This is a genomic window from Streptomyces sp. NPDC002076 (assembly GCF_053593835.1).
Genome location: NZ_JBSFDI010000022.1, coordinates 1 through 57,671 on the forward strand (window position 1 = coordinate 1; position 57,671 = coordinate 57,671).

Consider the following 57,671-nt stretch of genomic DNA (forward strand, 5'->3'; position numbering starts at 1 on the left):
CAGCTGGCAACTCGCCCCGGCCACCGCATAGCGAACAGGGGCTGCCCGGCCTATGCCCGGACAGCCCCTCACCAAGATCTTCATGAGTCTTCTAGTCGACGCGCAACGCCGGCGGACCCCGGTGTCCGGCTGGTGAGCGTCCCGCCGCGCCATGACTGACCTGCGGAAAACCGGGATGACAGGATCGGCGGCGGTATTGTGCGGCCGGGTGGCTGCCCAGCCTGAGGGGATGACCATGGCCCGCCCCGATGTCCCCGACCCGCTTCAGGACGAACTGCGTGACGCGCTGGTCGACCTGCACCTGGTGCCCGAGGGCTCCGTGCGGGTGGGATGAGCCCCTGGGGCGTCCCGACCGGAACCGGGGCGCCCCAGGCCCCCGCCAGGAAGGACAGCACTGCCGTGATCCAACTGCCCGCCGACGAACGCGAGTCGAGTCCGTACACCGGTTACACCCGGGCCCACTGGGAGGCCGCCGCCGACGCCCTGCTGGCCGCCGTCCAGCCCTACGCCACCCCCGACCGCGCCCTCTACCACCTGCCCGGCGACCATGTGAGCCACTCCGGGCACCTCTCCGACGGCCTGGAGGGGTACGCCCGTACGCTGCTGCTGGCCGCCTTCCGCCGCGACGGGACCGCGCTCGGCCGCTATGCCGAGGGCCTCGCGGCCGGGCCCGGCGGGGTCTGGCCGCGCATCGAGGACCGCGGCCAGCCGCTCGTCGAGGCCGCGTCGATCGCGCTCGCCCTGCGGCTGACCCGGCCGCTGCTGTGGGACCGGCTCGACGACTCCGTACGGCAGCGCACCGCCGACTGGCTGGCGGACGCGCTCACCGCCGAACCCTGGCCGTGCAACTGGGAGTTGTTCCCCGTCACCGTCGGCGGCTTCCTGGCGGAGATCGGCCACCGGCCGGAGGCGGCACGCAAGGCGATCGACCGCGGTCTGGAACGGATCGAGGGCTGGTACCTCGGCGACGGCTGGTACACCGACGGCGACGGCCGGAAGTTCGACTACTACAACGGCTGGGCCATGCACCTGTACACGGTTCTCCACGCATGGCTGGCCGACGACAGTGAACTGCTCTCCATGTACGGTGGACGGCTGTCGCGCCACCTCGCCGACCACGCCCGGCTGTTCGGCGGCGACGGCGCGCCCCTGCGCCAGGGCCGCTCCCTCACCTACCGTTTCGCGACGACCGCCCCGCTCTGGCTCGGCGCACTGATCGGGCAGACGCCCCTGGCCCCCGGTGAGACACGGCGCCTGGCCTCCGGTGCGCTGCGGTACTTCCTCGACGGCGGCGCGGTCGACGAGCGCGGACTGCTTCCGCTGGGCTGGCTCGGCCCCGACGAGTCACTGGTGCAGAACTACTCGGGACCGGCCTCCCCGTACTGGGCCGGTAAAGGGTTTATCGGCCTGTTGCTGCCTGCCGAGCACGAGGTGTGGACGGCGACCGAGCAACCGGGCCCGGCCGACCGCGCCGACGAGGTGCGCCCCGTCCGCGCCCCCAACTGGCTGCTTCAGTCCACCCGTTCGGACGGGCTGGTCCGGCTGCACAACCACGGCAGCGAGGACGTCCGCTACGACCCCTACTACACCCGGCTCGCCTACTCGACAGCGACGGCGCCCGCGGCGTCGTACGACAACAGCGTGATCGTCGGCGGCGATCCGAGCCGCACCGGGATCGAACCGCTCGGCACGGGCGAGGGCTGGATCGCCTCCCGGCACACCGTACGCGACGGGATCACCGTCACCAGCCTCGTTCTCGCCGAGGGCGCGGTGGAGGTGCGCGCCCATCTGGTGGCCGGGGCCGAGCCCGGGACACCGGTGCGGATCACCGGTTGGCCGGCCCCCGACGGGCTGCGCGCCGAACTCCTGCCCGTCTCGGGCCTGTCGCAGGAGATGACGGGGGAGACCGGGACGGGCGAGGCCACGCTGTTCGTGGCGCTCGCCCGGCTCACCGGCGAGCCGGACCCCCGCCCCCTCGCGGAACTGGTGTCCGCGCGGGTGGGGGAGGGGTACCAGGTGAGCGTCCGGTGGGCGTCCGGCGCGGAACGCGTCTTCGGCTTCACCGCTGCGGACGGGCGCGCCAAGTGTTCGGACGGGCGATCCGCGGGCTCGTCGTGGTCGGTGACGCGCCGGTGAGACGGGTGGCGACGGGGGACGGGTGCGTGGGCCCAGAGGGAGAGCGCGGCACCGTTCGGCCGTCGCCGAACGGTTCCGCGCCTAGCGTGGCCGTATGACCGCAGAGCCCACCGTGACCTCCTTCGCCGCGCTCCACCACCACCCGGGCGAGCCGCTCCTCCTGCCCAACGCCTGGGACCATGCCTCGGCCGCCGCGCTCGCGGCCCGCGGCTTTCCCGCGATCGGTACGACGAGTCTCGCGGTGGCGGCGGCCGTGGGGCTGCCCGACGGTCGGGGCGCGACCCGCGAGCACACCCTGCGCCTCGCCCTCACCCTCGGCTCGGAGCCCTGGCTGCTGTCGGTCGACGCCGAGGACGGCTTCGCCGACGATCCGGACGAAGTGGCGGAGTTCGCACGGGAGTTGTGGGCGGTGGGCGTGGTCGGCATCAATCTGGAGGACGGGCTGGGGCGCATGGACCGGCACGCCGCGAAGATCGCCGCCGTGAAGGCCGCCGTACCCGGCATGTTCGTCAACGCCCGTACGGACACCTGCTGGCTGGGCGACGGTGACGGGACGCAAACCCTGCGCCGCCTGGAGGCCTACCGACAGGCCGGTGCCGACGGGGTGTTCGTGCCCGGGCTGACCGACCCCCAGCGGATCGCCGGGCTCGTCCGGCACCTCGACGCCCCGCTCAACATTCTCTACTCGCCCACTGGGCCCAGTGTCGCCCAGCTCGCGGACCTGGGCGTGCGCCGTATCAGCCTCGGCTCGCTGCTCTACCGGCGGGCGCTCGGCGCGGCCCTGGACGCGGTGACCGACATCGCCGCCGGGCGCACCCCGGGCGGCACCACCCCCACCTACGCCGAGGTTTGCGGACTGGAGCGCAGCGTGTCGGCGAGGAGGTCCGCGAACGCCGACGGGTGATCCAACGTGCCCAGGTGCCCGCCCGGGAACTCCGTGAACGCACCGCCCAGCCGCTCGGCGAGCGACACGGCCGTCCGGTGCAGCACCCCGTCGCGCGAGTCGGCGCCGGCGGCGAGCGTGAGCGTGCCCGGTGCGGCGGTGAAGGCCGGCATGTACGACGTGAACGGGCGCAGCACCCGGGCCAGGAACACGCCGAACGGGGTCGCCGACTCGCCCTCCGCGGGTGGGCGTCCGGAGCCGTCCAGCTGCCCGATCAGCTCGGCCCGCCGCTCCTGTCCGTCCGGCAGCACCGTCACGCACGGCGGCTCGTGCGCGACCACGTGCGCCAGCCGCCCCGGGTGCCGGGCGAGCAGGTCCAGGGCGGTGATGCCGCCGGAGCTGGTCCCGAACACATATGCGGACGCGCCCTCCGGCAGCACGGCCTCCAGCACCCGGTGCGCGCCCTCGCTCCAGTCCGCCACCCGCTGCCCGGCAACCGGCAGGCCGAGCCGGCCGTGGGCGAGGCCCAGCGGGTCGTACGTCACCACGGTGAAGTGCGCGGCCAGCCGCTCGGTCAGCGGCCCGAGCCCCATCGGATGCCCGGCCCCGCCCGGCAGGACCAGCAGCACCGGACCGCGGCCCGAGACGTCGTAGTGCAGCGGTTCAGTCATCGTTCCTCTTCTCCCGGGGCCAGTGGGTGAGGGCCAGGTGCAGGGCGTCGATCGCCTTGTCCCAGGAGGCCCGTACGTCCCGGTCCGCGCCGAAGCCGCCGGCGGACTCCAGGGCGCAGTAGCCGTGGAAGGTGCTGCGCAGCAGGCGTACGGCGTCGGTCAGGTCGGGCTCCTGCAGGCCGTAGGCGCGCAGCATGCCGTGGGTGATCTCGGCGGTGCGGCGCATCGCCGGGGAGCCGGCGAGCAGGGACTGGTCGATGCGGATCTGGGTGGCCGCGTACCGGCCGGGGTGCTCCAGGGCGTAGGCGCGGTAGGCGCCGGCGAAGGCGGCCAGCGCGTCCTTGCCCGCGCGGCCCGCCACGGCCGCCGCGATCCGGTCGATCAGCTCGCCGCCCGCGTGCAGCGCGAGCCGGGTCCGCAGGTCCGCGAGGCCCCGGACGTGCGAGTACAGGCTCGCGTCCTTCACGCCGAAGCGGCGGGCCAGCGCGGACAGGGTGACGTTCTCGAAGCCCGCCTCGTCGGCGAGTTCGGCGGCGGCCGCGACGACACGGTCGGCGGTGAGGCCGGCTCGGGCCATGGGGAGCCCCTTTCCCTAAGGTCTCTAGGTTATACCCTAGATGTAACAGGGAACGCGCCCGAGGTCCAAGCGATACCGCCGCGAGCCGTGCTGAAGCCGTTCTGCAGCAGCCGGACGCACAGTGGTTCCCGGCCTGTTCGGGAACTCTCGGTGCGAGGTGGTGCCGCATGACGTCGACGACGGACGCGAGGCCCGCGCGGCGGGCGCCGCTCTTCCCCCGGGCGGCACCCCTGCCGGAGTCCGGTTACTGCCCGCCTCCCGGGCAGGTGGACGTCTGGCTGGTGCGCGTGTCACCCCGCCAGTGCGCCGAGGCCGAACGGTCGGCGCACCTCCTCGGTCCGGACGTGGTGCGACGTCTGGACCGAGGGGTGCACCCCCGACTGCGCCCCCGGGTCCTGCTCGCCGAGGTCACCCTCCGGCTGCTGCTCGCCGCCTGCGCCGGACTGCCGCCACGGCAGGTGCGCCCGCTGCGCGAGCGGTGCGCCGAGTGCCGCGTACGGCACGGCAGGCAACTGCTCCCCGACATGCCGGGACTGCACTTCTCCACCGACCACACCGGCGAGACCGTGGTCTGCGCCCTGGCCGCCGCCCCCGTCGGCATCGCCGCCGAGGAACGCGAGCCGTGGGACGCCGGACTGCTCGACGCCGAGGCCCTGGCGCCCCAACTGCACCCGGCCGAACGGCTCGCCATCGCCGTCCAGCCGCCCCGCCGCCGCGGCGCCGCCCTGCTCAACTGCTGGACCCGCAAGGAGGCTTACCTGCGCGGCTGCCACAACGGCCTGGAGGCCGACCGCGGCACCATCTGCGTGGGCCCCGGACCGGGCTACGGCACCCCGCTCGCCCGGGTCGACCGCTGGGCGCTGCTGCCCGTGCCCGCCGGAGCCGGCGTGTCCGCCGCCGTCGCCCTGCGCCAGGCCGGTGAACTACCGCCCCGCGTCCGCACCTTCGGCGCCGATCTGACCGCGTGGCGGCACTCCGCGCCGCGGCGGCCCGGCGAAACCTCCCGTCTTCCCCACGAGTTGGAGAAGGGCAACTAGGCTGCCGGTAAACCTTTTTCCAAGTGGCAAGCGCCCCCGGCCTCCCCCGTCGCGCTGAGGTTACGATCACGCGCGGACCGTGACACGCGGGTCGGCTGGATCCACGGGGGGTGTCAGAGCGTGTCGGTCCCGGCACGCCTGGACGTACAGCGCTGTGCGTCCGGCGCACGACGACTCGATGTCCCCCCGCCGTCGAGTCCTGCCGGTCGATGCAGGCCCTCGGGACCTGGAGACGGAGAACATGACGCAAACGGGGGAGCAGGGCCCAGCGGTGTTCCGCGTGCTGGGGCCGCTGGAAGTCCGTGTCGGTGACCGGCCCGTGGAACTGGGCGGCCTCAGACAGCAGCGGCTGCTGGCCACCCTGCTGCTGGAACCGAACCGGGTCGTGCCCGCCTCGCATCTCGCCGAGGCCGTCTGGGAGGAGGACCCGCCCGCCACCGCCGCCCAGCAGATCCGCAAGACCGTCGCCGAACTGCGCCGCCGAATACCCGGCGGCGCGGCACTCATCCGCACCGAGGGCGTCGGCTACCGCACGACGGTCGGCGACGACCAGCTGGACTCGCTGCGCTTCCGTGCCCTGCTGCGACAGGCCCGCGACGGCCGCGGCAGGGACAGCGCGGGCACCGCCGCACTCCTGGAGGAGGCGCTAGGCCTGTGGCGCGGCCCCGCCCTCGACGGACTCGGCGGGCTCGTCGTGCAGAGCGCCGCCACCGCCCTCGACGACCAGCGGACGACCGCCGCCGAGCAGCTGTACGCGATCCGGCTCGACCAGGGCGCCGGCTCCGAACTCATCCCCGACCTCAGACGGTTCGTGTCCGCCCATCCGCTGAACGAGCGGCTGCGCGGCCAGTTGATGCTCGCGCTGTACCGCTCGGCCCGGCAGGCCGAGGCCCTGGAGACCTACGCCGACATCCGCCGCCGGCTCGCCGACGAACTCGGCGTGGACCCCTCCGGCGAACTCAGCGGCCTCTACGAGGACATCCTGCGCAACAGCCCCGCCCTGGGCCTGCGTTCCTCGCTGTCCGAACAGGCCCGCGCCGACGCCTTCCGGCCCGCGCCCGTACCTGTGGGCGGACCGCCGAACTCCCTGCCGTACGACCTGCCCGGCTTCACCGGACGCCAGGAGGAGCTGCGGCTGCTGGAGAAGTGGACCCAGGGCCAGAGCGGCGAACACCTGAAGATCGTCTCGCTGGAGGGGATGGGCGGCAGCGGCAAGACCGCGCTCGCCGTGCACTTCGCCCACCGCGTCCGCGAGCGCTACCCCGACGGCCAGCTCTACATCGACCTGGCCGGCTTCTCGCCCGGACGCGAACCCCTCGCCTCCGGACGGGCGCTGGAAGTACTGCTGCGTACCCTCGGCATCCCCGGCGAGCGCATCCCCGAGGATCCGCTGAGCCGGATAGCGCTGTGGCGGGTCACCACCGCCGGCCTGCGGCTCCTCGTCGTCCTCGACAACGCCGCCGACGCCGCCCAGGTCAGACCCCTGCTGCCGTCCTCCGCCGACTCCCTCGTCCTGGTGACCAGCCGCAGCCGGCTCGCCGGACTCGACGGGGTCGCCGCCCTAGCCGTCGGCGAACTCACTCCCGAGGACTGCCGGGCGCTGCTCGTGCACACCCTCGGCGCCGAACGCCTCGCCACCGACCCGGCCGCCGCCGAGGCACTGATCGGCCTGTGCGGGCGGCTGCCGCTCGCCCTGCGCATCGCCGCCGGACGGTTCGCCGACCGGCCCCGCTGGACCCTGTGCCATCTCGTGCGCCGGCTGCGCAACCAGGAGCGCACCCTCGCCGAACTCAGCCAGGGCGACCGCAGCGTGGAGTCCAGCATCCGGCTGTCGTACGACGCCATGCAGCCCGAACGCAGACGCGTCTTCCGGCTGCTCGGGCTCTTCCCCGGCGACGACCTCGACGTCGCCGCGGCCGCCGCCCTCCTCGGCGCCGACCACTACACCGCCGAGGAGCACCTGGAGGCGCTGGTCGACGTCAACCTGCTGGAACAGCGCACCGACGAACGGTACGGCTTCCACGACCTGGTGCGCAGCTTCGTCCGTGCCCTGCCCGACGAGACCACCCACGCCGAGGACCACCACGCCCGCCGGCGCCTCCTGAAGCACTACGGCGAGCGGGTGCGCGCCGCCCAGCGGGTCCTGTACCGGAGACAGGACGAGCGGGCCGGTGACGGTGACGACAACGACACCTTCGACGACGGCGGCACCGGGTTCAGCGGATCCGCGCAGGCGGTCGACTGGTTCAACCGAGAGCGCGGCAACCTCGTGGCGCTGCTCCGGCTGGCCCGCGACACCGGCCTGCCCCGGGAGGGCCTGCCCCTCGTCCGGCCGCTCGGCGCGTATCTCGCGGTCAACGGCAATCTGCACGACCACCTGGACGTCGCCGAGACCGGGGTGGCCCTCGCCCGTGCGCTGGGTGAGACCGGGCCGCTGCTGGACATCCGGACCGAGCTGTGCATCGCGCTGTGGGGGCTGAGCCGCTACCAGGAAGGCATCGCGGCCTTCCGGCAGAACAGGGAACTGGCCCGGAGCGTGGGCGACACCGAGACCGAGGCGATCTGCCTGCGCGGCATCGGCGTCATCCTCGGTGAGCTGGGCGAGTACCAGCAGGGGCTCGAACTGCTGGAACGCGCCGCGGAGATGCATCGGGTGCTCGGCGATCCACGCCGGGTCGGCATCGCTCTGTTCAACATCAGCTGGACCAGCGGTGTCCTCGGCGACTACGAGCGGGCCGCTCGCTGCGCGGACGAGGCCGTCGCCCTGATCCGCGCCGCCGGGGACGAGGTCCTGGAGGTGGACGCGCTGCTCAACGTGGCCCACGCCCAGGCCGGTCTCGGCCGGCTGGAGGCGGGCCTCACGGCGCTGGCCCGGGCCGAGCACCTCGTCGCCCGGCACCGCACCCGGCCCCGGCTGGCCCGGCTGGCCGCCCGCTCGGCCGAACTCCTCGCCCTCGCGGGCCGCCACCGGGAGGCCCGGGAACACGCCAACCGGGCGCTGCGGCTGAATCGCATGGAGAGCTCGCCGTTCCTCTCCTCGCGCGTGCACACCGCCGCCGGGCTGGTGTACCGCGTGGGCGGCGAGTTCGCGGAGGCGCTCGACCACTTCCAGAAGGCGTACACCCTGGCCTCCGGCATCGGCCGGCGGCTGGGCGAGGCGCTCGCCCTGCAGGGCATGGCCGACGCGCACGAGGCCCTCGGCGACACCTGCCGCGCCCGCACCGACCGGGAACTGGCCCGGGCGCACTTCGAGGCGATGGGGGTACCGAGGGGGTTGCTCAGGACTTGCTGACGACCTGCTGAGGGACCGCTGATGACCTGCGAGGACGGCTTCGGCCGGCGGTCCGGTGCACGGCTTCGGTCCGAAGGGCCCGTGTACGGCTGACGGGTACGTGCGGCGCCCGGGCCGCGGTACGGCGGTGCGCCGGGCGCCTGCGCCGTGGTCAGCCGAGGACGAGCGACGGTGCGCTGCCCGGCGTCCTGTTGCCCACCTCGGGGTCGGCGACCACGCCGTGCCCGGCCGGGGAGTGCCCGTGGGCGGTGGCGGCGAACGGCAGCAGGGCAGCGACGGCCACCAGGGCGATGACGGCACGCTTGAACACGGATCCTCCTAGGGACGGGACAGGGCGGGCACACGGCCGAGGTACGGCCGGCGTAAGTGGCCGGCGCGGGGCCGGCAGGGGCCGGCACACGGGTGGAGCCCGTGCGGGGGCCGGACATCCGGTCCGGCGACGGCCGGGCCCGGCTCGGTGACTCCACCCTCGCCCCGCCCTGTTCCGAAGAAGTACCGGGAACGCTCCGCCGTGCTTCCCGGCGCCGGAGCGGGAACGGAACGGGCCGCGCCCACACTGCCGGTATGCACGCAGACTCCGTCATCGCCCGCGAACCCGAGCCGCTGCACCACCTAGTGCACCGGCCCGGCCCCGCCCTGGACGCGCCCGCCGCGGCCGGGCCGGTCCGCCAGGAGTTCGGTCTCGCCACCGTGCTGCCCCAGCCCTCGCCGCCGTTCGCCGAGGGCACCGGTCCCTGCCACGACCCCTGCGTCCCCGTCGAGATCCTGCGCAAGATGGCCCTCTTCGTCGCCCACCAGCACTTCGACGTGCCGGCCCGCCGCGAGACCGCCTTCGCCGAGGCCCACCTCGCCCTCGACCCCGCCGACGCCTGGCGACGCGGTGCTCTGCCCGCCCAGCTCGACCTGGACCTGAGCGTCGACCCCGTCGACGTCGTGGGCGGGGTGCCCCGCGGACTGCTGTGCCGGGCCGGACTGCGCGTGGACGACGTCCCGTGCGGTACCGCGAGCGCCCGGCTGGTGTTCCTCACCCCGGGCGTGTACCGCCTGCACCGCGCCCAGGGACGGGACAGGGCACTGGACGGGTGGGAAGCAGCCGCATCCTCACCCGGTGCGGACGGGCCGGATGCGCCGGTCGGGGCGGCCGACGTGGCCCGTACCGACCCCCACGACGTGCTGCTGACCGGCGTCCGCCACACCGCGGACACCCTGACCGCACACGTCCGCCCGCACCCCGGCCGCCTCCTGCGCCACATCAACGGCGTCGGCGACCACGTCCCCTCCCTGGTGCTGATGGAGGCCACCCGGCAGGCCGCCGTCCTCTTCGCCCAGCGCGAGCGGTCCCTGCCCGCCGGCTCGTGCGTGCTGACGGAGTGGCAGGCCCGCTTCCTGGGATTCGCCGAACCCGACCTGCCCCTGCGGCTCGATCTGCGCGCCCGTGCCCCGTACCGCACCCCGGACGGGCCGCCCGCGCTCCGCGTCGACGTGCAGCTCACCCAGCACACCCACCAGGTGGGGGTCGTCCGGACGACCGTCGCCCAGGACGTCTGAGCCGCCCGGGACATCTGGAGAACGCACGGGAGAAGTCAGAGAAGAACGAGGAGACACGGGGGACATGAACCGCTACCGCCTGCTGGGGCCGCTGGAGGCCGAACCGGCCACTCCGACGGCCGGAAAGGTCCGCACGGTGCTCGCCACCCTGCTGCTGCGCGCCCGTGAGGTCGTGCCCAGCAGCACCCTGATCGACGAGGTGTGGCCCGACGGTCCGCCCCGCTCGGCGCCCGGTGTGCTCCAGGTGTACGTCTCCCAGCTGCGCACCGCGCTCCAGCCCCCGGCCCCCGGCCCGGCCGCCCGGCTGCTGCTCCACGTGCCGCCGGGCTACCGCCTGGACAGCGCACCCGGCGACACCGACCTGGAGGTCTTCGCCGGGCTGGCCGGGCAGGGCCAGGAGGCGTACGACGCCGAGGACTTCGCGACCGCCGCACGGCAGCTCGGCCGGGCGCTGGCGCTGTGGCGGGGCCCCGCCTTCTCCGGGGTGCCACAGGGACCGCTGCTGTCCGCGGCGGCCGTCCGGCTCGAGGAACAGCGGCTCACCGTGCTGGAGCGCCGGATCGCCGCCGAACTCCGGCTCGGGCGGCACGCCGCGCTCGTCGGCGAACTCCTCGGGCTCACCACGGAACACCCCTACCGCGAGGTCTTCCACGCCCATCTGATGGTCGCCCTCTACCGCTGCGGGCGGCAGGGTGAGGCGCTGCACCGGTACGACAGGCTGCGCCGCATGCTCGCCGACGAGCTCGGCACCGACCCCGGCCGCGGGCTGCGTCGGCTGCACCAGCGGATCCTGCGGTCCGACCCGGCCCTGCTCACCGCCCCGGCGGCGGACCGCAACGCCGGCGCCAGGACCCGACTGCCGGAGCGCGCACGGCAGTTCACCGGCCGGGAACGGCTGCTGACCGAGGCCGGCAGCCTGCTCACCGCTGGTGGCCCCGCCGGCCCGGCCGTCCTCCTGCTCGCCGGGACGGCCGGCGTGGGGAAGACCGCCGTCGCCCTCGAACTCGCCCACCGGCACGGCGGTGCGTTTCCCGGCGGCGCGGTGTTCGCGGCGGTCGCGGCGCAGGAGGACCGGAGCGGCCGCGCCCTCCGCGCGATCCTGCGCGCGCTCGACCCCGGCGCGGCCGACGGCGCGGACGCGGACATACGGCACCGGGTCGCCGAGGCGCTGCGGGAGCCGCGCCGCCTGCTCGTCCTGGACGGACTCGACGGCTCCGACGCGGAAGCGGAACTCACCACCGTCACCGCGCTCCTCCCCGCCGCCACCCTCCTGGTGACGACCCGTCACACCCTCACCGGCCCCGGCGGAACCCGCCACCTGCCGGTGGACCCCCTCCCCCAGGGTGAGGCGGAACGCCTGCTGCGGGCGGTACTCGAGGCGGGCACGGAGGGGGGTGCGGGGATCGGCCTCGGCGGTGGCTCGGGTCAGGCCGGGTCAGGCTTCGACGGTGGCCCGGGTCGGACCGGGGCGGGTTCTGACGACGCCTCGGGGTACGTCTGGTCCGGTTCCGCATCCGGCACGGCCCCGGGTGGGCCAGGTTCCGGCACCGTCGAGCCCGGTGCCGGTGCCGAGCCCGCGGGGAGCGCGGTCGAGCGCGGAACCGGAGCGGGCGGAGTCGGTGACGACGAGGCCGTGCGGGATGTCGTACGGGCCTGCGGCGGGCTGCCGGCGGCCGTGCGGGCCGCCGGGATGCGGCTGGCCGAGCGGCCGCACTGGTCCCTGCGGACCCTCGCCGACGCGCTCACGGACCCCGGAGCCCTGCTCGACCTGCCCACCCGGGATCCGCAGGGCCCCGACCTCCGGGCCCGGCTGCTCGGCGCCTGCCGGCCGCTGTCGGCACCGGCCCGCCGGGCCTTCCGGCTCAGCGCGCTCGCCCCGCGCCAGGGCTTCCCGCTGTGGACCCTGGCCGCGCTGCTCGGCGCCGACCCTACCCAGGCCGCGGGCGTGGCCGCCGAACTCACCGCACTCCACCTGCTGCTGCCCCGGCGGCAGGGCGGCGGGGCCGAGCCGTGGTACGACTGCCTTCCGCCGGCCCGCGCCCTCGCCCTGGACCTGCTGCACACCGAGGAGCCGACGGAGAGCCGCAGGGCAGCCGTACGACGGCTGGCCGGCGCCTGCGCCGCGCTCGCCCGCCACGCCGACCGCCTGCTCGCCCCGGGCCGCGGGCCGGCGAGGGAACCGGAGGCCGAGGCGATGCCCGGCTGGCTGGACCCCGCCCGGATCGTCGCCGGCGACCCGGCCGCCTGGTTCGGCACGGCGCTGCCCGGCCTGACCACCGCCGCCGGACACGCCCATGCCGCCCGGCTGTGGCCCCAGGTCTGGCGGCTGGCGGACGCGGCGAGCGGCTACCTGGAGGCCAGCGGGCACTGGGACACCTGGGCGGAGCTGCTGCGGGCGGCCCGGGACGCCGGACGCCGGGCCCGCCGCCCCGACGTGCTCGCCGGGGTCGAACGCTCGCTCGGCGATCTGGCCTGGCAGCGCCGCCGTATCGAGGAAGCCGCCGCGCACTACCGGCAGGCCCTGGCGTACGCGGACCTCGCCGCCGGCGGCGCCGAGGCCGGCCGGGCCCTGGTGGGACTCGCCGACAGCGCGCTGAGCGCGGGGGACCCGGCCGGGGCCGAGGCCCTGTACCGGCAGGCACTGGAGCCCACCGGGCCGGACGGGACCGCCGGGGGCGACGAGCGGTGCCGTACCGACGCGCTGCGCGGGCTGGCCCTGGCCGAACTGGCCGCCGGGCGGCTGCCCGAGGCGCTGCAGGGGTTCACCCGCTTCACGGAGGCGGCCGAACGGCTCGGCGACAACCGCTGGCTCGACTACGGCCACCGCACCGCCCGCCGCATCCTGCGCTACCTCACCGCCGCCGAGCACTCCGCACCCCCCGCCGAACCACCGGCCCTGGAGGTCCGCCCCGGAGTCTGGCTCATAAGAGAGCGCAGTACCGAACCCCTCACTCACCTGCCGCGATGAAGCCACTCTGAAGCACCCCCCGGCAGCGTGTCCGACCGGTCGCCCGTCCGTGCGGCGGGCGCCGTGCCGCATCGCGGTGGCCCGCCCCACAGGACAGCGAACCGAGACACCGGGACCACGAAGGTGACCTGAAGATGACCACCGACACCACCACGCTCCCCGCCCCGGACCCCCGCCCTGGCGCCGACCTGTTCGCGCAGGCGCCCTGCCGCCGGCTGGACCCGGAGCTGTTCTTCCCCGTAGGCGAGGGTTTCGCCGCCGCGCAGCAGGTGCGCCGCGCCAAGGCGGTCTGCGCCGGCTGCCCGGTGCGCCGCGCCTGTCTGCGCGAGGCCCTGCGGCTCGGCGACACCGAGGGAATCTGGGCGGGCATGACCGCGGCCGAACGCCGTGAACTGCATCAACTGGCTCGCGCCCAGGCCCCGTTGTCGCGCGTCACCCGGGCCGCGTTGGAGCTGCTCGCCGGCCGCCCGGCTCGGATGCGCAACGCCGAGAAGCCCGCCGTCGCGCTCGCCCTGGTCGGCCACGGCTGGAGCGAGGAGCGCGCCGCCGGCGCCGTCGGCGTCAGCCCGCACGTGGTGCGGCAGGCCCGCGAGACGGTCCGGCAGCTGAGCCGGACGCTCGATGCCGCATGACCGGCACCGCTCCCGCGCCCCGGCGCGTCTCGGAACTGCGCACCCGCCACCGGGTGATCCACGGCCACCGCATCGCCTTCCGCATGGCTGGCCGGGGCCCTGCGGTGCTGCTGATCCACGGCATCGGCGACACCTCCGACACCTGGGCCGACATCCTGCCCGGGCTGGCCCGCGACCACCGGATCATCGCCCCCGACCTCACCGGGCACGGCGCCTCGGACAAACCCCGCGCCGACTACTCGGTGGCCGGGTTCGCCAACAGCATGCGCGACCTGCTCACCGTCCTCGGCATCGAACGGGTCACCCTGGTCGGCCACTCCCTCGGCGGCGGCGTCGCCATGCAGTTCGCCTACCAGTTCCCCGAACGCTGCGAGCGCCTGGTCCTCGTCGGCACCGGCGGGGTCGGCCGCCAGGTCACCCCGCTGCTGCGCGCCGCCACCGTACCCGGCGCCGAACTCGCCCTGGCCGCACTGCAGTTGCCCGGCATGCGACTCCCGCTCGGGCTGCTGGTACGGCTGGCCCGGCTGCTCGGCGGCGGACTCGCCCTGGACGCGCCCGAACTGCTGCGGGTCGTCGAGGCGCTGCCCGACGGCCCGTCCCGGCAGGCCTTCGTCCGCACCCTGCGTTCGGTGGTGGACTGGCGCGGCCAGGTCGGCACCCTGATGGACCGCTGCTATCTGGCCCGCGGCATGCCGACGATGCTGGTGTGGGGGCGGCACGACGAGGTGGTGCCGGCGATCCACGCGGGCCTCGCCCACATGGCCATGCCCGGCAGCAGGCTGGAGATCTTCGACGGCGCGGGGCACTTCCCGTTCCGCCACGACCCACAGCGCTTCCTCGCCCTGCTGAAGGACTTCATCGCGCACACCGAACCGGCCCGGTACAGCGCCGAGGAGTGGCGCACCATGCTCCGCGCCCGCCGCCCGCACCCGCGCAGCACGACCGTCACACCGCCGGCCCTCCCGCACGCCGTGTGACACACCGGCCGTACGAACGGCCCGCCCGCCGCCGCGTGAAGCGGCCCTGAAGCCGTCCGGCGCAGCATCGACGCAGATCCAGGGGCAGCCCGCAGGCCCCGAGACATCCACGAGGGGAACAACCGTGCCCGCCTTCACCAACTTCACCGACCTGGTCCTCGACCGGTGCCGGCAGCGCCCCGACCAGGACGCGTACGTGTTCCTGTACGACGACGGCGCCGACGTCCGGCCCGAGCACCTCACCTACCGCGAACTCGACGCCGAGGCACGGCGGCTGGCGTCCTGGCTGCAGGGCCGAGGCCTGCAGGGCGAGCGGGTGCTCATGCTCTACGACCACGGGCTCGCCTTCACCAAGGCCTTCACCGGCTGCCTCTACGCCGGTGCCGTCGCCGTGCCCTCCCCGCTGCCCGGCGGGCACGGCCAGGCCTTCTCCCGGGTCACCGGCATCGTCCGGGACGCCGGGGTGCGCACCGTGCTCACCGACCGGGCCAGCGCCGAGGAGGTCACCGACTGGCTGGAGAGCGAGGGCCTCGGCGAGGTCGAGTGCCTGGTGACGGACGAGCCCGGCTACGGCGACCCGGACGCCTGGCGGGCCCCGGAGATCGAACCGGACGACCTCGCCTTCCTGCAGTACACCTCCGGGTCCACCAGCGAGCCCAAGGGCGTGATGGTCTCCCATCGCAACCTGCTCGCCAACGAGGAGGTGCTCAGCGTGGTGCTGGGCACCAGCAGCGAGGACCGGCTCGGCTCCTGGCTGCCGTACTTCCACGACATGGGCCTGATCGGGTTCATCCTGCACGCCCAGTACCTGGGCGCCACCCTGGTCCAGATGGCCCCCGTCTCCTTCCTCAAGCGTCCCATGCGCTGGCTGGAGATGATCAGCCGCTACCGGATCACCGTCTGCGGCGGCCCCAACTTCGCCTACGACCTGTGCACCCGCCGCATCACCGACGAGCAGCTCGCCACCCTGGACCTGTCCTCCTGGAAGGCCGCGGTCAACGGCGCGGAGCCGATACGCGCCTCGTCCATACGGGAGTTCGCCGAGCGGTTCGCCCCGGCGGGCTTCCGCGCGGAGGCCGGCCACCCCGGTTACGGCCTGGCGGAGGCCACCCTCGGCGTCACCGGCTCCGAGGTCGGTGTCGCCCCGCGCGTGCGGTCGGCGTCCGCCGAGCGGCTGGAGCGCGACGAACTGGCCGACGCCGCACCGGGCGAGACCAGCCGTACGGTGGTCAGCTGCGGCCGGCCGTACGGCTTCGACCTGCGCATCGTGCACCCCGAGACCCGCGAGGTGCTGCCCGAGGGCCGGGTCGGCGAGATCTGGCTGCGCGGCGAGAGCGTGGCCCGTGGCTACTGGCGCCGCGAGGAGGTCAACAAGGAGATCTTCGGCGCGCTCACCAGCGACGGTGAAGGACCGTTCCTGCGCACCGGTGACCTCGGGGTGCTCGACGACGGCGAGCTGTACGTCACCGGGCGGCGCAAGGAACTGCTCATCTTCCAGGGCCGCAACGTCTACCCGCAGGACATCGAGCAGGCCGTCCAGGCGCTGCTGCCCGCCCTCGCCACCGGCCCCGGCTCGGTGTTCACCGTGGAGGCCGACGGCCGGGACGTGGCAGTGGTGCTCCAGGAGGTACGGCCCCGCGACGTGGCCGGCACCGACCTGGAGGCGCTGGTGCAGACCGTCCAGTGGGGCGTCTCGCGGGAGTTCGACGTGCCCGTCGGCGGCGTCCTGCTGGTGCGGCCCGGCACCATCCGCAAGACCACCAGCGGAAAGATCCAGCGCGCCCTGATGAAGCAGTTGTTCCTCAAGGGCGACATCACGGCGGTGCAGGAGGTGCTCACGCCGGAGGTGGGCCGCCTGATCGGCCGTGCAGTGCCCGCGGCGGTGGCGTAGCCGCACAGCGGTACAGCCCGCGCCCCTTCAGGGCCCGCCCCCCCAGAACCGAGAGAAGGACAAACCCGAATGGACACGGTGCGGAACACCCCGGTGCGGCCCGCCCCGGCCCCGCCGGTCTCCCGGCCCGGCTCCCGGCCCCACACCGGCGAACTCGCCGTACGGGAGCGGATCCGGCGGATCGAGGAGGCCTTCGGCGATCCCTGGGATCCGCACAACCCCACCGGGCACGCGGCGCTGCTGGAGGCCGACGCCCGGCGGGCCGTGCCCTGGCCGGGGCTGCGCGCGCTGGAGCGGGCGGAGCTGACCGCCGACCTGGTGCCGGACCGGCTCGGCGGCCGGCTCGCCCGGGCCGACGGCTTCGCCCGCATCCTGCGCCATGTCTTCCGCCGGGACGCCTCCCTCGGGATCGGGCACGGCCTCATGTCGTACATGGCCGCCACCCATGTGTGGACCGCGGGCGACGCCGCACAGCAGCGGCGCACCGCCCGGCTGCTCCTGGGCGGCGGCTGGATGACCAACGCCTACCACGAGGTCGCGCACAGCAACGACCTGTTGCGGGAGGAGTACCGGGCCCGCCGGGTCCCCGGCGGCTACCGGCTCTCGGGCCGCAAGCACGCCGTCTTCAACGGCGCCCGCGCCGACGCCCTCACCCTGGTCTGCCGCACCGCCGACGGACCCGGCACCCGCAACTACTCGCTGCTGCTGGTCAGCCGCGCCGGCCTCGATCCGGAACGGGCCCGGGAGCTGCCCCGGCAGCACACCCACGGCGTCCGCTCCTGTCATGTCGCCGGACTCGACCTGCGCGACTGCCCCGTCGACGACGGCTGTCTGATCGGCGCGGAGGGCGACGGCGTCCGGCTGACCCTGCGCTCCTTCCAGGCCGTGCGCGGGGTCGCCGCCTCGGCGCTGATCGGCGTCGCGGACACCGCGCTGCGCACCGCCGTACGGCACGCGCTGCGCGAGGCGCCCGGCGAGCGCCCCCGGTCGGTGCTGGCCGGTGCCTTCGCCGACGTGCTCCTGTGCGACGCGCTGGCCCTGGCCGCCACCCGCGCGCTGCATCTGCTGCCGGAGCAGACCAGCGTGCTGGCGGCCTGCGCCAAGTACCTGGTGCCCCGGGTGCTGGACCAGGCCCTGCACGACCTGTCCAGCGTGCTCGGCGCCCGCCGCTTCGAGCGCACCGGCGAGGCCGGATTCTTCCAGAAGGCCGTCCGCGACCTGCCCGTGGTGGGTCTCGGCCATGCCGGCACCGCCGCCTGCCAGGCCATCGTCGTCCCGCAACTGCGGCAGCTGGCGAGCCGGTCCTGGCTGCGGGACGAATGCGCGCCCGCCGCGCTGTTCCGGCCCGGCGCCGACCTGCCCGCGCCGGCCGCGGCCGGCCTGCTCAGCCTGACCGCGCCCCGGGAGACCGTCAGCGGCTGGCTCACCCGGGCCGGCGGAGCCGAACTCCGCCCGGCCGGGGATGTGTTGCTCGCCGAGTTCCGCGCGCTCGGCGAGGTCTGCCGGGCCCTCGACGCCAAGGCCCCCCGGGGCGGTCCGGCCCTGGCCGACCGGTACGCGCTGCTGCTCGCCGCCGCCGCGGTCGTCGCCGTGCACACCGAGAGCGCCGACCCGTTCCTCGCCGACCCGGCCTGGGCGCGGGCCGCGCTCACCCGCATCGCCCACCGGCTCGGCCATGGCGTCCCCGGCCCGACCGAACCCTGGGCGCAGCCGCTCGGCGACGAACTGCTGCGGCGCGGCGCCGAACAGCGCACCTTCGACCTCTACGCGACCCCCGTGCCCGGCTGATCTGCGCACCACCGTTTCCCGAGGAGCCTCTTCCATGATTCCTGCCACCACCGACCCCACCGTCACCCGTCTGCGCGAGTGGCTCACCGAGCGCATGGCGGTCTATCTGCGCCAGAACCCGGCCGACATCGGCCCGCAGGTGCCGCTGGCCACCTACGGCCTGGACTCGGTCATCGCGCTCAGCCTGTGCGGCGATGTCGAGGACGAGTTCGGCATCGTCCTCGATCCGACCGTCGCCTGGGACTACCCGACCATCGAGGAACTCGCCGACCACCTCGCCGGGCTGGTGCCCGCGGACCTGCCGGGGAGTGCCGCTCGATGAACGCCGTCGCCATCGTCGGCCTCGACTGCCGCTTTCCGGGCGCCCCCGACCCGGCCGCCTTCTGGGACCTGCTGATGCGGGCCGGGGACGGCGGCGGCGAGGTCCCGCCGGACCGCTGGAGCGCCGCCGACTTCCACGACCCCGAGGGCGGGCCGGGCCGTACCAACACCACCCGGGGCGGTTTCCTCACCGACGCCGACGCCTTCGACAACGAGTTCTTCGCGGTCTCGCCCAAGGAGGCCGCCGCGATGGACCCGCAGCAGCGGCTGTTCCTGCAGACGGTCTGGCGGGCCCTGGAGGACGCGGGCCTGCCCCCGCACCACCTCGCCGACACGGCGACCGGTGTCTACACCGGTGTGATGGCCGGCGAGTGGGGGCAGCTGCACCTGTCGCAGTACGACCATGTCACCGCCCAGAGCGGCCCCGGAAACGGTTACTGCATGATCGCCAACCGGGTGTCGTACCACCTCAACCTCAAGGGCCCCAGCCTCGCGGTGGACACCGCCTGCTCCTCCTCCCTGGTCGCCGTGCACCTCGCGGTGAACGCCCTGCTGTCCGGCGAGGTCGACACCGCGGTCGCCGGCGGCGTCAACCTCCAGCTCACCCCCGCGCTCGGCATCTTCTACACCGCCGCGGGCCTGTCCGCCCCCGACGGCCGCTGCAAGCCGTTCAGCGCCGACGCCGACGGCATCGGCCGCGGTGACGGCGTCGGCGCGGTCGTCCTGCGCCGCCTGGAGGACGCGCTCGCCGACGGGCAGCAGATCTACGCCGTCATCCGGGGCACCGCCGTCAACCAGGACGGGCGCAGCAACGGCCTGACCGCGCCCAGCCGCTGGGCCCAGGAGGAGGTCCTCGCCCAGGCGCTGCGCCGGGCCGGTGCCGAGGCCCACGAGGTGGCCTTCGTCGAGGCGCACGGCACCGGCACCGCCCTCGGCGACATGATCGAGTCCAAGGCGCTCGGCCAGATCTACGGCCAGGGCCGAACCAAGCCGTGCGCGATCGGCTCGGTCAAGGGCAACATCGGACACACCGAGGCCGCCGCCGGCATCGCCGGGCTGATCAAGACGGCGCTCGCGCTGCACCACCGGATCGTGCCCGCGAGCCCCTTCGCCGCCCGCGAGAACCGCCGCCTCGACCTCGCCGGTCTCGGCCTGAAACTGCTGAAGTCGCCGCTCAGGCTGCCCTCCGGCACCCAGCTCGCCGGACTCAGCAGCTTCGGCATGGGCGGCACCAACGCCCATGTCGTGCTGGAGACCTCGCCCGTGCGCGCCCGCCGCCCGCTCGCCGCCGACGGCAAGCCCCGGCCGGTGGTGTTCACGCTGAGCGCCAACAACCCCGACGGGCTGCTGCGCAACATCCGCGCCCAGGCCGAGAACCTCGGCCGCCGCGCCCAGGAACCTCTGGCCCCGCTGGCCTGGAGCAGCAACAAGGTCCGTACGACCCTGCCGTACCGGTTCGCGGTCACCGCCCGCACCACCTCCGAGCTGGTGGACCGGCTCGCCGGCGCCGTCCGCGACGCCGAGGAGCGGGCCGCGCTCACCGGCCACCCCGAGGGCCGGCACCAGGTGGCGTTCCTGTTCACCGGGCAGGGCGCGCAGTTCCCCGGCATGACCAAGGCGCTGTACCGGGACTCGGCCGCCTACCGGCGCCACCTGGACGACGCCGACGACGCCCTGCTGCCGCACGTCGGCCGCTCGGTGCGCGACCTGCTGCTCTCCTGTGACGAGGCGATCCACCGCACCGAGAACGCCCAGCCCGCGCTGTTCGCCGTCGAGTACGCCATGGCCCGCACCCTGGGCGGCCTGGGCATCGAGCCGGACGCCGTGCTCGGCCACAGCATCGGCGAGTTCGCCGCCGCCGTGACCGCCGGGGCGCTGTCCCTGGACGAGGCGGCCTGGCTGGTCGCGGCCCGCGGCAGCCTCATGCAGCGGCTGCCCGAGGGCGGCGGCATGCTGGCGGTCCGCGCCGCCGCCGAGGACCTGGCCGAACTCGTCGAGCAGGAGCCCGCGGTGGACGTGGCCGTGCTCAACGGCCCCGAGGCCACCGTGCTCTCGGGTGAACTGGAGGCGCTGAAGCGGATCGGACGCGCGCTGCGCCGTCGCGACATCGGCGCCACCGCGCTGCGCGTCTCGCACGCCTTCCACTCCTCGCTGATGCGGCCCATGCTCGCCGAGTTCAACCGGATCGCCTCCGCCTGCCGGCCCCGCCCGCCGCACCGCCCGTTCTACTCGACCGTGCTCGGCCGGGCCCTGGACGGCGAACCGCTGGACGGCGGCTACTGGACCCGGCACGTCAGCGACCCGGTGCGGTTCGCCGAGGCCGTCACCGAACTGGTCAAGGACGGGCCCCGGCTGCTGGTGGAGATCGGCCCCAAGCCCGTGCTCACCCCGCTGGTCCGCAAACTGCGGCTCGCCGACGACCTGCTGTGCCTCAACCCGGGCGCCGGGGAGACGGCCGGCGGCCACGAGCTCGCCGAGACCACCGCGGCGCTCTTCCGCGCCGGGCTCGCCCCCCGCTGGGAGGACCTGTACGAGGAGGAGGAACGCCGCTTCCAGCGGTTGCGCCCGTACGAGTTCGCCACCGGCCACCGCTACTGGTTCCGCACGACCGGTGCGGCCGGTCCCGAGATCACCTCCGTCACCTCGGCGCCGTCACCCGCCGCGGCCGCCGGCGCCGACGGCCGCTGGGCCGGTACGACGGGCGAGCGGGTCGCCGACGCCGTGCTCGGCGCCATCGCCGAGACCGGCGGCTACGCGGCCGGCGAGATCGCCCTGCGCGCCCGGCTGTACGAGGACCTCGGCTTCGACTCCGTGACGATCATGCAGCTCAAGGCGCGGGTCGAGGCGAGCCTGCCGGAGACGGCCCAGCTGTCCGTGCAGGAACTGCTGCCCCATCTGTCGTCGGTGGGCGCCCTCATCGAGTTCCTGCGCGAGCACGCGGCCGCCACCGCCGCCTGACCCGACCCCCGCCCCTCATCCCTTGCCACCGGAAAGGCAGCTCATGTCCGTGACCGACGATCCGCAGGCGTACATCGCCTCGATCGGCACCGCCCTGCCCGGCGATCCCGTCGACAACCAGGAACTCGCGGGGCGCTTCGGCATCGACCCCGACTGGATCGAGGTGTTCATCGGCACCCGCACCCGGCACTTCGCCGTCGACCTCGACACCGGCACCACCCGCCAGACCCTCGCCGACCTGGCCGCACTGGCCGGCCACCGGGCGCTGACCGCCTCCGGTGTGGACCCCGACGACATCGGCTTCCTCGTCATGGGCACCGCCACCCCGGACGCGCTGATGCCCGCCACCGTCAACCTGGTCGCCGACCGGCTCGGCCTGGACCATCTGCCCACCTACCAGCTGCAGTCGGGCTGCGCGGGCGCCGTCCAGGCCCTCGACCTCGGCCGCACCCTGATCACCGGCGGCGGGCACCGGGCCGGACTGGTGCTCGGCGGCGACGTGTGCGCCAAACACCTCCCGCTGGACCAGGACTTCAGCCGGATGCCGGCCTCCGAACTGGTCAACTTCGTGCTCTTCGGCGACGGTGCGGGGGCCGCCGTCCTGACCGCCGAACCGGCCGGCGCCCGGCTCGCCCTGCGCCGCGTGCTCAACCTGCTCACCGGCCTGGGCCGGGAACCGGGGCAGACCGTCGAGTGGTTCGGGGTCGCCGACCGCACCTCGGACCGGCAGCCCATCCGCGAGGACTACAAGTCCATCGAGCAGGCCGTGCCGGTGATGGCCTCGGAGACCCTGTGGGAGCTGCTGGACGAGCAGGGCTGGAGCGACTGCGACCTCGACTTCCTGCTGCCGCCCCAGCTGTCCGCGCGGATGACCGAGAAGATCGTCGCGCACATGGACGTGCCCGCCGCGGCCGAGGTGTCCTGCGTCGCCGACACCGGCAACACCAGCAACGCCCTGCCGTTCATGCAGATGGCCCGGCTCCTGGACCGCATCGAGACCGGCCAGAAGGCGATCGGCGTCGCCATCGAGTCCAGCAAGTGGATCAAGTCGGGCTACGCCCTGGAGAAGGTCTGACCACGATGACGGACATCACGGAAACTGCCGTACGAACCCAAACGGACGCCAAGCCGGACACCGCGCCGCTCGACGGCGCCGACGCGCTCGCCGCGATCCGCGGCTGGCACGCCGAGGCCCGGCTGGTGGAACACTATCCGCAGGTCCTGGCGCTGCTGCCGGGCCTGGACGTGGCCGCCCGCGGCTCGGTCGGACAGCTGCTGGCCCGGCTGGACGCCGAGGAGGTGCTGCGTCTGCACCCGCAGACGCCGGCCTTGACCGTGGCGATCACCGGCCACTCCACCCTGGCCGGTCTGGTCGCCCCGCTCACCGCTGAACTCGCCCGGCACGGACTGCTGTTGCGCCACCGCCTGAGCGACTACGACGGCTGGGTGCGCGACCTCGGCGACCCGCAGAGCGAGGTCTACCAGGACGGCACCGACCTGGTGCTGTGCGTGCTGGACGCGGAAACCGTCTTCGACGACCTGCCCGTCCCCTGGCGGGTGGAGGACGCCGAGGCCGCCCTCACCGCCCGGCTGAACCTCCTCGATTCCCTCGCCGGCACCCACGCCGCCCACGGCGGCGGCACCCTCGTCCTCAACACCCTGCCGCTGCTGCCCCGTTTCCCGCGCCAGCTGGTCGACCTGCGCTCGCGCACCCGGCTGTCCATCGCCTGGCGCGAGTTCAACGCAGGCCTGCTGCGGCTGGCCGAGGCCCACCCGAACGTCCTCACCGTCGACCTCGACCCGCTGCTCGCCGCGGGCGGCCCCGCCGCCGACCCCCGCCTGAGCAGCTACGCCAAGGCCCGCCTGTCGGACGAGACCCTCGCCGGGTACGCCGTCGAGATCGGCCACCTGGCCCGCGCCCTGACCGGGCGCACCAAGAAGGTCCTCGTCCTGGACGCCGACGGCACCCTGTGGGACGGCATCCTCGGCGACGACGGCCCCGAGGGCATCGCCGCCGCCGGCAGCTTCCGCGGTGAGGCGTTCGGCGACTTCCAGAAGGTGATCAAACAGCTCGGCGCCCAGGGCGTCCTGCTCGCCGTGTGCAGCAAGAACGACCGCGAGCCGCTGCTGTCGGTGGTCCGCGACCACCCGGACATGGTGCTGCGCGAGGACGACTTCGTGCACATCACCGCCAACTGGCAGCCCAAGGACGGCAATCTGCTCGCCCTCGCCGAACGCCTCAACCTCGGCGCCGACAGCTTCGTCTTCGCCGACGACAACCCCTTCGAGTGCGGCCTGGTCCGGGCCGGCGTCCCCGGCGCCGCCGTGATCGGCCTCGACGACGAGCCCGCCCTGCACATCGACAAACTCCTCGCCGACGGCTGGTTCGACGTGCGGGAGCTCACCGACGCCGACCGCGGCCGCGGCGCCCAGTACCGCAGCGACGCCGCCCGCCGGGAACTGCAGGAGGCCTCCGGCTCCGCCGAGGAGTACCTGGCGAACCTCGGCGTCACCGTCACCTTCTCCCCGCCGGGCCCGCTGGAGGTCGCCCGGGTCTCCCAACTCACCCAGCGCACCAACCAGTTCAACCTCACCACCGTACGGCTGCAGCCGGAGCAGGTGCGCGAGCAGCTCGGCGACCCGGGCCGGCTGGTCCTCGCCATCCGCGCCTCCGACCGGTTCGGCGACAACGGCCTGGTCGGCGCCGTCTTCGCCCGCCACGCCGACGACGGACTGCACCTGGACAACATCCTGCTCTCCTGCCGGGTCTTCGCCCGCGGCATCGAACAGGCCTGCCTGGCCGCCCTGTTGGCGGCCGCCCGCGCGGCCGGGTTGCCCGCGGTACACGCCGAGTACCGGCCCACCAAGAAGAACCACCGGATGCGCGCCTTCTACCCGGACCACGGTTTCGCGGCCGTCACCGAGCCCGCGGAGGCCGCCGGGACCGCCGAGGACGCCGGCGTACTCCGCTTCCGGCACGACCTGACCACCATCGCCGCCGCGCCCGCCCACGTCGATCTGACCGCCGATCTCTCCGGCGCCTTCCAGTAGGGACTGCACACGACATGGCCACCCTCACCACCCAGGACGACTACCTGCTCATCCTGCGCGACCTCGTCGGATTCCCCGTCGAGGCCGACGAACTCGACACCCCCTTCGACCGGTTGCGCGGCTGGGACTCCGTGCATCTGCTCAAGCTCGTCACCGCCATCGAACGCGAGACCGCCGTCCGGCTCCCGGTCACCCGGGTCCTCGAAGCCCGCTGCCTCGCGGAGATCTTCGCCCTGGCGGTGGCCGGATGAGTACCGGCGCCGTCCAGCGGTACGTCCCGGAACGCCAGCGCCGGCACACCCTGTACTTCCTGGAGTACGCCTTCGCCCGGCAGCGCCCGGTCCTGATCGACACCGAGATCGACATGAGCGCCGTCGCCGCACACCGGGCCGCCGCCCGGACCGCGGGCCACCGGCTCTCCCTGGTCAGCTATGTGGTGTGGGCCGGTGCCCGCGCGGTCGCCGCCCACCCGGAGGCCAACGCGGCCCTCACCGGCCGGATCGCCCCGCGCCTGGCCCAGTACCAGGGCACCACCGCGAAGGTCGCCCTCGACAAGACCTACCAGGGCCGGCGCGCGGTGTTCTCGGCACTCGTCCAGGACGCCGAGCGCCTGACGCTGGAGCAGATCCAGCAGGTCGTCGACCGGCACCGCGACGCCGACGCCGAACACTTCCCCCAGTTCGCGGGCGTCCGCAGGGTCAACCGGCTGCCGGCACCGGTCGGCCGGCTGCTGTTCCGCCGGCTGCTCAGCCGCCCGGAGGGCCGCCGCCGGGTCCTCGGCACCTTCTCGGTCAGCTGCCTCGGCCACCGGCCCGTCGACTCCTTCGCGGGCGCCGGCGGCACCGCCGTCACCCTCAACATGGGCCGGATGCGCGAGCGTCCCTGGGTCCAGGGCGGGCGGCTGACCGTCGCCCCGGTCATGCGGCTGAACCTCACCTTCGACCACCGGGTGATCGACGGCGCGCTCGCCGCCGACCTCCTGGCAGACATCAAAGCCAGTCTGGAGGGCTTTCATGCCGGCACCTCCGCCGACCATTCCGCGGCCGGTACGGATCGGCTCCCCCCGGTCCTGGAAGGTCGTCCATGACGACCTCGCCCGGTTGGGCACGGCCGTGCTGTACGCACCGGCCGGCGAATGGCGGCGGGACGAGCGGGACGAGGCGGGGCTGCGCCGGCTGCTCGGCCGCGACTGGGACCGCTATCAGTCCTTCGGCCACCCCGGGCTGCGCCGTCAGTTCGCCGCCTCCCGCGCCCTGCTGAAGCAGGCCGCGGCGGTGGCCCTGCGGCTGGCCCCGGAGGACATCGAACTCGCCTACGGCCCCTCGGGGCGGCCGTATCTGCGCGGCTTCGACCAGATCGACCTCAGCCTCAGCCACACCGACGACATCCTGCTCGTCGGCATGACCACCCGCGGTCTGATCGGCGTGGACGTGGAGCGCTCCGACCGGCCCCTGTACGGCCCCGGCCTCGGCCGGCAAATCTGCACCCCGCACGAGCTGAAACAGCTGTCCCGGCTGCCCGAGCAGCGGCGCAACGCCGAACTGGTCCGGCTGTGGACCCTGAAGGAGGCCTACAGCAAGGCCATCGGACAGGGCATGCGATTCCGCTTCACCCAGTTCGGCTTCGCCACCGACCCGGCCGACGGCCGGGTGCTGCGCCCGGACGGCCGGCGCGGCGGCGAGGAGTGGATCCTGCGCACCTACGCGCTGCCCGAGGGCTACTGCGCGAGCGCGGTGGTGGAGAACGCCGGCTTCGGCCGGCTCGACGATCCGGCCGCGGCCACCATGCTCGACCGCGACCTGGTCGTCGCCCTGACCAGCACCCTCACCGACCAGCCGGACCCCACCGGGCCCGGCGACGCGGACCCCGCCGAGCCCGGCGACGGGTACCTCGCCGAGCCCGGCCACGGGTACCCCGCCGCGCCCCGCGACGGGTACCCCGCCGCGCCGGGCGACGCGTACCCCTCCGAGCCCGGCCACGGGTACCCCGCCGCGCCGGGCGACGGGTACCCCTCCGAGCCCGGCGACGGGTACCCCGCCGAGCCCGGCGACGGGTACCCCTCCGAGCCCCGCGACGGGTACCCCGCCGCGCCGGGCGACGCGTACCCCTCCGAGCCCGGCCACGGGTACCCCGCCGCGCCGGGCGACGCGTACCCCGCCCCGCCCGGCGACGCGTACCCCTCCGAGCACCGCGACGCGGACCCCGCCCAGCCCGGCGACGAGGACTCCGCCGAGCCCCGCGACGCGGACCCCGCCGAACCTGGCGACGAGGACCCCGCCGAGTCCTGCGGCGAGCACCCCTCCGACGACCCCGCCGAGGAGACACCCCTATGACCCACGACCCGCATGCCCGGCACGACCTGGCAGAGCTGAAGAACTTCGTGCTGCTGCACGCCCGCGCCCTCGGCCTGGATGCCGAGGAGGCGGCCCTGGTGCGCGACCGCATCGACCGCGACGACGGCAGCGGCCGGCCCGGCAGCTGGGCGGGCGAGTGGACGGCCGCCGCCGAGGCCCGCGAACACGCGGGCGATCTGTCCGGCGCCGTCGCCCGCTACATCCTCGCGAGCTTCCCCTACCCCGACAGCCTCGCCCGGCACCGGGCCCGCACCCGCGGCCAGGAGGTCTTCGACCGCTGGCGCTCCGCCCTGCCCGGCGTCGGCCGCCTCGACGTGCGCACCCCGGCCGGCACGGTCCGCTGCTACACCGCCGGCCTGGACGCCGACCCGGCCCGCCCGGTGGTCGTGGTCACCGGCGGCATCGTGAGCGTCAAGGAACAGTGGTCGCCGTTCCTGCTGCTCGCCGAACAGGCCCATCTCGCTGTCGTCGTCGCCGAGATGCCCGGCGTCGGCGAGAACACCATGCCCTACCGCCGCGACAGCCACCAGCTCTACGGCGCCGTCCTCGACGCGCTCGACGGCCGCGCCGACACCTCCCACGCCGTCCTGGTCGCGCTCAGCTTCAGCGGGCACCTGGCGCTGCGGCACGCCGCCCAGAACCCGCGCATCCGCGGCATCGTCACCGTCGGCGCGCCCGTCGCCGCGTTCTTCACCGACTCCGCCTGGTGGCCGCGCATCCCCGACCTCACCCTGGACACCCTGGCCCGGCTCACCGGCGTACGCCGGCCCGGACTGCGCGAGCACCTGACCGAGTGGGCGCTCGCGGCGGACGAGCTGCGCGCCCTGGACATCCCGGTGACCTATGTGCGCAGTCTGCGCGACGAGATCATCCCCGGCGCGGACGCCGAGCTGCTCGCCCGGCACGTGCCCGAGCTGGAACTGATCGAGTACGACGACGTGCACGGCTCACCGGGCCATGTCGACGAGGTCCGCGCCGCGCTCGCCCAGGCCGTCCTGCGTATGACGGGCCGTCAGCCCACGGTCGCCCGGCCGACGGTGGGCTCGCTGCAGGGGAGCGGCACATGACCGGCCCGAACCCCTATCTGCCGCACCCGCCCACCGGCGAGGCACCGCTGCGCCTGTTCTGCTTCCACCACGCCGGCGGCAGCGCGGGCGCCTTCCGCGGCTGGCCGGACCTGCTCGGCCCCGGCATCGAGATCGTCCCCGTGCAACTGCCGGGCCGCGAGGGCCGGATCCGTGAACCCCGCTTCACCCGGCTCGCCCCGTTGGCCGAGGAGGTCTCCGAAGCGCTGTCGGGCCTGCTGGACGAGCCGTATCTGTTCTACGGCCACAGCATGGGCGCCCTGCTCGCCCACGAGATCACCGCCCGGCTTCCGGAGGACGCCCGCAGGCCGGAACTCCTCATCGTCGGCGGCTTCCCCGCACCCCACCTGGGGCATGCCCTGAACCTGCCGCCGGGTCTGTCCGACGCCGAGCTGACCACCCTGCTGCTCGGCCTCGGCGGGCTGCCCGCCGAACTCGCCGACCGGACCGAGTGGCTGGAGGTGCTGCTGCCGGTCGTCCGCGACGACCTCACGGTCTGCGCCGACCATCGGCCCGCCCCGCCCGAACCGCTGCCGGTGCCGATCCACGCCCTCGCCGGGCAGGACGACCTGCTCGTCGACGTGGACAAGGTGCTCGCCTGGCAGCGCCACACCTCCGTGTCCTTCCGCGCGGAGTCGCTGCCCGGCGGTCACTTCTTCGCCAAGGACCACCCCTCCGCCTTCTTCACCGCCCTCACCTGGGCGATCCGGGCCCGGCTGCCGCACGGCCCGATCCCGGTGCGGGCGGCGCGCTGAGCCCCAACCCGCGACCCGGCCGGGTCCCGCCCGGCCGCGAACAGAACCGAGGTGCACCATGTCATCCCCGTCCACCACGACCCCCACGCCGACCGCGGCGGCCCCCTCACCCGCCCCCGCCGCCGGACCCCGCGCCGTCCCCCCGCTGCGCGGGCTCGGCTCAGTCGCCCTGGCCGCGCTCGCGGTCGTGGCGCTGTTCGTGTGGATCGTCGGCGCGTCGATGAGCGCGCCGCAGCCGCACGACGTGCCGCTCGCCGTCGTCGCGCCCGCCCCCGTGGCCGGGCAGGCGGCCAAGCAGTTGTCGGCCGCCCAGCCCGGCGCGCTCGACGTCAGGACGTACGCCGACCCGGCCAAGGCCCGCCAGGCACTTCAGCAGCAGGACGTGAAGGGAGTTCTCACGCTCGGCGTCCGCGGCGACGAGGTGCTGGTCACCGGCGCTTCGGGCGATGCGGTCAAGCAACTGGTCACCACCGTGGGCGAGAAGGCCGCGGCCCAGGGGCATGTGCCGCTGAAGGTGACCGACGCCGGCCCGCTGCCGAGCGGCGACCGGCACGGACTGATCGCGTTCACCCTCATGGTGGCCCTCAGCCTGGCGGGCCTGGTCTTCCAGGGGCTGTTCGCGTTGCGGCTGCCCGCGCTCGGCCGGTGGGCCTGGCTGGCCGCGGCGGCCGTCTTCTCGGCGGTGGCCGGGGTCGTCGCAGCGAGCGTGGCGGACCTGGTCCTCGGCGCCTTCCCGGGCCGCCTGTGGCAGGTCGCCGGGGTGGCGGCGCTGCTGTCCTTCGCGACGGTGGCCACGATCGCCGCGCTGCACCGCCTGCTCGGCCTGCTCGCGTTCCCGCTGTCCACCCTGCTGCTGCTCCAGCTGGGCATCGCGACGTCCGGCGGCCCCGTCCCGCGCGACTTCCTCCCTTCCTTCTACCGCGCGCTGTCCCCGGGAATGCCCGGCGCCGCCGAGGTGCAGGCCGTACGCCGTCTGGCCTACCTGCACCAGGCCCCGGTGGCGTCCTCCCTGCTGGTCCTGACGGCCTGGGCGGCGGCCGGCACCCTGATCACCCTGCTCGCCTGGCGCCTGCGACCGGCCCCGGCGGCGCGGCCCGCGTCCTGAGGCGGCACGCGTGCACACACCGCCGTACGACACCCACACGACGCGCACGCCCCGTCCCGGAGCCCGGTCCGGTGACGGGGCGAACGCCCCACGACAGGCGCTCCTCGCGGGCGAGGACGACCACGACCCGGCCGAGGCCCACATCTTCCGGGGCATCGACTGACCGGTCAGCCGATCGGTGCGCAGAGCATGCCCAGTTTGCCCATCTCTGCGCCCGCACCCGGCGGACAGGGTGGTTGGGACAGTGATGATCAGTCGGCCTCCGGATCGGGGGCGGTGGAGAACACGAAGGAGAACTCCGCCGGTTCGGCCCGCAGGTGGTACTGGGGCAGCGGGCCCGGGCCGCAGGACTGGGAGCCGATGCCGTGCTGGCCGTGGTCCAGGTTGACCCAGACCCCCGCGGCGGAGCCGCTGTCGGACGCGGTCCCGGGGGTGAGATCGGTGCGGTGCGCGGCGGCGTCCAGCTGCTCCGTGGTCCAGCGGCGGGCGGTGAGCCAGAACGCCGGGTCGCCCTCGATGCGCAGGCCGCCGAGCTCGGCCCAGCGGACGTCGATGCGGGCGCCGTTCTCCTGGGGACGGACGTACGGCGTCTGCATACCGTCCACCGTCGACTGCCAGCGGCCGATCGCCGACGCCGCCCTGGTGTCCGGATACGCCTCGCCGGGGCCGCCGCCGTACCACCGCACACGGTCGGCCGCGGACAGTCCGAAGCGGATGCCGAGCCGGGGGAGGGGGACGGTCCAGTCACCCTCGGGGGTGGTGCGCACGGTCAGCCGCAGCCGGTCTCCGTCCGAGGTCCAGCGGTACACGGTCGACAGCCCCAGCTCCCGTGCGGCCGGCGCGACGCGGGTGCGGACCGTCAGGGTGTTCTCGCCGGTCTCCACCGCGTCCAGCCGGTGCCGCATCCGGTGCAGGCCGAGCCCCCGCCACAGCAGCCCGTAGCGCAGGTCGGGCTGCCAGGGGGCGCCGTCGTCGTTGTCGGTGGTGGCCCGCCACACGTCCAGCCGCAGCCCGGAGACGGGGACGTCGCCCACGGCCGTCAGGGCGCCGGTGCGGGCGTCGAAGGTGCCGGGGCCGAGGGTGATCACCCCGTCGCCGGACACCGGCCGGGCGGTCGCCGCGACCGTGGGCACCCGGCGCTCCGCCACCGGGATCTGGCCCCAGGCCACGACATGGCCCTTCGGCGCCCAGGCGGTGTCCGCCGCGAGCGCCGCCCGGACCGTCCACAGGGCCTCGCCGGCCGGCGCCCCGGCCGGCGGCGCGGGCAGCTTGACGTCGGCGGACTCGCCGGGTGCCAGCGCCGGCACCGACAGCGTGCCGGACTCCACCGGCTCCCCGTCGACCTCGTACGACCACGAGAACGCCAGCGCCGACAGGTCGGCGAAGTCCTGCTTGTTGGTGACCCGGACCGTGCCGTCGCCGAAGTCGCCGGCGATGCCCACGGGTTCGATCACCTTCTTGAACTCGACCAGGCCGGGGGACGGCTCCCGGTCCGGGAAGAGCAGGCCGTCGCAGACGAAGTTTCCGTCGTGCAACTCCTCGCCGAAGTCGCCGCCGTAGGCGTGACCCAGCTCCGGATGGGCGATGCCGTGGTCGATCCACTCCCACACGAAGGCGCCCTGCAGGCGGTCGTACGACTCGAACAGCCGCTGGTAGTCCGCGAGCCCGCCGGGGCCGTTGCCCATGGCGTGCGCGTACTCGCAGAGGATGAAGGGGAGCCGGCGTCGCTTGAGGGTGCCGCCGTCCCGGCCTTGGCCGATCCGCTCGACCTCGGCGTGGTCGGCGTACATCCGTGAGTACATGTCCGTGTCACGGCAGTTGTGGTCGCCCTCGTAGTGCACCAGCCGGGAGGAGTCCCGGCCGCGGATCCACTCGGCCATCGCGGTCAGGCCGCGGCCGGTGCCCGCCTCGTTGCCGAGGGACCAGACGACGACCGACGGGTGGTTCTTGTCCCGTTCGACCATGCGGGACGCCCGGTCCAGCAGGGCCGGGGTCCAGCGGTCGTCGTCGACGGGGTTGTCCCGCCAGCCCTGCTCGGTGAAGCCGTGGGTCTCCAGGTCGCACTCGTCGATCACCCACAGCCCGTACTCGTCGCACAGGTCGAGGAAGGCCGGGTGCGGCGGGTAGTGGGAGGTACGGACGGCGTTGACGTTGTGCCGTTTCATCAGCAGCACGTCCTCGCGCATGGTGGCGAGGTCCAGCGCGCGGCCCTTCTCCGGATGCCACTCGTGCCGGTTGACGCCCTTGAAGAGGACCGGCCTGCCGTTGACCTTGATCAGGCCGTCCGACAGCTCCACGGTGCGGAAACCGATGCGCAGCGGCACCCGCTCGCCCTCGGTGGCCAGTTCCCCCACGTACAGCCTGGGCGTTTCCGCCGACCACGGTTCGACCGGCACGGTCGCGCTCTCGCCCGTCGCGATGTCGATACCGAGCTCGGAAACGGTTACCCGGCCGTCCACGTCGGAGTCGACGCGCAGGGTGCCGGTGCCGGCCCGGTGGTCGTAGGAGGCGTGCACGAAGAAGTCGAGGGCGGCACCGGCCGGGCGGTGCAGCAGGGTGACGTCACGGAAGATGCCCGGCAGCCACCACTGGTCCTGGTCCTCCAGATAGGAGCCGGCCGACCACTGGTGGACCCGGACCGCCAGGACGTTGCCCTCGGGCCTCAGCAGATGGCCGACGGCGAACTCGTGCGGCAGCCGGGAGCCCTTGAACTCGCCGAGGTCCGTGCCGTTCAGCCACACCCGGGCGCAGGACTCCACCCCGTCGAAGCGCAGCACCGCGCCGCCGTCGGTGCGGTCCGGCCAGTTCTGAGGCAGGTCGAAGACCCGCAGATGGTCGCCGGTGGGGTTCTCGGTCGGCACGCGGGGCGGGTCGACGGGGAAGGGGTAGAGGTGGTTGGTGTAGATCGGGGCGCCGTGCCCCTGGAGGACCCAGTGGCCGGGGACCTGGATCTCCGCCCAGTCTCCGGCGTCGTATCCCTCCTCGGCGAAGGAGTCGTCCTCGGCGTCGGCCGTCGGTGACAGCCGGAAGCGCCAGCTGCCGTTCAGGGTGAGGGACTTGGCGTCCGAGGACGCGTACCAGGCACGGGGTGGCAGCGTCCCCGAGCCCGGCGAGACATCCTCGACGTAGTCGGTGACGGTGCGGTTGCTCAACGACATCGGTCTCCTAGCTCAGCCCTTGATGCCGGTCTGCGCGATCCCCTGCACCAGCCAGCGCTGGAGGAAGAGGAACACGAACAGCAGCGGCAGGATGGAAATGGCGGCCGCCATGAAGATCTGGTGGAAGACGACGGTCTGGTTGGTGATGTACGAGGAGAGCGCGACCTGGACGGTCCACGAGTTCGGGTCCTGCCCGATGACCAGCGGCCACAGAAACGCGTTCCAGCCGTTGATGAAGGTGATCGTCGCGATCGCCGCGAAGAAGTTCAGCGAGTTGGGTACGACGACCCGCCAGTACGCGCCCCAGTAGCCGAGCCCGTCCACGCGCGCCGCCTCCTCCAGCTCCTTGGGAAACCCCAGGAAGTACTGCCGGAACAGGAAGCAGGTGAAACCACTGAACAGCCCCGGAATGATCAGGCCCCGGTAGCTGTCCACCCAGCCGAGGGACGAGACCAGCACGAAGCTCGGTACGAAGGTCACCGAGGTCGGGACCATCAGGGTGCCCAGGACGACGTAGAAGATCTTGTTGGCGTGCTTGTACGGGATACGGGCCAGGGCGTAGCCCGCGAGCGAGCACACCAGCAGGATGCCGGCGGTCATGGAGACGGCGACGACCGCGGAGTTCAGCAGCGACCGGGCGAACGGCACCGCCGGGTCGTCGAACACCTCGCCGATGTTGCCCCACTGCAGGTGCGTCGGGAAGAACTCCCAGTGCTCGCCGGTGATCCGGGCGTCGGTGGACAGGGAGTTGCGCAGCAGCACGTAGAACGGGACCAGGAAGAGGACGGCGGAGACACCGGTGGCGATGTAGAGGCCGGTGTTGCCCATCACTCCGCCCCTGCGTTTGGCGGTCACTTGGACTCGTCACCCCTTCCGAAGCCCATGATCTTGCCCTGGAAAAGGGTTACGACGACGATCAGCGCGGTCAGGATGACGGCGCCCGCGCTGCCGGCTCCGTAGTCCTGTTCCGTGCCGAGGGCCGTGTAGTACAGCTCGACCAGCGGGGGGCGGCCCCACGTCGTCTTGTCGAGCAGGTTGAAGAACTCGTCGAAGGCCTGATAGGCGGCGATGAGCAGCAGCAGGATCACCGCGGTGGACGTGGCGCGCAGCTGGGGCAGCGTGATGTGCCGGAAGGTCTGCCAGCCCGGCCTGGCGCCGTCGATGGCGGCGGCCTCGTACAGCTCGGCCGGGATGTTCTGCAGCGCGGCCAGGAAGAGGATCATGTAGAAACCGGACTGCAGCCACAGCCGTGCCGAGACGATGACCAGCCAGTACCAGGGTGGATCGGGGCTCGCCAGCCAGGCGATGTTGTCGATCCCGAACCAGCCGAGGACGGTGTTCATCAGGCCGAAGCGCACGCCGCTGAAGAGGGACATCTTCCAGATCAGCGACGCGGCCACATAACTGCACGCGGTCGGCAGGAAGAACACCGACCGGAAGAAGGCCCGCATGAACCGCAGCCGGTTCACCAGCAGGGCGAGACCCAGCGACACCGCCCAGGTGGTCGGCACGATGAACGCGGCGAAGACGGTGAAGGTGCCGAGCGAGTGGACGAACTTGGGGTCCGTCAGCATGTACGTGTAGTTGTCGAAGCCGATGAACTTCGACGGGGTGACCGTGAATCGGGCGTCGAAGAAGCTGAGGTAGACGCTCCAGACGATCGGCACGTAGATGAAGACGGTCAGCCCGACCAGGAAGGGGCTGAGGAAGAGCCAGAAGTTGAAGGTGCGGCTGCCCCGCAGGTCCCGCCAGGTCCGGGCCGGCCGGGCCTTCGCCGGGGCGGGCCCTGCGAGGGCGGGCTTGGTCGTCGTCGACATGTCGTGGTCCGTCCGCCGGCCTATCCGAAGAGCTTGTTGAGCTCGCGGTTCACGGCCTTGTCGCAGGTGTCGAGGGCCGCCCCCGGGTCACCCTCCTTGCGGACACAGTCGGCGATGACGTCCCAGGTCGCCTGGATCATGGCCTGGGTCCAGCCGATGTTGTCGAAGTGACCGTAGTCGTTGAAGAGCTTGACACCCTGCGCGGGCAGACCCGACTTGAGCTTGGTGGCCGATGCGGCGATCGAGGAGCGCGGCGGGATGTGGAAGCCGTACGAGGTCGAGAAGTCCTCCTGGTACTGCCTCTGGTCGATCCACAGCCACTTCACGTACTCCTTGGCCGCGTCGACGTCGCCGCCCCTGGCGTTGACGAACATCGACCAGCCGCCGTTGTAGACCGAGGGCTTGCCGGAGTCGACGGTCTTCGGGAAGGGGAAGATCCCGAGGTCGTCGCCGAGCGCCTGCTGGAACTGCGGCATGGCCCACATGCCGCAGAACTGGATGGCACACAGGCCCTGGCTGAGCGAGGAGGGGTCCCAGAAGTCCGTCGGGGCGCCGAGCAGCAGATGGCCGCTGGTGAAGAGCTTGCGCAGCTTCTTCAGGCCCTCGATGACGCCTGGGGTGTGGTAGGCGATCTGGTTCTTGTCGTCGAGGGTGTCGGCGCCCGCGGACCAGATCAGCGGGTTGACGATCGCGTGCAGGTCGTTGCCGAGATAGACGCCCTTCATCTTGCCGGTGGTGAGCTTGGCGGCGGCCTCGATCAGCTCGTCGAGGGTCTCGGGGACCTTGACGCCGGCCTTCTCGAAGAGCGAGGGCCGGTAGAAGAAGAACTGCGGGTCGTCGATCATCCGGACGCCGTAGATCTTCCCGGCGACCGTGTGGGACTTGATGTCGGCCGCGTTGAAGTCGTCCTTGACGGGATCGACGATGTCGCTCAGATCCGCCACCTGACCGCTCTTGACCATCTGGATCTGCGGGTGGAACTCGAAGACGTCGGGCGCGTTCTTGGTGAGCAGGGTGGCGAAGAGCTTGCTCTCGTAGTCGGCGCTGGTGATCCACTGCGTGGTCACGTTCGCCTTCTTGTACGCGGCGGCGTACCGCTTGAGCGCCTGCTCCACGCCCGGCTCGCCGTAGGCGTGGAACATCTGGGTGAGCTGCTTGCCCGAACCGGAGCCGCCGCCACGGCCGTTGTTGCTGCCGCACGCCGCGAGCGGTGCGGCGACGGCCAGTCCGGCGGCGGCCCGGAGTATCGAGCGGCGGTCCCATGTGCTGTTGCTCTGTGCCGACATGGTGACGTCCTTGTCTGTGGAGGTACGGGTGCGGGTGCGACCTGCGGCTGAGGCTGGTGCGGGACGTTAACCTTCGGCTAATGCTTCGGCAAGGGGTTGGACGAAGTCTGTTCGAAGCGTTGTGGCCGGTTCGGAATTCCGAACACCCTGAAGGGGAAAGGGAGATGAGGGCCGCCGGGCCAGGGGAGTGGCCGGCGGCCCTCGGTCAGGGAAGAGTGGCGGTTACTGCCGGGCCCAGGCCTCGTTGGCGCCGCCGTTGCAGCTGTACAGAATCACCTTGCTGCCGTCGGCGGTCGCCTGTCCGCTGACGTCCAGGCACTTGCCCGAGGCCTCGTTCACGATCTGCCCGTTGCCGTTCAGCAGCCAATGCTGAGTGCCGTCGTCCGTGGCGGCCGCGGTCGTGGTCAGGCCCGAACCGCTCGCCGTCAGATAGCCGTTGGCGCCCTTCAGGGTGCCCTTCGCGTCGTACGACCACGACTGGCCCGCCGCGCCGGTGCAGGAGGCGAGCGTGGCCCCCGAGGCGTCGGCGGTCAGGCACTTGCCGGACTGCTTGCCGACCAGGGAGCCGGTGAGCGCCGTACTGCCCTGGCCCTTCTGGTCGAAGACGTAGGTCGTGATGGAGCGGGCGGCCAGGGTCGAGGACACCGTTCCGCCGCTGACGGCCGGCTTCGCGACCTTCGCCCAGTTCTCGTCCGCCGAGGTCCGCACCGCCTGGGTCGCCCGCACCGGCGCCTTGCTGTTGAAGTGCAGGTTCAGCGCGGTGTCGGTGGTGTTGTGGTTGTTCACCACGACCACCCACTGCCCGGTGGGGGTGCCCCCGGGCGAGCCTGTTCGAGCCTGGGGGAGGTCGTACGACGACACCTCCACCCCGTCCGGGGCGCCGGTCACGTCGTGCGCGACCGCGCCCGGCCGGACGAACCGGCTGTACTGGCCGAGCGCGTAGTACCGCTTGGTGAAGTACAGCTTCTGGTTGCCGTTCGTCGCGTAGTCGGGGTCGTAGTAGATCAGGCCGTCGTTCCAGCCCTGGTCGTTCCTGGTGTTCGGATCGGTGCCGTAACCGCTGGCGAGCGCCACCCACCACTGGAACGCCGAGTCGTGGGAGACCGCGAAGTCCTTGTAGATGATCCGCGACATCAGCAGGGCGTTGTCGATGGTCGGGTCGTACTCCTGGTTCCAGCCCGTGGTGCCCTTGCCGAAGCAGCAGATCTCGGTGGCCCAGGGCGTCTTCCCGACCGACTTCGCCGTTTCGTAAACGTTTCCGAGCTGGCCGTCGTCCGGGTTGTTGTACGTGTGATGGGCCAGCTTGGACACGTACTGCGCGGTGCCGGGCTGCGTGATCCACTGCGGGACCTCGCTGGTGAACTGCGTGGTCCTGCTGGACTCGTCCGCGATGATGCCCGTCTTCTGGTGCCGGGCCCGCTGCTCGGCGCCCAGCGCGCGCACGATGTCGTCGCGCTGGTCGACGGGCACCGGCATGCCCTCCTGACCGCAGTCGGCGAAGCTGTTGTCCGGCTCGTTGAAGGGGCTGATGTAGTCCAGCCGCACGCCCTGCCGCGTGAAGTGATCGGTCACATCGGCGATGTACTTCGCGAAGTCGGTCTCGTTCTCCGCCTTCAACTGGCCGCCGCAGCTCTTGCCGTTGGTCGTCCACCGGGCGGGCGCGCTGTTGACGAAGGCGATCAGATCCTGCACGCCGTATCGCGCGGCGTACTTCAGGAAGGTCCGGCCGCCGTCGTCCTTGCTCCAGTCGTAGGAACCGTCGGAGGCGAGGAAGTCCTCGGCGGCGCGGGCCGGCGTGGTGACCGCGACACCACCGCCGCCGATGTTGTAGCGGTACGAGCTGAGGGCCAGCCCCTGCTGAGAGAAGAGGAGTCTGCCGACCCGTGCCTGGACCTCGGGGTCGAAGTGCTGGAGGTCGTTGACCCACCAGGCGCCGGACGCACCGATGTTGTCGATGGTCTGGGCTCCGTGGGGGGAGACCTCGGCGGCGGCCGGGGCGGCGGCGTCGGCACTCGCGGTCGGGGAGCCGAGGAGGGCCCCGGTGACGGCAAGTGCGGCGGAGGCTGTCAGCAGCAGGAATCTCTTGCGGGGGTGAGACACGTGCATCCCTTCCGTCGTCATGAAGGCGGTGCGGTACGGCTCCTTGCGTTGCTGCCTCTTGCTGACCTCTGCCCGACGGACTGCAGCGCCCCCTCCAGCGCGAACGTGGCCGCGCCGAGGGACACCGGGTCGGTGGGGATCGGGGAGAGGACGATCTCGGTGGCGGCCAGCGGCCGGCGCAGCGCGTGCCGGGCGACGGCCTGGCGGACCTCGCCGAGCAGCGGCTCGCCCAGCCGGGCGGCGACCCAGCTGCTGAGCACGACCACTTCGGGGTTGAGGAGGTTGATCAGGTCGGAGATGCCGGCGCCCAGGTAACGGGCGGTGTCCCGGACCACCTTGAGGGCCACCGGATCGCCCGCGGCGACCCCGCCGGCCAGGGCGTCGACGGTGGCGGTCTGGTCCTCGGGGTGCAACAGCGGGGACTGCGGGCTGAGTTCGCGCAGGTTCTGCATGATGCCGGGCGCGCCGACGTACGTCTCGACGCAGCCGTGGTTGCCGCAGTGGCACAGCCGTCCGTCCAGCACGAGCGTGGTGTGGCCCCATTCGCCGGCGCTGTTGCTCACGCCGCGGTGCAAGCCGCCGCCGAGGGCGAGACCGGCGCCGACCCCGGTGCCCAGATTGACCACGACCGCGTCCCCGCGGCCCCGTGCGGCTCCGAACCACAGCTCGGCCACCGCGCAGGCGCGCAGCGGATTGTCCAAGTACAGGGGGTACGCGATGTGTTCGGCGAGCAGGTCGAGCAACGGCACGTCGTGCCAGTCCCAGTTGGGCGCGTACTCGGCGACACCGGTGTCCCGGTCCACCTGGCCCGGCACGCTCACCCCGACGCCGAGCACCCGGGCCGCCTCGACCCCGGCCTGCGCCACCACCGAGCCGACGGCCGCGGCCACATGGCCGACCACCTGTTCCGGGCGGCTCTCGCCGGGCCGCATGTCCTCGTCGGCGCGGGCCAGCACGTTCAACGCCAGGTCGAACAGCTCGACATGGACGTACGTCTCCGCGATGTCGACGCCGATCAACGCGCCCCCCGACGCGTTGACGGCGACCAGGCCCCGGGGCCGGCCGCCGGCGGAGTCCTCGAACCCCACTTCGGTGATCATGCGGAGGTCGAGCAGCTCGCCGACCAGCGTGGCGACCGTGGCCAGGCTCAGTCCGGTGGCTGCGGCCAACTCCTGCCGGGAGGTGGGAGACTCGGCGATGATCTGGCGCAGCACCTCGTAGCGGTTCGCGGTGCGGATGTCACGTGATGTGCGCTTCAATGCGGCTGCCCCTCCCATCCCGTCCAGCCGGACCAGGCCGGGGCGACATCGGCACCGGCGCGGGCGCCAGGCTATGGGCTGGCGCGGAGTTTCGACAAGGGGTTAGGAAAGGGGCTGGAGGAAGTCCGTCGCGGCGAGGTGGCGAGAGAGGGCCGTCAGTCGTCCAGAAGATCCCGCACGAAGGCGTTCGTGAACTTGCCGGCCGGATCCAGGGAGCGGGCGAGGTCGCGGAAATCGCGGACGCGTGCATACCGCCGACGGACCACCGCCGGCGGGATCTCGTACACCTTCCCCCAGTGCGGCCGCGGATCGAACCGGATCAGCGCCTCCTCCAGTCGGCGTACCACCGGCAGCACGGCCGCCTCGTCCCGCACCCAGGTGAAGTGCAGGGCCACCGAGTTCCGCGCGTGGGCGGGGCTGAGCCACTGCGTGTCTGCGGCGACCGTCCGCACCTCGCAGGTCTGCAGGACGCCGGCGACCACCGACCGGATGGCGTCGATGCGCTCCAGGGCCTCCACCGCTGCCGTCCGTGGCAGCAGATACTCCGACTGGATCTCCGCCCCGCTGCTCGGCGTGAACTCCGCCCGGAAGTGCGGCAGTCGTTCGTGCCACGGACCCGGCACGCCCAGCTGCTCGGTGCAGTTGCCCGCGGGCATGCCCGGCACCGGGTGCAGCGGCACCTTCGCGGGCGCCGCCCACGGGAAGTCCACCGCCGGCTGGTCGGTACGCCGCTTGACCCACACCTGCCGGAAGCCCGGCTCCCGCCAGTCGGTGAACAGACTCACGCTGTATCCGGCGGCGGCCACGGCGGCGAAGTCCAGCCCTTCCAGCGGCAGTTCGGTGAACACATGCTGTTCGACCTCGTACGCCGGCTCCAGATCGAGCGTGAGCGCGGTGACGACGCCGAGCGCGCCGAGCGAGGTCACGGCACCGTCGAACCGCTCGTCCCCCCGGCCGATCGTCACCGTCGAGCCGTCCGCCACGACCAGCTCCACCTCCCGCACCGCCGAGGCGAGCGGCCCGTTGCCGACGCCCGAGCCATGGGTGCCGGTCGCCACCGAACCGGCCACCGAGATGTGCGGCAGTGACGCCATGTTGGCCAGGGCGAGCCCGTGCGCGTGGACCGTCCGGGCCAGTTCGGCGTAACGGACCCCGCCCGCGACCCGGACCGTGCGCGCGGCGGTGTCGACCTCGATCACGGGCGGCAGACCTGCCGTGGACAGCAGGACCCCGTCCGCGCCCGGGTCGGCGATCCGGTTGAAGGAGTGCCCGCTGCCCAGCACCCGCACCCGCGCACTGCCCGCCACCAGCGCGGCGAGCGTGTCGAGGTCGCGCGGACGGCGGACGTCCCGCGCGGCATAGGTGATGGTGCGCGCCCAGTTGCTGACCGTCCCGGCGGTCTCGGCCGTCCCTGTCACAGTTGCGTCCCTCCCGGAGAGTCCGTGTGCCCCGACCCTCTCATCCGGCATGGCCCAGGAGGGAGGCTTGCTGCGGATTTCGTTGTAGAAATCGCATTCATCGACGTATCCGAATTTCAATTGCTCTGATGAATGCGATATCGGTACCTTCTCGCTCCATGAATCAGGAACCGCTTCCCGCCCGCCTGCCCGTCACCGACCGCACCCGCCACCGCCGGCTGCGCGAGCAGGGCAGCCTGGAGCGGGCGGAGCTGGAGGCGATCCTCGACGCCACCTTCGTCTGTCACCTCGGGGTGCTGGTCGAGGGGCGGCCCGTCGTCGTGCCCACGGTGTACGGGCGGGACGAGCGGTGGCTGTATCTGCACGGATCGGTGGCCGGCCGCAGCCTCGCCGGTGACACGCCGGTGTGTGTGACGGTCACCCATGTGGACGGGCTCGTGCTCGCCCGGTCCGTGTTCGAGCACGGCGTCAACTACCGCAGCGCCATGGTCCACGGCACCGCCCGCAAGGTCACCGACCCCGAGGAGAAGCTGGAAGGCCTGCGCCGGCTCACCGAGCACTCCGCGCCGGGCCAGTGGTCGTACGCCCGCCGCCCCAGCCGCAAGGAACTGGCCGCCACCACCCTCCTCGCCCTCTCCCTCGAAGAGGCCTCCGTCAAGATCCGCACCGGCGCCCCGGACGACGGCGACGGACCCGACGCGGCGCTCGGCCTGTGGGCCGGGGTCCTGCCGCTGACCACGGTCTGGGGCGCCCCGGAGCCCGACCCGGCGCTGCCGGCCCAGGCCGTCGTACCGGACCACATTGCGCGCCGGGCGGGGACCCGGCACGGCTGAGCCGCAGGCGGGGGCATACGGTGTGAGACGTACGCCTGAACCGGGAGGAGACAGACGGATGGGCAGTCGTACCGCGCTGGTCGAGGATCTGATGGAGCGGTTCCCGCACGTGCCACGGGAAGCCGTCTTCAAGGAGGACCTGCTCCGCGGCGGCGTCGCCTTCGAGCCGACCGCCCTCAGCGACAACGAGAACGGCGAGGTCAAGCCGAAGTCGTACTTCATCTTCTCCTTCGACCACGGCACCCTGCCCGAACTCGGCGAGGCGGCGCTGCGGCGCCCGCCGGAGGAGATCATCCTCACCGGCGGTCCGTACGACCTGCGCCGTACCGTCGTCTCCGTACGGGTGAACCCGGCCTCGCCGTACCGGGTGGCCGCCGACGAGGAGGGGCTGCTCGGGCTCTACCTCGACGGGAAGCGGATCGCGGACGTCGGCGTGCCGCCCATGCCGGAGTACTACCGGCACACCCTCTCCAACGGGAAGTCCGTGATGGAGGTGGCCCCGACCATCCAGTGGGGTTACCTGATCTATCTCACCGTTTTCCGGGTCTGCCAGTACTTCGGCGCCAAGGAGGAGTGCCAGTACTGCGACATCAACCACAACTGGCGCCAGCACAAGGCGGCGGGCCGTCCGTACACCGGCGTCAAGGACGTCGAGGAGGTCCTGGAGGCCCTGGAGATCATCGACCGGTACGACACCCAGAAGGCCTCCACCGCCTACACACTGACCGGCGGCGCCATTACGAAAACGGTTGCCGGGCGCGACGAGGCCGACTTCTACGGCCACTACGCCAAGGCCATCGAGGAGCGCTTCCCGGGCCGCTGGATCGGCAAGGTCGTCGCCCAGGCGCTGCCCAAGGCGGACGTGCAGCGGTTCAAGGACTACGGCGTGCAGATCTACCACCCCAACTTCGAGGTGTGGGACCGCCGGCTGTTCGAGCTGTACTGCCCCGGCAAGGAGCGGTACGTCGGTCGAGACGAGTGGCACAAGCGGATCCTGGACTCCGCCGAGGTGTTCGGCGCGCGCAATGTGATCCCGAACTTCGTGGCGGGCGTGGAGATGGCCGAGCCGTTCGGGTTCACGACGGTGGACGAGGCCATCGCGTCGACCACCGAGGGCCTGCGCTTCTTCATGTCGCACGGCATCACGCCCCGCTTCACCACCTGGTGCCCGGAGCCCACCACCCCGCTCGGCAAGGCCAACCCGCAGGGCGCGCCGCTGGAGTACCACATCCGCCTGCTCCAGGCCTACCGGCAGACGATGGAGGACTTCGGGCTGTCCTCCCCGCCCGGCTACGGCCCGCCCGGACCCGGCCGCGCCGTCTTCTCCGTCAGCTCCTTCATGGACAGCCTGCCCGCGGTCGAACCCACCGAGGCGGAGACGCCGGCCGAGGTGTGATCCCACGCACCCGGCCCGCCCCGCGTTGAGCGCGACGGTGTCCGCATCCGTACTCCAGGCCGGAGTTGTGGGCTCGTCGCGTCATGCATCCGTCCCGCCACCATCGGTAACCGGATGTGAACAGGCCGCTTGTCAGTTGTGTCCAGGACGTGAAAGGCTCTGTGCCCTGCCGTGAGGTTCCCCGCAACTCCCTTCCTTCTGTGGTGAGTTGACCTCGCTTGTGGATGCAGGAGTCCCATGCCCGACCTGCCGACCCCCAAGGACGCCACCGAGTCCGCGCTGTTCTCGGAGGGCTGGGACGCGGTGCTCAGCTACGCGGACCTGTGCACCTCCGGGTCCCTGACGGCCCATCAACTGGCGACCGAGGCCTTCGCGCTCGGCATGCGCGAGATCCGCGCCGCCGCGAGCACCCATGTGCGCGGCGCGGGCCGCCGCACCGCCCGGCTGCCCACGATCCCGGGGCTGCTCACGGCCGTGCGCGACACCGCCGCCGCCTGGGAGGCCGACGGGCAGGGCCACAAGCTCGACCCCGACCTCAGGCTGTGGCTCAACTCCGGCAACGCCGCACGCTATACGGGACCACCGCTGGAGCGGCCGGTCGCGCTGCGCGGCCTCAGGGACATGCAGGAGGCCGACGCGTCGCTGCTGTGGCTGGCCGAGGTGGAGGCGCTGCCCCTGCCCACCGTCGCCCGTCGGCTCGGCCTGGACCCGGCCACGGTCGCCGACGAACTCGACCAGGTCCGCACCCTGTTCCGGGACCGCTGCCACCGTGCCCATCTCGACACCCCGATGGACGCGCGGTGCCGCTCCTACGCCCGCCTGCTGGACGCGGTCACCCGCTCCCCGGCCGCCGACACCCCCGAAGACCTCTCCCGGCACCTCGCGACCTGCGTGCGGTGCGCCGAGGCCGCCGCGTGCCTGCGGCTGCACGGCGGCGGGCTGCCCGCAGCGCTGGCCGGCGGGGTCATCGGCTGGGGCGGCCTCGCCTACCTGGAACGCCGCCGCCGCGCCGCCGAGGTCCGCCTCGGCGCGGGCCGCCCCGCCGACCCCGCCGCCGGTGATCCGGAGGAGGGCAGCGGCCGCAGCCGTGCGCTGCGCGGCAGCCTGCTCGCCGCGGCCGTGCTGCTCTCCGCGCTGGCGCTCGGCGTGTCGATGATGCCGTTCGGCGCCTCCGGCGACGACGGCGCCGCCGCCCGCGACGACCGGCAGCCGGTCGCCGCCGACCCCAGCGTCTCCCTGACCGGCACCCCGTCCGGCTCGCCGACGGCGCACACCCCCACCCCCTCCGCCACGCGGGCCACATCCGGCTCCGGCCACCGGCAGCCCGACCCCGAACCCCAGGGCAGCACCTCCTCGGCCGCGCACCACCCCGGCCCCGCCCGCTCCAGCGCCCCCACGGACGGCTGCCGGGTCGCCTACGACCTCGTCGACCAGTGGTCCAACGGCTTCCAGGCCACCGTCACCGTCACCACCGACCGGCCCCTCGACGGCTGGACCCTGTCCTGGGCCTTCCGTGACGGCCAGCAGGTCGGCCAGATGTGGGACGCCACCGTCCACCAGAGCGGCGCCCGGGTCACCGCCACCGCCGCCGACTACAACAAGACCGTCGCCGCGCACGGCACGCTGTCCCTGGGGTTCATCGGCACCTGGCAGGGCAGAAACCGCACACCGTACGCTTTCATGCTCAACGGGGCGTCCTGCACGGGCGGGTGAGCGCGTCGTATGCAAACAGCGTCGTACGGCGGACGCGCCATACGGAAAATGCTTTGACGCAACGCCCCTTCGGCGGGATACGGTTTCCACGCACGCCGAGGTGGTGTGCGCATATGCGAGTGGGACGAGGAGGTGTCGACCGATGGCTGTCATTGCGATGGGCGCTGCCCGCATCCAGGAATCCATCAAGTCCACCTCCGTGGCCACCGGCTGAACCCCCGCGCATCGAACGCGCCTGCCCGGGGCCACCCTTGTGAAGGGTCTCCCTTGACTTCCACCTCTGCTGTGTCCTCCGCGCTGGCTCCCTACGGCTGGGACGAGGCCTGGGCCGACGCGTTCGCCCCGTACGCCGCCGAAGGGCTGGTGCCCGGCCGCGTCGTCCGGGTCGACCGCGGCCAGTGCGACGTCGTCACCGCCGGCGGGATTGTCCGCGCCGACACCGAGTTCGTCGTGCCCCGTGACCCGATGAAGGTCGTGTGCACCGGGGACTGGGTCGCCGTGGACCCCGACGGTGATCCGCAGTACGTCCGCGCGTATCTGCCGCGCCGCACCGCCTTCGTCCGCTCCACCTCCTCCAAGCGGTCCGACGGTCAGATCCTCGCCGCCAACGTCGACCACGCCGTGGTCGCCGTGTCGCTCGCCCTCGCCCTCGACCTCGGCCGGATCGAACGCTTCCTCGCCCTGGCCTGGGAGTCCGGCGCCCAGCCCGTCGTCGTCCTCACCAAGGCCGACCTGGTGCCGGACCCGGTCACCCTCGCCCACCTGGTGCAGGACGTGGAGACGAGCGCGCCCGGCGTGCCGGTGCTCACCGTCAGCGCCCTGCACGGTGAGGGGCTCGACGTCCTCGTCGCGCTGGTCGGCTCCGGCACGTCCGTGCTGCTCGGCCAGTCCGGCGCGGGCAAGTCCACGCTGGCCAACGCCCTCGTCGGGGCGGACGTCATGGACGTGCGGGCCGCGCGGGACGTCGACGGCAAGGGCCGGCACACCACGACCACCCGCAATCTGCTCCCTCTGCCTTCGGGTGGGGTGCTGATCGACACCCCCGGACTGCGGGGTGTGGGCTTGTACGACGCCGAGAGCGGGGTCGGCCAGGTGTTCTCCGAGATCGAGGAGCTGGCCGAGCGGTGCCGCTTCCACGACTGCGCCCACGAGACCGAGCCGGACTGCGCGGTGCGCTCCGCCGTGGAGAGCGGCGAGCTCCCGCAGCGCCGGCTGGAGAGCTACCGGAAGCTGGTGCGGGAGAACCAGTGGATCGTGGCCAAGACCGATGCGCGGGTCCGTGCGGAGCTTCGACGGGACTGGCGGAGGAAGGGCGCCGAGGGGAGGGCGGCGATGGAGATCAAGCGGGGGCGCCGGATGTAGGGCGCCCCGGGCAGGCACACCATCGCCATGTCCGATTCCCGCCAGCCCCATCCCTCGCCCCGGTCCACACTGGAACACGTGATGGACGAAGACACCAGGTACGAGGCGGTGCGGAGCCGGGACGGGCGGTTCGACGGAGTGTTCTTCTTCGCCGTCGAGACCACCGGCATCTACTGCCGGCCCAGCTGCCCGGCGGTGACGCCGAAGCGGCACAACGTGCGGTTCTTCGTGACGGCCGCCGCCGCGCAGCGCTCCGGGTTCCGGGCCTGCCGGCGGTGCCGGCCGGACGCCGTGCCGGGGTCGGCGGAGTGGAACGTGCGGGCGGACGCCGTCGGGCGGGCCATGCGGCTGATCGCCGACGGCGTCGTGGACCGCGAGGGCGTCGCCGGGCTCGCCGCGCGGCTCGGCTACAGCGCGCGGCAGGTGCAGCGGCAGCTCACCGCGGAACTCGGCGCCGGCCCCGTGGCGCTCGCCCGGGCCCAGCGGGCGCACACCGCGCGGGTGCTGCTGCAGACCACCGAGCTGCCGGTCACCGAGATCGCGTTCGCGTCCGGCTTCGCCAGCGTGCGGCAGTTCAACGACACCGTCCGGGAGGTGTACGCCTCGACGCCGACCGAACTGCGGGCCGCCGCCCCGCGGGGCCGGGGCGCCTCCCGGGGTCGGGCCGCTCCGGGCGCCGGGATACCGCTGCGGCTCGCCCACCGCGGGCACTACCAGGCCGCCGCCGTCTTCGACCAGCTCGCGGCGGAGGCGGTAACCGGTGTAGAGGAGGTTTCCGGCGCGCCGGGCGGCCGTACCTACCGGCGCACGCTGCGGCTGCCGTACGGCACCGGGATCGTCGCCGTCGAGGAGCGCACCGGGGCGCCGAGGACCGGTACCGGCACCCATCCGGGCGGCTGGCTCGACGCGCGGCTGCACCTCACCGACCCCCGGGACCTCACCACCGCGGTGCAGCGGCTGCGCCGCCTGTTCGACCTCGACGCCGACCCGTACGCCGTCGACGAGCGGCTCGGCGCCGACCCCCGGCTCGGCCCGCTGGTCGCCGCGCGGCCCGGACTGCGCTCGCCCGGCGCCGTGGACCCGCCGGAGGCCGCCGTCCGCGCCCTGGTCGGGAAGGAAGGCGCGCAGGAGCTGGTGCGGCGGTACGGCAAGGCCCTCGACGCGCCCTGCGGCAGCCTCACCCATCTCTTCCCCGAGCCGGCCGTCCTCGCCGAGGCCGAGCCGGACGGGCCGCTGGGCGCGCTGACCGCTGCCCTCGCCGACGGCACCGTACGGCTGGACCCGGGCGCCGACCGGGACGACGCGCAGCAGGTCCTGCTCGCCCTGCCCGGGCTGGACCCGGTCACCGTCGCCGCCGTACGCGTACGCGCCCTCGGCGATCCGGACGTCGCCCCGCCCGGCGCGGAGGTGCCGGACGACTGGCGGCCCTGGCGCTCGTACGCCGTCCAGCATCTGCGTGTGGCAGGAGAGTGGAACGACCGATGACAACCGTTTACTGGACCGGACTCGACGCCCCCGTGGGCCGCTTGCTGCTCACCGCAGATGCGGACGGGGCGCTCACCTCGCTGTCCGTGCCCGGGCAGAAGGGCGGGCAGAGTGTGCAGGACGGATGGCGGCACGACGCCGGGCCGTTCCGCGCCGCAGCGGACCGGCTCGCCGCCTACTTCGCCGGTGAACTCAAGGAATTCCGGCTGCCGTTGAGCCCGCGCGGCACCGAGTTCCGGCAGCGGGTGTGGGCCGCGCTGGACGAGGTGCCGTACGGCGCCACCGTCACCTACGGAGAGATCGCCGCACGGATCGGCGCCTCCCGCGCGGCGGTTCGCGCCGTCGGCGGAGCGATCGGTGCCAACCCTCTGCTGATCGTGCGCCCGTGCCACCGGGTCATCGGCGCGGACGGCTCGATGACCGGGTACGCGGGCGGAGTCGAACGGAAGGTGTGGCTGCTGACCCTGGAGGGCGCGCTCACCGGCTGAGCCCGGTCCGGCGGACTTCAACACCTCCTCGGCCGGCCGGGAGCACCTCCTCGCTGACATGCGGGCCCAAGTCGTGTGGTCCGACGAGGAGTTCGGCCGCGTCGTGCAGCCGCCGGTCAGGATCGTGCCGTCGTCCTGGAGTCGGAAGCCCACGGGATCCGCCTGCGGCCGGCCGTTCGGGTCGGCCGTGGCCTGCGGCCCGGCCGCTGCGACGCCGGACAGGCGCGTTCCGCCTCGCCGAATGCGGTCCTGAGGCCGGCCGAGCACACCCGCCCGCCCCGCACCTCGACTGCACGTCCCAGAGCCGCCGTGCCGCCTCCGGTTGCGCCGAGCGGGTGGACCGCCGTCGCGGATGCGGTGGGGCGGCGCGGGCGTGTGGCACGGTCTGCTCCGAGGGGCAACGGGGAAGGGCGGGTGCGGAGATGGCCGGGGCCGGACGGATCCTCGCGGTGCTGTTGCTGGCGATGCTGCCGGCCACGACGGTGCGGGCCGTGGCGGAGCCGGCGGCGCCGCACTGGACGGGCAGCTGGGAGACCGCGCCGTCGGGAACCGTTTCCGCACTGCCCGGCGCCGCGATCCGCAACGTCGTCCACCTCAGCGTCGGCGGTACGGCCGTGCGCATCCGCCTCGGCAACCGTTTCGGCACCGCGCCCCTGCGGCTCGGCGCGGTCACCGTCGCGCTGCGCCGGGGCACCGGCCCGGACGCCGTGCCCGGCACGCTGCGCACCGCCACCTTCCACGGCACCGCGACGGCCACCGTGCCGCCCGGCCAGGACACGGTCACCGACCCGGTGCCGCTGCCCGTCCCGGCCGCCGCCGACCTCCTCGTCACCGTGTACACCCCCGGCGACAGCGGGCCCGCCACCTCCCACCAGACCGCCCTGCAGACCAGCTACGTCGCCCCGCACGGCGCGGGCCGGGCCGCCGACCAGGGCGGCGCCGCCTACACCACCCTCATCAGCCGCTGGTACTACGTCACCGGCGTCGACGTCCTCGGCTCCGCCGCGGGAAGCATCGTCGCGTTCGGCGACTCCCTCACCGACGGAAACGGTTCCACCCCCGACACCAACCACCGCTGGCCCGACCGCCTGGCCGAACAGGTCCTCGCGGACCGGCTCGGCGTCCTCAACGCCGGCGTCTCCGGAAACCGGCTGCTGAGCGACGGCGTCGGACCGAGCGCCCTCGCCCGCCTGGACGCCGACGCCCTGGACCGGGCCGGGGTACGGGCCCTGGTCGTCCTGGAGGGCATCAACGACATCAAGGGCACACCGACGGCCGGCGACGTCACCGCCTACGCCCACGCCTACCGCACCCTCGTCGCCCGCGCCCACGCCCGGGGCATCCGGGTCGTCGGCGTCACCCTCACCCCGTACCGGGGCTTCGCCGCCTACACGGACGCCCGCGAGGCCGTACGGCAGCAGGTGAACGCCTTCATCCGCACCGGCGGCGCCTTCGACGCGGTCGCCGACGCCGACGCAGCCCTCCGCGACCCGGTCGCCCCGACGCGCCTCCTGCCCGCCTACGACCACGGCGACCACCTGCACTTCAACGACACCGGCATGGCCGTGGTGGCCGAGACGGTACGGCGGGCTCTCGCCGAATCCCCCTCGTGACCGCTCCCTCGTCACCGCTCAACCCCACAGCACCGCCCCCAGCCAGGCGCCCGCGATCAGCAGGCAGGCGAACAGCTCGGTCAGCACGCTGGAGCCGCCCGAGCGCATCGTCGTACGGAGGGCGGCCATCGCCTCGCCGTGCCCGCCCAGGCGCAGCCGCTCGTGCAGATAGATGCCGGCCACGAAGCCCGGCAGGGCGCCCAGTACCGGCAGCAGGACGAAGCCGAGGAACGCCCCGGCGCCCGCGTACACCCCCATCCGCGGTGTGGCGCCGCTCCGGCGGAGCCGGCGCGGGGGCAGGGCCGCGCGCACCGCCAGCGACAGCAGCAGCACTGCGGTGGCGCCCACCAGGACCGCCCACGCCAGCGGCTGCGGATCCGTCAGCGCCCACCACAGCACCGCCGCCCACACCAGCCACGAGCCCGGCACCCCGGGCAGCAGCACTCCGCACAGGCCGAGCACGACGACCACACCGACCAGCAGGAGCTCCCACACTCCCATCTGCCCAGAGTGCCGGAGAAGGCTCGAGAAGGCAGGTGGGTGCCGGGTCGGCCGGAGCCTACGCGCGCGTGACCCAGCCCCGCTCGTACGCGTGCCAGCCCAGCTGCAGCCTCGTCGTCACCCCGGCCAGCTCCATCAGCCGCCGCACCCGGCGCTGCACGGTCCGCAGGCCCAGGTCGAGCTGCTTGGCCACGCTCGCGTCGGTCAGCCCGGCCAGCAGCAGCGACAGCACCTCCAGATCGGTGGCGTCGGGGCCGTCCGGTTGCTCCTCGACCACCTCCGACGCCCCCAGCCGCAGCGGCAGCGCCTCCCGCCACACCGACTCGAACAGCCCGGCCAGCAGCTCCAGCAGCCCGCTGGCGTGCACCACCAGCGCGGCCGGCTCCGCCGTGCGCGAGGTCAGCGGCACCATCGCGAGCGAACGGTCGGCGATCACCAGCTTCGTCGGCACCCGGTCCACCGCCCGCACCTGCTCGTCCCTGCCCAGCGCCGCCGTCAGCTCGGTCAGCCCGTGCGGCGGCTCCAGCACCGCGCGCTCCACCACCCGGTAGCGCACCCCCCGCCCGTACGGCTGTTCACTCCCTCACCCGACACGCCGTTCGACGCCGCCGGGTGCGCCGGATTTTCCCGATGCCCCGTTTTCATGCGGCCCGTGCGGTGGACAATTAGGGGCATGAGCCAGCAGGGGGGAAGGCCCGCCCGTCCTGAGGACGACTGGTGGGGACAGCTGTACGACGACTCCACCGAGGACACGGGACCCACGGCCGGGCCCGATTCCCTGGACGAGCGCTTCGCCTCCGCGAAGCACACGGTGACGGGCCTGCCGGCTACGACACCACCGCGCGAGGCCGTGCCGCCGCGTGATCCGGGGCCGTCGCGTGATCCGGCGCCGGGCGGTCGGAACGGGGACGGCGACGCGCGCAGTGAGGACGGCGGCTCGGGCCGGGGCGCCGCAGGCGCGGAGGTGACGGACCAAGGCGCGGAAGGCGCGGAAGGCGCACGGGGAACGGAGTCCCGGGAGCCCGCCGTGCCGACGCAACGCGCGGCCCCGGACCCCGCCGCCCCACCACCCGTCCCTCCGCCACCTGTCCCCCCACCACCCGTCCCCCCGGCCCCGGCGCCCGACCGGTCCCCGTCGGCGCAAGCAGCCTCCCCAGAGCCACAGATCCCGTCGGCACCCCCCTCCGCCGTCGACTACGTCGGCTCCGGTCCGCCCACCTACGACCCCGAGCCCACCGCGCTGCCGGTCGCCGATCCGGACGGGCTGGGGGAGTTGGTCGCGGACACCGTGCTGGACGGTGCCCGGTACGGGGCCTGCACGCTGCGGGCCGTGTCGTTGCGCGGGGACTCGGCGCGGTACCGGGGCGAGCCGCGCCGGGATTCGTTGCTCACCGCCCGGTTCGGGTCGGGGGAGCAGGCGCTGGTGCTCGTCGCGATGGCGACCGGAGTGCGGGGCACCCCGGCCGCGCATCTGGCGGCGGCCGAGGCGTGCCGGTGGATCGGGCGGGCCGTGGGCCGCAGTCATCACCGGCTCGTGGAGGACATCCGGGCGGCCCGGCGCGGCGACCTGAAGTCGGGTCTGCACCGGCTGACCGACCGGAGCCTCGGCAGGCTCCGCGCGAGCGCCGACGAGCAGGGCATCGACCCGGAGGAGTACACGGCGAGCCTGCGCTGTCTGCTGCTGCCCGCCGACCCCGACTGCCGTACGCGCGTGTTCTTCGGCGTCGGCGACGGCGGCCTGTTCCGGCTGCGCGACGGCGCGTGGCAGGACATCGAGCCGACGGCGTCGCCCGCCGACACCACCGGCGATTCCGTGGTCGGCTTCGGCTCCCCGCCCCCGAAAACGTTTGCCGAAACTCCCGAGGGCGACCGGCTCACCATGGACTTCGGCATCCCCACCCCGCCGAGCCCGTACGAACCCGCGCCCGAGCCGCCCCGCGAGCCGTTCCGTTTCCGTGCCTCGGTAGCCCGCCCGGGTGATGCCCTGGTGATGTGCACCGGGGGCCTGGCCGATCCGCTGCGCGGCGAGGCCGCCCTCTGCGCCTACCTGGCCCGCCGCTGGTCCGGCCGCACCCCGCCCGGGCTCGCCGCGTTCCTCGCCGACGCCCAGGTGCGGGTGAAGGGTTACGCCGACGACCGTACGGCGGCGGCCGTGTGGGAGGCGTAACCGTTTCCCCTGTGCATCCATGGGTGCATGGCCAAACAGAACGTAGCGGAGCAGTTCGTCGACATCCTCGTCCGCGCCGGTGTGCGCCGCCTCTACGGCGTGGTCGGGGACAGCCTCAACCCGGTGGTGGACGCCGTCCGCCGCAACGCCGCCATCGACTGGATCCACGTACGCCACGAGGAGACCGCCGCCTTCGCGGCCGGCGCCGAGGCGCAGCTCACCGGGAAACTGGCGGCCTGCGCCGGCTCCTGCGGCCCGGGCAACCTGCACCTGATCAACGGCCTGTACGACGCGCACCGCTCCATGGCTCCGGTGCTCGCGCTCGCCTCGCACATCCCGTCGAGCGAGATCGGCCTCGGCTACTTCCAGGAGACCCACCCGGACCGGCTCTTCCAGGAGTGCAGCCACTACAGCGAGCTGATCTCCAGCCCGAAGCAGATGCCCCGGCTGCTGCAGACCGCCATCCAGCACGCGGTCGGGCGCAGCGGGGTCAGCGTGGTCGCGCTGCCCGGTGACATCGCCGCCCAGCCGGCCCCGGAGAAGGCCGCGCAGAGCGCCCTCGTCGCCTCCCGGCCGACGGTCCGGCCCGGCGACGCCGAGATCGACGCGCTCGTGGAGATGATCGACGCGGCAGGGAGAGTGACCCTTTTCTGCGGAAGTGGCACGGCAGGTGCGCATGCGGAGGTCATGGAGTTCGCCGGGAAGATCAAGTCTCCGGTGGGGCACGCGTTGCGCGGCAAGGAATTCATCCAGTACGACAACCCGTACGACGTCGGCATGAGCGGACTGCTCGGCTACGGCGCCGCCTACGAGGCCACCCACGAGTGCGACCTGCTGATCCTGCTCGGAACCGATTTCCCGTACAACGCCTTCCTGCCCGACGACGTCCGGATCGCCCAGATCGACGTGCGCCCCGAGGTGCTCGGCCGTCGCTCCCGCCTCGACCTCGCCGTGTGGGGCGACGTCCGCGAGACGCTGAGCTGCCTGATCCCGCGGGTGCGGGAGAAGACCGACCGGCGCTTCCTCGACCGGATGCTGAGGAAACACGCCGACGCACTGGAGGGTGTGGTCAAGGCCTACACCCGCAAGGTCGACAAGCACATCCCGATCCACCCCGAGTACGTGGCCGCCGTCCTCGACGAAGTCGCGGACGACAACGCCGTGTTCACGGTCGACACCGGCATGTGCAATGTGTGGGCCGCCCGGTACGTCTCGCCCAACGGCCGGCGCCGGATCATCGGTTCGTTCTCGCACGGGTCGATGGCGAACGCGCTGCCCATGGCGATCGGCGCCCAGTTCACCGACCGGCGCCGGCAGGTGGTGTCCATGTCCGGCGACGGCGGGTTCTCCATGCTGATGGGCGACTTCCTGACGCTCGTGCAGTACGACCTGCCCGTGAAGGTCGTGCTGTTCAACAATTCCTCCCTCGGCATGGTCGAGCTGGAGATGCTCGTTTCCGGGCTGCCCTCCTACGGCACCGCCAACACCAACCCCGACTTCGCCGCCGTCGCCCGCGCCTGCGGGGTCTACGGGATCCGGGTGGAGAAGCCCAAACAGCTGGCCGGCGCGCTCAGGGACGCCTTCAAGCACAAGGGACCGGCGCTGGTGGACATCGTCACCGACCCCAACGCCCTGTCCATCCCGCCGAAGATCAGCGCCGAGATGGTCACCGGTTTCGCGCTGTCCGCCTCCAAGATGGTGCTGGACGGCGGCGTCGGCCGTATGGTCCAGATGGCCCGCTCCAACCTGCGCAACGTGCCGCGCCCCTGAACCCGGAGGCGGAGGGGCGCATTTCGGCCACTTTCACGGCGTGTGACGGTGTGCCGACGGCCGGTGCCGGGCGCATCTGCCTTGCCGTCCCGGGACGTCCGTGGCGGGCAGAGCCCTGCGGGGAGCCGGCCACCCCGGTGCGGCGGGGCCCGGCGGCCGGCCCGTACGCCGTACAGCAGTGGCCGAACCGCCAGTCGTCGGGTATGTGTGATGACTGCCCGTGTGCGTGCTGGGCAAGGATCCCCCGTGAACGTGTTCGACCAGGAGGGGCAGGGTCCAGCGGCGTGCGGGCGGGGGTCATGAAGAGTCAGGCACGAGGGGGCGGTCCCGCGGTCGTCGGGGGCTCCTCGGCGACGACGGGGGAAGAGGCCGGCACCATCACGGAACACGCGCACCGGCTCCGGCGCAGGCTGGGGCGGGCGGATCTGAAGGCGGTGCCCGAGGCCCGCCGGGAGCTGCGAGAACTGCTGCGGCACTGGGGGAAACCGGGCCGTTCGGAGATCGCCGAACTCCTCACCAGCGAACTGGTCACCAACGCGCTCGTCCACACCGACGACGACGCGGTCCTCACAGCGGTCGTGCAGCCGGGCGGACTGCGCGTGGAGGTACGGGACTTCCTGGCTCGCAGACCGGAGCTGAGAGGCCCGGACTCGGACGACGACACCCATGGGCGGGGCCTGGTGCTGGTGCAGTCCCTGGCGGACGCCTGGGGTGTACGGCCGCACGGGGTGGGCAAGGCGGTGTGGTTCGAACTGGGCGCCGAGGCGGCGTGACGCTCCGCGGGAAGGCGGGGTCACAGGATGGGCGCGGGCAGGTTCTGAGACGGGCCGGGTGGGAAATGGGCCGGGGGTGCGACCCGTGCGGTCACACCCCCGGCCCGTCGTGAGCGGTGGTTCCGGCCGGACTGCCCTGTGCGGCGGTCCTAGCCGAACTGCTGCTCCAGGTCCTTCAGCTTGCGCTCAAGGGAGTCCAGGCGCGGCAGGGCCATGGTGTCGTCCTCGGCGGTGAGGTCGACGGTCACCTGCTCAGCGGACCCGCTGCGGACCGGCTGCAGGGAGGGGCGGGCGCGTACGGGCAGCTGTTCCGCGGTCGATATGGCAGGCTCCGCGGTCGCCGGGGCGGGGCCGCGCTCCACCGCCTGCACCTCGACCTCGACCTGCCGTCCGCCCCGGTTGACGAAGCCGCGGTGGCCCCGGCTGATGGCCTTCAGCTGGGCGCGCTCGATGCGCTGCTGCTCGCGCCGGCGCTGCCGCCGCTCCTCCTTCTGCCGCTTGTCGTCGCGAACCTCCTCGACCGCCTCGTCCAGGCTGCGCACGCCCTCCAGGAGCATCAGCGACCAGGCCCGATAGGTCTCGCGGGGGGCGCGCAGCCAGCGCACGATGCGGATCTGCGGCAGCGGACGCGGCACCAGGCCCTGCTCGCGCAGCGCGGCCCGGCGGGTCTGCTTCAGCGCGCGGTCGAACAGGACGGCCGCCGACAGTGACATACCGGAGAAGAACTGCGGCGCGCCCGCGTGGCCGGCGCCCCGGGGCGCGTGCACCCAGTTGAACCAGGCCGCCGCCGCGGCGAACATCCACACGAGGATCCGGGAGCCGAGGGCCGCGTCACCGTGGCTGGCCTCGCGCACCGCGAGGACGGAGCAGAACATCGCCGCGCCGTCCAGGCCGAACGGCACGAGGTACTGCCAGCCGTCGGTCAGCCCCAGGTTCTGTTCGCCGAAGCCGACGAGGCCGTGGAAGGACAGGGCGGCCGCGACCGCCGCACAGCAGAACAGGAGCACATAGGAGGCTGTGCCGTAGATGGCCTCCTTGCGTCTGCGGCGCTCCTCGCTGCGCTCCCACGAGTCGTCCGCGCTCGCGTTCTCCCCGGAGGAGCGCTTGCCGCGCGCGAGCACCGCCACCGCCGCCAGCATTCCCAGGAGCAGTACGGCGCCCGGTAGGAGCCAGTTCAGCGATATGTCGGTCAGTCTCATCAGGGGTCCCTTGCATTGGGATAGGGCGTAACGCCCGCCATAGTGGCCCACTCCCGACGGCCCTCAGGGGGTTTCGGGGCAAGAGGCCGCCAAGGAAGTGCAAGGGAATGCCCTGGGCGGCGTTCTGCTCGAACTGCCGCATGAGGGGCGGGAGTTGAGTTCGAATAAGACTACCCGTACGGATGGTTCCTCGGAAAGTTCCCGCGACAGGTGAGGAAGTTGTGAATCACCTGCCCGTGGGGCCCGTCCGCCGGTGACCGGTCCGCCCCGGTGATCCTAGTGGACCCGGGACGGTGCTCAGTTCCTGAGGGGGCCTCAAGTCGCCGTGTCGGCCCCGGGTTTCGCGATCCGCTCGCGGTGGCTGGTGGGCGGGCAATGGCGCAGTCGTTCTCCGGGCCGGTCGGCGAGCGGAGCGGGGGCGAGTTGGCGTACGCCGGGCCGCGCCGGGCAGCGGCCGCTCCGGCTCCCTTACGCCTGCCCCCCGCCGCACCCGCGGCCCGAAGGCGGCCGGCACGGCTCCGGATGCTCGGCGACGGCCGCCCGCACCTCGGACCGCAGCGCCTCCGCGTTCGCGTGAGATAGGTAAGGCTAACCTTTGCTACTCCTCGGTGAATTTGAACTACCGGCTCGGGCGCCTATGGTGCTTGACGAACAAGTGACAACCCGCCGTTAATGACCCAAGTGCCGACAAGCCGCCAGGAGGGATCCGTGAAGCAGCGCGCGCAGGGCTCCGCCGGTGCGGGGACGCCGCCCGGTGACGCCCGGGTGCCCGCGCAGCCGCGCCCGGCGGACGCCCCCGACGGCTTCCGCGAGCGGGACACCGCCGTGCCCGCCGCCCGCGCCGCCCGCGGGGAGCACACGCACAGTGAGCGCCCGATTCCGGAGACCCGGCCCGCGGTGCAGCGCTCCTCGGTGCGCGGGCAGATCCTGGACGCGCTGCGTACGGCGCTGGTGACCGGGGAGCTGAAGCCGGGCGAGGTCTACTCGGGGCCGGTCCTCGGCGAGCGGTTCGGTGTCTCGGCCACGCCCGTGCGGGAGGCCATGCAGCAGCTCGCCCTGGAGGGTGCCGTCGAGGTCGTGCCCAACCGCGGGTTCCGGGTGGTCGAGCGGGGGGCGCGGGAACTGGCCGAGCTGGCGGAGGTGCGGGCGCTCATCGAGGTGCCGGTGATGCTGCGGCTCGCCCGGACCGTACCGGGCGAGCAGTGGGCCGAACTGCGTCCGCTCGCCGAGGAGACGCTACGGGCGGCGGGCACCGGCTGCCCGGCGACGTACGCGGAGTCCGACCGCGCCTTCCATCGCGCCCT

Annotated in this window: 44 protein-coding genes and 1 pseudogene (1 of these 45 running past the window's edge); 32 read left to right on the forward strand and 13 right to left on the reverse strand. The window is 73.3% G+C overall.

Annotated elements, in window-relative coordinates:
• Positions 1-402: 402 nt before the first annotated feature.
• Positions 403-2,136, forward strand: coding sequence for a DUF2264 domain-containing protein (locus tag ACWCQS_RS35265; RefSeq protein ID WP_451008354.1), 1,734 nt, complete (start codon positions 403-405; stop codon positions 2,134-2,136).
• A 94-nt stretch (positions 2,137-2,230) separates the two neighbouring features.
• Complete coding sequence (locus ACWCQS_RS35270) at positions 2,231-3,040, forward strand: isocitrate lyase/PEP mutase family protein (RefSeq protein ID WP_451008241.1); 810 nt, start codon at positions 2,231-2,233, stop codon at positions 3,038-3,040.
• Here the strand turns inward: ACWCQS_RS35270 and ACWCQS_RS35275 are convergent.
• Both ACWCQS_RS35275 and ACWCQS_RS35280 read right to left on the reverse strand, forming a co-directional pair.
• The gene (locus ACWCQS_RS35275; RefSeq protein ID WP_451008242.1) at positions 2,974-3,690 is read right to left on the reverse strand and encodes an alpha/beta fold hydrolase; all 717 of its coding nucleotides are present in this window, start codon (positions 3,688-3,690) and stop codon (positions 2,974-2,976) included. The two genes, ACWCQS_RS35270 and ACWCQS_RS35275, sit on opposite strands and share 67 nt — an antisense overlap.
• Positions 3,683-4,267 carry a TetR/AcrR family transcriptional regulator gene (locus tag ACWCQS_RS35280; protein WP_451008243.1) on the reverse strand — a complete coding sequence of 195 codons (585 nt, stop codon included), beginning with the start codon at positions 4,265-4,267 and terminating at the stop codon, positions 3,683-3,685. Before ACWCQS_RS35280 ends, ACWCQS_RS35275 begins: the two co-directional genes overlap by 8 nt.
• A gap of 167 nt (positions 4,268-4,434) precedes the next feature.
• On the opposite strand from ACWCQS_RS35280, the gene ACWCQS_RS35285 reads away from it, so the two are divergent.
• On the forward strand, positions 4,435-5,304 hold the full coding sequence (locus ACWCQS_RS35285) for a 4'-phosphopantetheinyl transferase family protein (RefSeq protein WP_451008244.1): 870 nt from the start codon (positions 4,435-4,437) through the stop codon (positions 5,302-5,304).
• Between the two features lie 241 nt (positions 5,305-5,545).
• Positions 5,546-8,596, forward strand: coding sequence for an AfsR/SARP family transcriptional regulator (locus tag ACWCQS_RS35290; protein WP_451008245.1), 3,051 nt, complete (start codon positions 5,546-5,548; stop codon positions 8,594-8,596).
• Between the two features lie 151 nt (positions 8,597-8,747).
• Here ACWCQS_RS35290 and ACWCQS_RS35295 read toward each other — a convergent pair whose 3' ends face one another.
• Complete coding sequence (locus ACWCQS_RS35295; protein WP_451008246.1) at positions 8,748-8,906, reverse strand: hypothetical protein; 159 nt, start codon at positions 8,904-8,906, stop codon at positions 8,748-8,750.
• A gap of 254 nt (positions 8,907-9,160) precedes the next feature.
• Here ACWCQS_RS35295 and ACWCQS_RS35300 point away from each other — a divergent pair, with 254 nt between their 5' ends.
• The 17 genes from ACWCQS_RS35300 to ACWCQS_RS35380 all read left to right on the forward strand — a co-directional run bounded on the left by ACWCQS_RS35300 (position 9,161) and on the right by ACWCQS_RS35380 (position 30,192).
• Complete coding sequence (locus ACWCQS_RS35300; RefSeq protein ID WP_451008247.1) at positions 9,161-10,144, forward strand: AfsA-related hotdog domain-containing protein; 984 nt, start codon at positions 9,161-9,163, stop codon at positions 10,142-10,144.
• A gap of 64 nt (positions 10,145-10,208) precedes the next feature.
• Positions 10,209-13,112 (forward strand): BTAD domain-containing putative transcriptional regulator, encoded by a 2,904-nt coding sequence (locus tag ACWCQS_RS35305; protein WP_451008248.1) that lies wholly within the window; start codon positions 10,209-10,211, stop codon positions 13,110-13,112.
• Between the two features lie 134 nt (positions 13,113-13,246).
• Positions 13,247-13,744 carry a WhiB family transcriptional regulator gene (locus ACWCQS_RS35310; protein ID WP_451008249.1) on the forward strand — a complete coding sequence of 166 codons (498 nt, stop codon included), beginning with the start codon at positions 13,247-13,249 and terminating at the stop codon, positions 13,742-13,744.
• Positions 13,741-14,721, forward strand: a complete 981-nt coding sequence (locus ACWCQS_RS35315) for an alpha/beta fold hydrolase (RefSeq protein WP_451008250.1) — start codon at positions 13,741-13,743, stop codon at positions 14,719-14,721. The genes ACWCQS_RS35310 and ACWCQS_RS35315 overlap by 4 nt, the downstream gene beginning before the upstream one ends.
• A gap of 124 nt (positions 14,722-14,845) precedes the next feature.
• Complete coding sequence (locus tag ACWCQS_RS35320; RefSeq protein WP_451008251.1) at positions 14,846-16,612, forward strand: fatty acyl-AMP ligase; 1,767 nt, start codon at positions 14,846-14,848, stop codon at positions 16,610-16,612.
• Between the two features lie 69 nt (positions 16,613-16,681).
• A complete protein-coding gene (locus ACWCQS_RS35325) occupies positions 16,682-18,400 on the forward strand; it encodes an acyl-CoA dehydrogenase (RefSeq protein WP_451008252.1) in 1,719 nt (572 codons plus the stop codon).
• Between the two features lie 34 nt (positions 18,401-18,434).
• Complete coding sequence (locus ACWCQS_RS35330; RefSeq protein WP_451008253.1) at positions 18,435-18,722, forward strand: acyl carrier protein; 288 nt, start codon at positions 18,435-18,437, stop codon at positions 18,720-18,722.
• On the forward strand, positions 18,719-21,679 hold the full coding sequence (locus tag ACWCQS_RS35335; RefSeq protein ID WP_451008254.1) for a type I polyketide synthase: 2,961 nt from the start codon (positions 18,719-18,721) through the stop codon (positions 21,677-21,679). The genes ACWCQS_RS35330 and ACWCQS_RS35335 overlap by 4 nt, the downstream gene beginning before the upstream one ends.
• A 43-nt stretch (positions 21,680-21,722) precedes the next feature.
• Positions 21,723-22,754 (forward strand): 3-oxoacyl-ACP synthase III family protein, encoded by a 1,032-nt coding sequence (locus tag ACWCQS_RS35340; protein ID WP_451008255.1) that lies wholly within the window; start codon positions 21,723-21,725, stop codon positions 22,752-22,754.
• A 5-nt stretch (positions 22,755-22,759) separates the two neighbouring features.
• On the forward strand, positions 22,760-24,730 hold the full coding sequence (locus ACWCQS_RS35345; protein WP_451008256.1) for an HAD-IIIC family phosphatase: 1,971 nt from the start codon (positions 22,760-22,762) through the stop codon (positions 24,728-24,730).
• Between the two features lie 14 nt (positions 24,731-24,744).
• Complete coding sequence (locus tag ACWCQS_RS35350; RefSeq protein WP_451008257.1) at positions 24,745-24,981, forward strand: acyl carrier protein; 237 nt, start codon at positions 24,745-24,747, stop codon at positions 24,979-24,981.
• Positions 24,978-25,817 carry a 2-oxo acid dehydrogenase subunit E2 gene (locus ACWCQS_RS35355; protein WP_451008258.1) on the forward strand — a complete coding sequence of 280 codons (840 nt, stop codon included), beginning with the start codon at positions 24,978-24,980 and terminating at the stop codon, positions 25,815-25,817. The genes ACWCQS_RS35350 and ACWCQS_RS35355 overlap by 4 nt, the downstream gene beginning before the upstream one ends.
• Positions 25,744-27,063 (forward strand): 4'-phosphopantetheinyl transferase superfamily protein, encoded by a 1,320-nt coding sequence (locus ACWCQS_RS35360; protein WP_451008259.1) that lies wholly within the window; start codon positions 25,744-25,746, stop codon positions 27,061-27,063. Before ACWCQS_RS35355 ends, ACWCQS_RS35360 begins: the two co-directional genes overlap by 74 nt.
• A complete protein-coding gene (locus tag ACWCQS_RS35365) occupies positions 27,060-28,151 on the forward strand; it encodes an alpha/beta fold hydrolase (RefSeq protein WP_451008260.1) in 1,092 nt (363 codons plus the stop codon). Before ACWCQS_RS35360 ends, ACWCQS_RS35365 begins: the two co-directional genes overlap by 4 nt.
• Positions 28,148-28,924 (forward strand): thioesterase II family protein, encoded by a 777-nt coding sequence (locus ACWCQS_RS35370; protein WP_451008261.1) that lies wholly within the window; start codon positions 28,148-28,150, stop codon positions 28,922-28,924. Before ACWCQS_RS35365 ends, ACWCQS_RS35370 begins: the two co-directional genes overlap by 4 nt.
• Before the next feature lie 58 nt (positions 28,925-28,982).
• Positions 28,983-30,029, forward strand: a complete 1,047-nt coding sequence (locus ACWCQS_RS35375; RefSeq protein WP_451008262.1) for a hypothetical protein — start codon at positions 28,983-28,985, stop codon at positions 30,027-30,029.
• Positions 30,030-30,039: 10 nt separating this feature from the next.
• Entirely contained in the window at positions 30,040-30,192 is a 153-nt protein-coding gene (locus ACWCQS_RS35380) for a hypothetical protein (protein ID WP_451008263.1), read from the forward strand.
• Between the two features lie 88 nt (positions 30,193-30,280).
• Here the strand turns inward: ACWCQS_RS35380 and ACWCQS_RS35385 are convergent, their stop codons facing one another.
• The 7 genes from ACWCQS_RS35385 to ACWCQS_RS35415 form a co-directional block, all read right to left on the reverse strand.
• Complete coding sequence (locus tag ACWCQS_RS35385) at positions 30,281-33,187, reverse strand: glycoside hydrolase family 2 TIM barrel-domain containing protein (RefSeq protein WP_451008264.1); 2,907 nt, start codon at positions 33,185-33,187, stop codon at positions 30,281-30,283.
• Between the two features lie 12 nt (positions 33,188-33,199).
• Positions 33,200-34,015 carry a carbohydrate ABC transporter permease gene (locus ACWCQS_RS35390; protein WP_451008355.1) on the reverse strand — a complete coding sequence of 272 codons (816 nt, stop codon included), beginning with the start codon at positions 34,013-34,015 and terminating at the stop codon, positions 33,200-33,202.
• 23 nt (positions 34,016-34,038) lie between these two features.
• Positions 34,039-35,004: a carbohydrate ABC transporter permease gene (locus ACWCQS_RS35395; protein WP_451008265.1), complete on the reverse strand. Its 966-nt coding sequence runs from the start codon at positions 35,002-35,004 to the stop codon at positions 34,039-34,041.
• A 20-nt stretch (positions 35,005-35,024) separates the two neighbouring features.
• Entirely contained in the window at positions 35,025-36,290 is a 1,266-nt protein-coding gene (locus ACWCQS_RS35400) for an ABC transporter substrate-binding protein (protein WP_451008266.1), read from the reverse strand.
• A 222-nt stretch (positions 36,291-36,512) separates the two neighbouring features.
• Positions 36,513-38,396: a glycoside hydrolase gene (locus ACWCQS_RS35405; RefSeq protein WP_451008267.1), complete on the reverse strand. Its 1,884-nt coding sequence runs from the start codon at positions 38,394-38,396 to the stop codon at positions 36,513-36,515.
• 11 nt (positions 38,397-38,407) lie between these two features.
• Entirely contained in the window at positions 38,408-39,649 is a 1,242-nt protein-coding gene (locus ACWCQS_RS35410) for an ROK family transcriptional regulator (RefSeq protein ID WP_451008268.1), read from the reverse strand.
• 155 nt (positions 39,650-39,804) lie between these two features.
• Positions 39,805-41,067, reverse strand: coding sequence for an FAD-binding protein (locus ACWCQS_RS35415; RefSeq protein ID WP_451008269.1), 1,263 nt, complete (start codon positions 41,065-41,067; stop codon positions 39,805-39,807).
• A 158-nt stretch (positions 41,068-41,225) separates the two neighbouring features.
• On the opposite strand from ACWCQS_RS35415, the gene ACWCQS_RS35420 reads away from it, so the two are divergent.
• The 7 genes from ACWCQS_RS35420 (at position 41,226) to ACWCQS_RS35450 (ending at position 49,957) form a co-directional block, all read left to right on the forward strand.
• Positions 41,226-41,900 carry a pyridoxamine 5'-phosphate oxidase family protein gene (locus tag ACWCQS_RS35420; protein ID WP_451008270.1) on the forward strand — a complete coding sequence of 225 codons (675 nt, stop codon included), beginning with the start codon at positions 41,226-41,228 and terminating at the stop codon, positions 41,898-41,900.
• A gap of 58 nt (positions 41,901-41,958) precedes the next feature.
• A complete protein-coding gene (locus ACWCQS_RS35425) occupies positions 41,959-43,296 on the forward strand; it encodes a radical SAM protein (RefSeq protein WP_451008271.1) in 1,338 nt (445 codons plus the stop codon).
• 237 nt (positions 43,297-43,533) lie between these two features.
• A complete protein-coding gene (locus tag ACWCQS_RS35430) occupies positions 43,534-45,009 on the forward strand; it encodes a cellulose binding domain-containing protein (protein WP_451008272.1) in 1,476 nt (491 codons plus the stop codon).
• A gap of 267 nt (positions 45,010-45,276) precedes the next feature.
• Positions 45,277-46,371, forward strand: coding sequence for a ribosome small subunit-dependent GTPase A (gene rsgA, locus ACWCQS_RS35435; RefSeq protein ID WP_451008273.1), 1,095 nt, complete (start codon positions 45,277-45,279; stop codon positions 46,369-46,371).
• Positions 46,372-46,452: 81 nt separating this feature from the next.
• Positions 46,453-47,856, forward strand: coding sequence for a bifunctional transcriptional activator/DNA repair enzyme AdaA (locus ACWCQS_RS35440; protein WP_451008356.1), 1,404 nt, complete (start codon positions 46,453-46,455; stop codon positions 47,854-47,856).
• Positions 47,853-48,344, forward strand: coding sequence for a methylated-DNA--[protein]-cysteine S-methyltransferase (locus ACWCQS_RS35445; protein ID WP_451008274.1), 492 nt, complete (start codon positions 47,853-47,855; stop codon positions 48,342-48,344). The genes ACWCQS_RS35440 and ACWCQS_RS35445 overlap by 4 nt, the downstream gene beginning before the upstream one ends.
• Positions 48,345-48,766: 422 nt before the next feature.
• Positions 48,767-49,957: an SGNH/GDSL hydrolase family protein gene (locus ACWCQS_RS35450; protein ID WP_451008275.1), complete on the forward strand. Its 1,191-nt coding sequence runs from the start codon at positions 48,767-48,769 to the stop codon at positions 49,955-49,957.
• 18 nt (positions 49,958-49,975) lie between these two features.
• Here ACWCQS_RS35450 and ACWCQS_RS35455 read toward each other — a convergent pair whose 3' ends face one another.
• Together ACWCQS_RS35455 and ACWCQS_RS35460 are read right to left on the reverse strand one after the other, a co-directional pair.
• Positions 49,976-50,458: a DUF456 domain-containing protein gene (locus ACWCQS_RS35455; RefSeq protein ID WP_451008276.1), complete on the reverse strand. Its 483-nt coding sequence runs from the start codon at positions 50,456-50,458 to the stop codon at positions 49,976-49,978.
• 58 nt (positions 50,459-50,516) lie between these two features.
• Positions 50,517-51,035, reverse strand: a pseudogene (locus tag ACWCQS_RS35460) (helix-turn-helix transcriptional regulator); the annotation flags it as partial.
• A gap of 96 nt (positions 51,036-51,131) precedes the next feature.
• Between ACWCQS_RS35460 and ACWCQS_RS35465 the strand changes: the two are divergent.
• The 3 genes from ACWCQS_RS35465 (at position 51,132) to ACWCQS_RS35475 (ending at position 55,168) form a co-directional block, all read left to right on the forward strand.
• Positions 51,132-52,625, forward strand: coding sequence for a protein phosphatase 2C domain-containing protein (locus ACWCQS_RS35465; RefSeq protein ID WP_451008277.1), 1,494 nt, complete (start codon positions 51,132-51,134; stop codon positions 52,623-52,625).
• A gap of 27 nt (positions 52,626-52,652) precedes the next feature.
• Positions 52,653-54,395 carry a pyruvate dehydrogenase gene (locus ACWCQS_RS35470; RefSeq protein ID WP_451008278.1) on the forward strand — a complete coding sequence of 581 codons (1,743 nt, stop codon included), beginning with the start codon at positions 52,653-52,655 and terminating at the stop codon, positions 54,393-54,395.
• Between the two features lie 299 nt (positions 54,396-54,694).
• The gene (locus ACWCQS_RS35475) at positions 54,695-55,168 is read left to right on the forward strand and encodes an ATP-binding protein (RefSeq protein ID WP_388624102.1); all 474 of its coding nucleotides are present in this window, start codon (positions 54,695-54,697) and stop codon (positions 55,166-55,168) included.
• 149 nt (positions 55,169-55,317) lie between these two features.
• Here the strand turns inward: ACWCQS_RS35475 and ACWCQS_RS35480 are convergent, their stop codons facing one another.
• The gene (locus tag ACWCQS_RS35480; protein ID WP_451008279.1) at positions 55,318-56,367 is read right to left on the reverse strand and encodes a DUF2637 domain-containing protein; all 1,050 of its coding nucleotides are present in this window, start codon (positions 56,365-56,367) and stop codon (positions 55,318-55,320) included.
• A gap of 708 nt (positions 56,368-57,075) precedes the next feature.
• Here ACWCQS_RS35480 and ACWCQS_RS35485 point away from each other — a divergent pair.
• Positions 57,076-57,671 carry the 5' portion of a GntR family transcriptional regulator gene (locus ACWCQS_RS35485; RefSeq protein ID WP_451008280.1) on the forward strand. The gene runs 202 nt beyond the window's last position, so only the first 596 of its 798 coding nucleotides appear in the window; the start codon lies at positions 57,076-57,078; its stop codon lies off the right edge, out of view.

Bases quoted from the DNA above. Each gene is read 5' to 3' on its own strand.
- ACWCQS_RS35270 (WP_451008241.1), top strand. From the start codon at position 2,231: ATGACCGCAGAGCCCACCGTGACCTCCTTCGCCGCGCTCCACCACCAC.
- ACWCQS_RS35275 (WP_451008242.1), bottom strand. From the start codon at position 3,690: ATGACTGAACCGCTGCACTACGACGTCTCGGGCCGCGGTCCGGTGCTG.
- ACWCQS_RS35280 (WP_451008243.1), bottom strand. From the start codon at position 4,267: ATGGCCCGAGCCGGCCTCACCGCCGACCGTGTCGTCGCGGCCGCCGCC.
- ACWCQS_RS35285 (WP_451008244.1), top strand. From the start codon at position 4,435: ATGACGTCGACGACGGACGCGAGGCCCGCGCGGCGGGCGCCGCTCTTC.
- ACWCQS_RS35290 (WP_451008245.1), top strand. From the start codon at position 5,546: ATGACGCAAACGGGGGAGCAGGGCCCAGCGGTGTTCCGCGTGCTGGGG.
- ACWCQS_RS35300 (WP_451008247.1), top strand. From the start codon at position 9,161: ATGCACGCAGACTCCGTCATCGCCCGCGAACCCGAGCCGCTGCACCAC.
- ACWCQS_RS35305 (WP_451008248.1), top strand. From the start codon at position 10,209: ATGAACCGCTACCGCCTGCTGGGGCCGCTGGAGGCCGAACCGGCCACT.
- ACWCQS_RS35310 (WP_451008249.1), top strand. From the start codon at position 13,247: ATGACCACCGACACCACCACGCTCCCCGCCCCGGACCCCCGCCCTGGC.
- ACWCQS_RS35315 (WP_451008250.1), top strand. From the start codon at position 13,741: ATGACCGGCACCGCTCCCGCGCCCCGGCGCGTCTCGGAACTGCGCACC.
- ACWCQS_RS35325 (WP_451008252.1), top strand. From the start codon at position 16,682: ATGGACACGGTGCGGAACACCCCGGTGCGGCCCGCCCCGGCCCCGCCG.
- ACWCQS_RS35330 (WP_451008253.1), top strand. From the start codon at position 18,435: ATGATTCCTGCCACCACCGACCCCACCGTCACCCGTCTGCGCGAGTGG.
- ACWCQS_RS35335 (WP_451008254.1), top strand. From the start codon at position 18,719: ATGAACGCCGTCGCCATCGTCGGCCTCGACTGCCGCTTTCCGGGCGCC.
- ACWCQS_RS35340 (WP_451008255.1), top strand. From the start codon at position 21,723: ATGTCCGTGACCGACGATCCGCAGGCGTACATCGCCTCGATCGGCACC.
- ACWCQS_RS35345 (WP_451008256.1), top strand. From the start codon at position 22,760: ATGACGGACATCACGGAAACTGCCGTACGAACCCAAACGGACGCCAAG.
- ACWCQS_RS35350 (WP_451008257.1), top strand. From the start codon at position 24,745: ATGGCCACCCTCACCACCCAGGACGACTACCTGCTCATCCTGCGCGAC.
- ACWCQS_RS35355 (WP_451008258.1), top strand. From the start codon at position 24,978: ATGAGTACCGGCGCCGTCCAGCGGTACGTCCCGGAACGCCAGCGCCGG.
- ACWCQS_RS35360 (WP_451008259.1), top strand. From the start codon at position 25,744: ATGCCGGCACCTCCGCCGACCATTCCGCGGCCGGTACGGATCGGCTCC.
- ACWCQS_RS35365 (WP_451008260.1), top strand. From the start codon at position 27,060: ATGACCCACGACCCGCATGCCCGGCACGACCTGGCAGAGCTGAAGAAC.
- ACWCQS_RS35370 (WP_451008261.1), top strand. From the start codon at position 28,148: ATGACCGGCCCGAACCCCTATCTGCCGCACCCGCCCACCGGCGAGGCA.
- ACWCQS_RS35375 (WP_451008262.1), top strand. From the start codon at position 28,983: ATGTCATCCCCGTCCACCACGACCCCCACGCCGACCGCGGCGGCCCCC.
- ACWCQS_RS35385 (WP_451008264.1), bottom strand. From the start codon at position 33,187: ATGTCGTTGAGCAACCGCACCGTCACCGACTACGTCGAGGATGTCTCG.
- ACWCQS_RS35390 (WP_451008355.1), bottom strand. From the start codon at position 34,015: ATGGGCAACACCGGCCTCTACATCGCCACCGGTGTCTCCGCCGTCCTC.
- ACWCQS_RS35395 (WP_451008265.1), bottom strand. From the start codon at position 35,004: ATGTCGACGACGACCAAGCCCGCCCTCGCAGGGCCCGCCCCGGCGAAG.
- ACWCQS_RS35400 (WP_451008266.1), bottom strand. From the start codon at position 36,290: ATGTCGGCACAGAGCAACAGCACATGGGACCGCCGCTCGATACTCCGG.
- ACWCQS_RS35405 (WP_451008267.1), bottom strand. From the start codon at position 38,396: ATGCACGTGTCTCACCCCCGCAAGAGATTCCTGCTGCTGACAGCCTCC.
- ACWCQS_RS35420 (WP_451008270.1), top strand. From the start codon at position 41,226: ATGAATCAGGAACCGCTTCCCGCCCGCCTGCCCGTCACCGACCGCACC.
- ACWCQS_RS35425 (WP_451008271.1), top strand. From the start codon at position 41,959: ATGGGCAGTCGTACCGCGCTGGTCGAGGATCTGATGGAGCGGTTCCCG.
- ACWCQS_RS35430 (WP_451008272.1), top strand. From the start codon at position 43,534: ATGCCCGACCTGCCGACCCCCAAGGACGCCACCGAGTCCGCGCTGTTC.
- ACWCQS_RS35440 (WP_451008356.1), top strand. From the start codon at position 46,453: ATGGACGAAGACACCAGGTACGAGGCGGTGCGGAGCCGGGACGGGCGG.
- ACWCQS_RS35445 (WP_451008274.1), top strand. From the start codon at position 47,853: ATGACAACCGTTTACTGGACCGGACTCGACGCCCCCGTGGGCCGCTTG.
- ACWCQS_RS35450 (WP_451008275.1), top strand. From the start codon at position 48,767: ATGGCCGGGGCCGGACGGATCCTCGCGGTGCTGTTGCTGGCGATGCTG.
- ACWCQS_RS35455 (WP_451008276.1), bottom strand. From the start codon at position 50,458: ATGGGAGTGTGGGAGCTCCTGCTGGTCGGTGTGGTCGTCGTGCTCGGC.
- ACWCQS_RS35465 (WP_451008277.1), top strand. From the start codon at position 51,132: ATGAGCCAGCAGGGGGGAAGGCCCGCCCGTCCTGAGGACGACTGGTGG.
- ACWCQS_RS35470 (WP_451008278.1), top strand. From the start codon at position 52,653: ATGGCCAAACAGAACGTAGCGGAGCAGTTCGTCGACATCCTCGTCCGC.
- ACWCQS_RS35475 (WP_388624102.1), top strand. From the start codon at position 54,695: ATGAAGAGTCAGGCACGAGGGGGCGGTCCCGCGGTCGTCGGGGGCTCC.
- ACWCQS_RS35480 (WP_451008279.1), bottom strand. From the start codon at position 56,367: ATGAGACTGACCGACATATCGCTGAACTGGCTCCTACCGGGCGCCGTA.